Raw genomic sequence first — 55,983 nt, forward strand, 5'->3', positions numbered from 1 at the left:
CTGGATGGCAAGGATGCGCCGACCAGAAACCCTCTCCTGCGTACCCTCGCGTGCCGACCCGATCATCTCCGACGACGTCACGCGCGCGTTGCGCAAAAAACGCGTAATCCGCATCTCTCCAGCACGGCTCCCACCAAGCGAGCGTACCCGTACCCGCGCCGCGCCGGTGCCCACCAACCGACCCAGCAAAAACGCCCCCCTTTTTGAAGGCGCAGGTCCCCAAAACAGCCCAGCCCTGACTTCATCACTCGCCCTCCGATCAAACCCCTCAAGGGAATCAGATCGAACACCGAACCGCAAGATGTGTGAACGTCCTAGGGCCTTCGCCGGGGAACAGAAAGGACACATGGCCTGCCGGCTCGAATTTAACGCGGCACGTCCAGCCTCCGAAAAAGGAGGGCTTCAAGTGGCTCAGTCCTGCCGGTTGGTTCTTTCGACGTGCAGATCGACGTCCAGCTCTTCATGCCCCTCGCCCATCCGCGATCCCGCGACCGGCGCGGCACCGGCCGAGTCCAGCGCGACAGCGATGCGGGCATAGGCCACATCGGCCGAAAGGCCGGTGCAGGGGTCGAACGCGACCCAGCCAAGGCGCTCCACCCAGGCTTCGGCCCAGCCATGCGGCGCAGGCGGGGAATCGCCGAAGCGGCATACGGCGCTGTATCCCGAGGTGTAGCGCGCCGGGACGCCAAGCCCACGCGCGGCGGTGACGAACATCTGGGCGAAATCGCGCGGCGTCGCCGCCTTGAGATCGAACGCCTCCGCGGCGCTTCGTCCCGACACCGGGCGGCCGCGATCGAGCGCGAAGCGTTTGTTGAAGGCGATGTTCAGCGCGTGCAGCCGTTCGACCGGATCCCGCGCCGTCGAGGCTGCTTCCGCAGCGAAGCCGGCCAGCGCGTCGCTCGTTTCGGTAAGCGGCGTCGAGCGGAGGAAAACGGCGGGCGGCAAGGGTTCGACCGAGCCGTGGAGGATGCCGTCGCTGCCGTTGGTCAGCACCTCTCCGGACACCTCGATCTCGATACTGTCGATCGGCCCCTCGACATAGAGCATCGTCGTGCGGTTGCCGAAACCGTCGCGGCCATGGCGCATCCGGGCGTCACAATCGACATGGATACCCCAACTCGCGACCGCCTGGCCGTCGGTGCCGCTTGGCGTGAGGCGGAGAAGTTGGGTGACACGGCCCTGCGGAACCGAGAAGCGATAGGTCGTGCGGTGATCTATCGTCAGCCGCATCAGCTGAACTTGAACTGCCGGCCGATCGCCTCGTGGAGGAGATCATTCTCGGCATTGAAGGCCTGGAGATATTGGTGCAGCCCGCTGGCGATGACTTCGCCCGAACGGGTCTTGGCCAGGCGTTGCTGGCGCATGCGGGCCATGCGGTCCGCCTCGCCATGCAGGCCGGTGCGCTTGGCGAGCAGGTTGAGGATCTCAAGCGTCTCCTCGGCCGATGCGGCAAGGCTGCGCGGCAGTTCGGCGCGGGAAATCAGCAGATCGATCACGTTCGCCGGTCGCAGCCCTTCCGAATAGAGCCAGCGATAGGCGGTCACCGCCGACACGGTCTGCAGGATCGTGGTCCATTGGTCGCGATCGACCACGCCGCCGATCTGCTCGCCCTCGGGCAGTAACAAATGGTATTTCACGTCGAGCAGGCGCGCCGTATTGTCCGCGCGCTCGACCGCCTGGCCAAGCCGGATGAACCAGGTGGTCTGGTTGCGCAGCATGCGGTGGATCGCACCCTCGAACCCGCGCGCTTCGGTCTTCACCGCATCGACCAGGCCCAGCGTCGCGGTGGCGCCGCCGGGGCTGGAGCGGCTGTGGAAGATCAGCCAGGCGCGGTTGATCGCCGTCCAGGCCTCGCGGGTCAGTGCCGTGCGCACGGCGCGGGCATTGTTGCGCGCCATGTCGAGGCAGCGGACGATCGACCCGGGATGGCTGCCGTCGAGCGTGAGGAACCGCGCGACATGCTGCTGGCTCATGGTCTCGCCGGTGGCGCGGAAGGTCTCGTCGGTCTCGGTGACCGCCAGCGCGCTGGCCCAGGCAGCTTCACCTGCCGGACGTGAGGACAGCACATCGAGGCGGACGGTCGCCTCGACGAGACGCGCGATGAAGTCGGCGCGTTCGATGTATCGACCAAGCCAGTAGAGGGATGAGGCGGTGCGCGAGAGCATCTAAATCCTCCCCGGCACGGGGAGGGGGACCATCCGCAGGATGGTGGAGGGGGCGGGCCACAGGCGAAGCGCTTGTGAGAGCCCCCCACCACCAGCTTCGCTGGCCCCCCTGCCCATGGCGGGGACGAACGGCGTCACGGCCCTCACGACGTCTGCCCCTGAGTCATGCCGCCCAGGGTCTGGGTTTGTATCGGCGTATTCCCACCGTCCATCAGGACGAAACTATCCTTTGTCCCGCCGCCCTGCGACGAATTCACCACCAGCGAGCCCTCCTTGAGCGCCACGCGGGTCAGGCCGCCGGGGACCACCTGGATGCCCTTGGACCCGGTCAGCACGAAGGGCCGAAAATCGACGTGGCGCGGCGCAAGGCCGGAATCATTGAGCGTCGGCACGGTCGACAGCGCGAGTGTCGGCTGCGCGATGTAGCGGTGCGGCTCGGCAATCAGCGCGGCGCGGAACGTTTCGATCTCGGCCTTGGTCGCGGTCGGCCCGACCAGCATGCCGTAACCACCCGAGCCATCGACCAGCTTCACCACGACCTTTTCAAGATTATCGAGCACGTACTTCAGCGCCTGCGGCTCGCGGCAGCGCCAGGTCTCGACATTGGGCAGCTTGGGCTCAGCGCCCGAATAGAAGCGGACGATCTCCGGCATATAGCTATAGATAGCCTTGTCGTCGGCGATGCCGTTGCCGGGCGCGTTGAGCAGCGCGACGTTACCCGCCGCATAGGCCGCGATCAGCCCGGGTACGCCGAGCATCGAATCCGGGCGGAACACGAGGGGATCGAGGTAATCGTCGTCGATGCGGCGATAGATCACGTCGACCTTCACCCGCCCGGCGATGGTGCGCATCCAGACGATGTCGTCGTCGACCACCAGATCGGCCGCCTCGACCAGTTCGATCCCCATCGAATCCGCGAGGAAACTGTGTTCGTAATAGGCGGAATTATAATGGCCGGGCGTGAGCACGACGCACACCGGGTTCTGGCCGCTGCCGTGCGGCGCGACCGACTTCATCGTTTCGTGCAGCCGATCGGGATAGGAATCGACCGCCGCCACACGGAACTCGCGGAACAGCTCGGGGCAGAGGCGCAGCATCGCCTCGCGATTCTCGAGCATGTAGCTGACGCCCGAGGGGGTGCGGGCATTGTCTTCGAGCACGAAGAACTCGTCCGGGCCGGTGCGCACCAGGTCGATGCCGCAAATATGCGCCCAGATGCCGTGCGGCGGCCGCATGCCCGCGATCTCTGGCCGGAATTGCGGATTGCCGAAGATCAGGTCCTCGGGAAGGACACCTGCCTTGAGGATCTTCCGTTCGCCATAGATGTCGTCGAGAAAGGCGTTGATCGCCTCCACGCGCTGCACCAACCCTTCGGACAGGCGCGCCCATTCGTCGGCAAGGAAGATGCGCGGGACGATGTCGAACGGGATGATCCGTTCCGACGCGTCGCTGTCCCCATAGACCGCAAAGGTGATGCCGAGCTGACGGAACGTCGCTTCCGCCGATTGCTGGCGGCGGCGCAGTTCCGCGTCGGGCGTTTCGTCAAGCCAGGTACCCAGCGCGGCGAGTTCCGGTCGCGGCGTGGTAGAGCCGCTCCGCCCCATGATCTCGTCAAACGCGCGTCGTGTCCCCATAGAAACGGTAAAGCCCCCATCAACCGCCTGGTTCCATGCTGCGACGTTTTGCTGCGGCGCACAAGGGGCGTTTTTACGCAGCGACGATAAGCGTTCAGGAACCCAGCGCAGCCAGCATCCCGGGTGTGAGAACCTGCGGCAACACCTGCGGCTCGGCGGCGCCGGGGGCGTAATACAGGTAGAGCGGCACGCCGGCACGATTATGCGCCTGGATGAAACGGCCGAGCACCGGATCGCCATCAGTCCAGTCGCCGACCATCGTCGCGACCTTGTGCGCAGCAAAGGCGGACTGAGTCGCCTCGGTCTCGATCGCGACCTTTTCATTGACCTTGCAGGTCAGGCACCAGTCGGCGGTGAAATAGGCGAAGACCGGCTTGCCCTCGCTGCGGAGCGTCGCGAGCCGCGTCTCGCTGAACGGTTCGGCCCCACCCGCCGTCTGCGCCTGGACGGCCTGGGGACGGTGCGCCGTCGCCGCGAGCCAGATTCCGCCGGCAACCAGGGCGATCAGGGCGATGACGGCGACAACGCCGAAACTGAGCCCTCGGTGCTGGCGACGCCCAGCCACCCACAGGACGATTGCGGCTCCAAGCGTGACCAGCAGACCCTGGGTCATGCCGTCGACACCGGTCTGGCGACCGAGCACCCAGACAAGGGCGATGGCGGTCAGCCACATCGGGATCGAGAGGAAGCGCCGGAATACATCCATCCAGGCGCCAGGCTTGGGCATGCGCTTGCGCAGCGCCGGCACGAAACCGAGCGCGAGAAACGGCAGTGCGAAGCCTAGACCAAGGCCGGCGTAGATCGCCAGCGCGGCCGGCCACGGCAGCACGAGCGCGGCACCGAGCGCAGCACCCATGAACGGCCCCGCGCAGGGCGTCGCGATGAACGCGGCGAGCGCGCCGGTGGCGAAGGCCCCGCCCGCGCCGCCCGCCCGGTTGACGAACTGCGGCGTCGGAATCTCGAACAGCCCGCCCAGGTTGAGCGCCAGCGCCACCGTCAGCAGCAGCAACACAATGATCGCGCGCGGATCCTGCAGCTGGAACGCCCAGCCGACCGCGCTACCACCGGCGCGAAGCGCGAGGATCGCCCCGCCCAGCGCAACACAGACCGCCACCACGCCCGCCGTATAGGCCAGCGCCTCATGCCGCGCGGACCGTTCGTCGAGATGACCACGCGCGAGGCTCAGCGCCTTGAGGCTGAGGATCGGGAAGACGCAGGGCATGATATTGAGGACCAGCCCGCCGAGCATGGCGCCGGCAAAGGCGATCAGGGTCGCCATCAACACGCCGTCCGGGGCACCCGCCGACGACGATGCGCCCGCAGCCACCGTCCCGGCGACGGCCGTCACCATCAGCCCCTGCCCCGGCGCGATCCGCAGCACGCCGACCAGCGGCCCGGTGCCGCCCGTCCCCGCCTTGGTCTCGACCACGACCCGATCGCCGTCGCGCGACATCTTCTGCTCGGCGGCGTAATCGACCAGGCCAGTGGTGATCGGGAAGAAATAGGCATCCGCCAGCGGCGCGCCCGACGGATAGGGCACGGCGATCCTGATCTGCGTGCCGTCCTTCTGGAAGCTGCCCTTCGCGTCGAGCGGCTTCGGGATGGCCCGGCGCCAGGCATCGAACTGCGCACGACTGGCCGCGGGCACGGCGCCGTCGCCCACGGTCAGGTCGACCGACAGGTCGGCCTCCTCCGGCACGCACAGCGTCTTGGTGCACACGAGATACTGCGCGTGCAGTTTCACCGGCAACGCCGTGCCCGCCGGCAGCCCGGCCGGCACCTTCAGAGTCACCAGCGGGGCATAAGGCGCTTCGAACACATAGTTCATCAGCCCGGCCATCAGCAGCATGCCCGGCACCGGATAGGCCGGCTCGCCGACGGTGACGTCCTTGGGCAGCGTCCATTTCAGGGTCGCGGGAAATCCGGCATCCCCCGGATTCTGCCAATAGCCATGCCAGCCCGGTTCAGGCCGGGACTCGAGCGCAATGGTCACATCCTGGCCTGCAGCCGGCGTCGCGGTTTCCGCAACGAGCCGCATCGCCAGGTGCGGCCCCTTGCCGAGCGCCCCGGGGCCTTCGGCAAAGGCCGCCGCCGGAATGCCCGAAACTGCGGCCACCACGGCCATAAACGTCACAATCAGGTAACCCAACGCGCGCATCGACCATCCTTGTCGGCAATCCTGCACTCGCCCATAGCGGCGGGCGCGGTGCATTGCACCTGAGCGCGGAGAATCAGTACGTGAAAAGATTGGCATCCATCGCCACCCTGGTCGCCATCGCGATCGCGGCGCCTCTCCCCGCCCAGGAAGCGCCGCCCCCAGCACCCGTCCCAACACCCGCACCCGCAACCGCCCCACAAGCGCCACCGAAGCTGATCGTCGCCATCTCGGTCGACCAGTTCTCCGCGGATCTGTTCGCCGAATATCGCAACCGCTTCACCGGCGGCTTCAGGCGCCTGCTCGACGGCGCGGTCTTCCCCTCGGGGTATCAGAGCCATGCCGCGACCGAGACCTGCCCCGGCCATTCCACCATCCTTACCGGCTTCCGGCCCGAACATACCGGCATCATCGCCAATAACTGGACCGACCTGAAGACACCGCGCGCCGACAAGCAGGTCTATTGCGCCGAGGACGAGAGCGTTCCCGGCAGCACCTCGTCCAAATACACCGTGTCGGACAAGCATCTGCTCGTCCCCACGCTCGGCGAGCGGATGAAGGCAGCGAACCCGGCGGCCCGCATCGTCTCCGTCGCAGGCAAGGATCGCGCCGCCGTGATGATGGGCGGCCACAAGGTCGACGAGCTCTGGTGGTGGGACGGCAAGGCCTTCGTCTCCTATGCCGGCCGCGCCACGCCTGCCGTGGTCACGCGCACCAACACCACCGTCACGGCCCTGCTCGCCCAGGCGCAGGGCCCGCTGGACGAGCCCGATTTCTGCGTGCCGCATGACCGCGCCATCCCGGTCGGCGGCGGCAAGACCGTCGGCAGCGGCCGCTTCGAGCGTGCCGCCGGCGACGCGAACAAGTTCCGCGCCTCGCCCGCCTTCGACGCTTCGATCCTCGCCCTCGCGGCCGGCATGGTCCAGGACATGAAGCTCGGCCAGGGCAGCACCACCGATCTGATCGCGGTCGGCGCCTCCGCCACCGACTATGTCGGCCATGGCTATGGCACCGAGGGCAGCGAGATGTGCATCCAGCTCGCCAATCTCGATCGTTCGCTCGGCTCCTTCTTCGACGTGCTCGACAAGACCGGCGTCGATTATGCCGTGGTGCTGACCGCCGACCATGGCGGCCACGACCTGCCCGAGCGCAATCGCGACCATGCCGTCCCCGAGGCAGCGCGCATCGACAAGGCCTTCACCCCCGCCGCCATCGGCAAGGACATCATCGCTAAACTGAACCTCAATGTCACCGGCTCGCTGCTCTATGGTGATCCCGGATCGGGCGATATCTGGATCGACCCGGTGCTGACGAAGGCGCAGCATACGGCCGTGCTGAAGGAAGCGCTGGCCCGCATCCGCGCCCATCCGCAGGTCATGGCCGCCTTCGCCGCCGGCGACATCGCCGCAACGCCGGCGCCGAGCGGCCCGCCCGAAACCTGGACGCTGATCGAGCGCGCCCGCGCCTCCTATTATGCGCTACGCTCCGGCGACATCGTGGTCGCGATGAAGCCGCGCATCACGCCGATCGCCGATCCGACCAGGAGCAGCGTCGCGACTCATGGCAGCTTCTGGGATTATGACCGCCGCGTGCCGATCCTGTTCTGGCGCAAGGGCATGGTCGGCTTCGAGCAGCCGCTGTCGGTCGAGACGGTCGATATCATGCCGACGCTGGCCGGCCTGATCGGCCTGCCGGTCTCGACGCCGAAGCCGGACGGCCGCTGCCTCGATCTCGATGCGGGAACGGGCACGACCTGCCCGTGACGGTTGCGTCTGGCAATTGACGAGGCGGCGGCGCTGTTCGATGCTGGCGGCACCATGACTGCTTCCGCCGCCGCGCTCGCCCCCGTTCCGGGTCTCCCGTCCCATATCCGCGGGCTGGAAGATTTCTGGGCGCGCCACACCTTCCGGTCGCGGATGCAACCGAGCCGGGCATCGGCGTTGCGCCCGTTGCTCGACGTGCTGGGCCTCGGCCTCGAACAGACGCTGCAATATCTGGGCAATACGCAACCCGACTTCCCGACGTTCCAGGCATGGATCACCGATACGGCCGGGGAGCCGGATCCGGTGAAGGTCGCGCGCTTTCATGCCTGGCTCGACGGAGCGCCGCCGCCGGACGAGGTCGCACGCCGGCTAAAGGCGATCGATGAGGCCCCGGACGTGCTCGACGCCGAAGATCTGGCGCATTGGGACGAGCATGGCTTCGTCATCCTGCGCCAGGCGATCACCGCCGACCAAGCCAGGGCGACCGAAGACCTGCTATGGCGCCAGGTGAACGCCACGCCGGACGATCGCGAGACCTGGTACGAACGCCGCCCCAATGGGATCATGGTCCAGCATTTCCAGGATCCCGCGATGGACGCGCCACGGCAATCGCCACGGGTGCACAAGGCGTTCGCCCAGCTATGGGGCACCGCCGATCTCTGGGCGCTCACCGACCGGCTGAGCTTCAACCCGCCCGAGCGGCCCGGCTATAGCTTCCCCGGGCCGTATCTGCATTTCGACATGAGCCTGGCGCTACCCATCCATTTCGCGACCCAAGGCATCCTGTACCTGACCGATACGAGCGCCGACCAGGGCGCGCTTCAGCTCGTGCCCGGCTTCCATCACGGCATCGAGGCCTGGCTCGAAAGCGTCGGCGATGGCGATCCCCGCACCGTCGACCTGAGCGCGAGCGCCGTGCCGATCGCGGCGGGCGCAGGCGACCTGATCATCTGGCGCCAGGACCTGCCGCACGGCGCGAGCCCCAACCGCACCGACCGTCCGCGCATGGCGCAATATCTGACCATGTACCCGGCGGACCTGCGGTCCAATCCGGTGTGGCGATAGAAGCATGGACGTTGGGGGCACCGAAACGCCGACCTGAGAATGCGCCGTCACGCGACGCTCAGTGCGCGGACGCCCTCGAAAAGACGTTCATCACCACCACGCCAGCGATGATCAGCGCCATGCCGGCGATCGCGGCGGCATCGAGCTTCTGCCCCTGGAAGACCCAGGCGATCGTGGTGATCAGGACGATGCCGACGCCCGACCAGATCGCATAGGCGATACCCGTCGGCACCGTCTTCAGGGTGAGCGAGAGGAAATAAAAGGCAACCGCATAGCCGATCGCGGTGACGATCGACGGTACCGGTCGGGTGAACCCTTCCGACAATTTCATGAAGGAGGTGGCGCAGACCTCCGAGGCGATCGCGATGGCAAGGAAGAGATAGGGCATGTACGGGGTGTAGAGAGGTTGAGGCTGCGAGGCTATGCTCCGGCCACGCCGTGACGCTGACCTTGTCGGCGATTGTACTTCCCAACCTGCACGCTCCCCGGCGAAGGCCGGGGCCCAGTTGGGAAGGCTCCCGTGAGGACGCGCAGCGCCTGTTTACCGACGTCCCCAACGGGCCCGCCGCCGGCAAAGAAGAATGCGGCGCTCAATGGGATAACAACCAGACGAGGCCGAGGGTAACGATGTGGCTAGCGCGTCTCGAACATGCGGATGCCGGCACCCAGCCTGTTCGCCCCGACCGCCAGCCGCTCATGGCTATAGTCGGCGACAAAGGCCGGGCTGCGCGTCTCGCCCGGTGCGAGGCTGGCCGTGTTGCCCTCCACGCGCAAACCCGCCGAGCGGTAGTTGCGCGCCTCGGCGGCGACCACCACGAAGCCGGTCCAGTTCTCCTTCTGCCGGCCCTGGACGAAGGTATTGCGCGTGATCAGGCCGGTCGCCCCCTCCGGCAGGTCGATCATGTAATTGGTCTTGCGCCCACCGGTATCGTCGAAGCTGTTGTCGGTGATCGAGACGTTGGGGATGCGCAGCTTCACATAATGGCCGCCCGTCCCGCGCTCGAACCGCGAATTGGTGATCGAGACTGATCCCTTGTTGGCGAGATAGATAGAATGCGCGCAATCGGGCGTTTCGTCGCACTGGCCCAGGCCGGTGAAGGTCGATCGGTCGATCACGATCCTCTGCCCGACCGGCTCGCCGCCGAGAATGCCTTCCTGGCTGTCCATGAACATCGAATTGGTGACGGTGAGGTTGCCCATCTCGGTCCGCACGCCGGCGCCATTGCCGTCGGGCACGCGCATGTTGCGGAAAACCAGGCCATCGACCGTCGATCCCTGGCCGCGCAGGACGAACGCCGCCTTGCCCTCGCACGTGGTGCCGTCGAAGATCGCGGTGCCGGGCTGGACTGCCTTGAAGGTGATCACCCCGCCCGCCTGCACGGTGCATTGATGATAGACACCCGGCGCGATCAGGATCGTCGCCTTGCCCATGCGCACCGACTGGACTGCATCGTCGATCGTCGCGAAGCCCTGACCCGTTTCGGCGATGGTGAAGGGCCCGCCGGGCTGGGCCGCGGCCGGCACGGTCAGCACAAGGGCGATGATCGGAATGATGCGGTGCATGGGGCTTGCTCCTTCGGGCGGGAAATGCGCCGGGAGCTATGGGCTGTGAAGGGTAATTGAGGGTTAACTACCCCGTCCCTCATCCTCCCCGAGCAAGCTCGGGGAGGAATAAGACGTCAGTCCAGGTTCGGCCGCAGCCAACGCTCCGCCGTCTGCAGATCCACGCCGCGCCGTTCGGCATATTCCTCCAGCTGGTCGCGACCGACGCGCGCCACGCCGAAATATTCCGCCTGCGGATGGCCGAAATAAAAGCCCGAGACCGCAGCAGTCGGCAGCATCGCGAAGCTCTCCGTCAGCGAAATGCCGGTCGCGTGATGCGCGTCGAGCAGCTTGAACAGGGTCGGCTTCACGCTGTGGTCCGGGCAGGCGGGATAGCCCGGCGCCGGGCGAATGCCGCGATACTGCTCCTTGATCAGCGCTTCGTTGGTCAGCTGCTCTTCGGGCGCATAGCCCCAGAGCGTGGTCCGGACATGGCGGTGCAGCGCCTCCGCCAGCGCCTCGGCGAAGCGGTCGGCCAGCGCCTTCAGCAGGATGTCCGAATAATCGTCGATCGCTGCCTTGAAGCGCGCCAAATGGGGCTCGATACCATGGATGCTGACGGCGAAGCCGCCGATCCAGTCGCCGTCGCGGCTGATGAAATCGGCCAGGCACATGTTCGGCCGACCCTCGCGCTTGGCGATCTGCTGGCGCAGCATCGGGATACGCACGAGATCGTCATTCTCGACAAGGCCCAGATGCTCGAGTCCGCCGAGCTCCTCGGGATTCCACACACCCTCGGGGTCGACGAAGATATCATCCTCGTGCCGGACGCACGGCCATAGGCCCACCACGGCGCGCGCGGTCAGCCATTTCTCGGCGATGATCTTGTCGAGCATCGCGTTCGCGTCGTTGAACAGGCTGGTCGCGCTTTCGCCGACGACCTTGTCCTCCAGGATCGCCGGATAATTGCCGGCAAGCTCCCAGGCGCGGAAGAAAGGCGTCCAGTCGATGATCTCGCGCAGCTCGGCCAGGTCCCAGTCGCGGAAGGTCTGTACGCCGGGCTGGTTCGGCGTCGGCGGCTTGAGCGCCATGTCAGCCACAAACGCATTCTTGCGAGCGACCTCGATCGGGACCAGCTCGCTCTGCGTGCGGCCGGCACGGGCGACGCGCACCGCCTCATATTCGTCGGCCGTCTTGAGGACGAAGGCGTCCTTCTGCGTGTCGCTGACCAGGGTCGATGCGACACCGACCGCGCGGCTGGCGTCGAGCACATGCACGACCGGACCGTCATAGGCGGGCGCGATGCGCAATGCGGTGTGGACCTTCGACGTCGTCGCACCACCGATCAGCAGCGGCATCTTCATGCCGGCGCGCTTCATCTCCTCGGCGACCGTCACCATCTCGTCGAGCGAGGGGGTGATCAGGCCGGACAGGCCGATCATGTCGGCGTCATTCTCGTTGGCGGCGGCGAGGATGGCCGACCATGGCACCATGACGCCCATGTCGACCACGTCGAAGCCGTTGCACTGGAGCACCACGCCGACGATGTTCTTGCCGATATCATGCACGTCGCCCTTCACGGTCGCCATGATGATCTTGCCCTTGCCGCGCGCGCCGGGCTCCTTCGCCGCCTCGATGAAGGGCAGCAGATGCGCCACCGCCTTCTTCATCACGCGCGCCGATTTCACCACCTGCGGCAGGAACATCTTGCCCGTTCCGAACAGGTCGCCGACCACGTTCATGCCGTCCATCAGCGGGCCTTCGATCACCTCGATCGGCCGGGCGAAGAGCTGACGGCATTCCTCCGTATCCTCCACGACATGCGCGTCGATGCCCTTGACCAGCGCATGTTCGAGCCGCTTGGCGACGGGCCAGCCGCGCCATTCGGCCGCCTGCTTCTCGGCGACCTCGTCGGTGCCTTTGTAGCGTTCGGCGAGTGCGATCAGCCGCTCGGTCGCGCCGTCGTCCTTGTTGAGGACGACGTCCTCACAGGCCTGGCGCAGCTCCGGATCGATCGTGTCGTACACGTCGAGCTGCCCGGCATTGACGATCGCCATGTCGAGCCCGGCGGGAATCGCATAGTACAGGAACACCGAGTGCATCGCGCGGCGCACCGGCTCGTTGCCACGGAACGAGAAGCTCAGGTTCGAAAGGCCGCCTGAGATGTGGCAATGCGGCAGCCGCGCCTTGATCTCCTTGCACGCCTCGATGAAATCGTTCGCGTAATTGTTATGCTCCTCGATCCCCGTCGCGACCGCGAAGATGTTGGGGTCGAAGATGATGTCCTCGGGCGGAAAGCCGATGCCCATCAGCAGGTTATAGGCGCGTTCGCAGATCTCGATCTTACGCGCCTGCGTATCTGCCTGACCGACCTCGTCGAATGCCATGACGACGACGGCCGCGCCGTACTGCATGACCTTCTTCGCCTGGGACAGGAACTGGGCCTCGCCCTCCTTCATGCTGATCGAGTTCACGATCGGCTTGCCGCTGACGCATTTCAGCCCCGCCTCGATCACCGACCATTTCGAGCTGTCGATCATGAAGGGGATGCGCGCGATATCTGGCTCGGCGGCGATCAGCTTCAGGAAGGTGGTCATCGCCACCTCGGCGTCGAGCAGACCCTCGTCCATGTTGACGTCGAGCACCTGGGCGCCCGATTCCACCTGCTGCAGCGCGACCTCGACCGCAGCCGGATAGTCGCCCGCCATGATCAGCTTCTTGAAGCGGGCCGATCCGGTGACGTTGGTGCGCTCGCCGATATTGACGAACTGGGCGGTGGAGGGAGCAGAGGCCATGTTTTTCTTCTTCCCCCCTCCCGCTTGCGGGAGGGGTTTGGGGTGGGCGCCCGGCTGATCGCGGGCGATATCGTCTGGGGCGGAGCGCGAGCCCACCCCCTGCCCCCWCCCGCAAGCGGGAGGGGAAAAAGAGTTAAGCAGCCATCGTCATCGGCTCCAGCCCGGCGAGCCGGGTCCTGACCGGCGGCACCGGCAGCTTGCGCGGGGCGAGGCCCGCCACGCCGTCGGCGATCGCCTTGATATGCGCCGGCGTCGATCCGCAGCAGCCGCCAAGCACATTGACCTGTCCCGCCTGCGCCCATTCGCCGACCAGCCCTGCGGTCGTCGCCGGCTCCTCGTCATAGGCGCCAAGCTCGTTGGGCAGGCCGGCATTGGGATAGATCATGATCAGCGTGTCGGCGATGTCCGACAAGGTCCTGACATGCGGACGGAGCTGCTCCGCCCCGAACGAGCAGTTGAGCCCGATCGTCACCGGCTTCGCATGGCGCACCGCGTGCCAGAAGGCCTCGACCGTATGGCCCGACAGGTTGCGGCCCGACAGGTCGGTCAGGGTCATGGACAGCATGATCGGCAGGTCGCGGCCGAGCGCCTCGCCCGCCTCGATCGCCGCCATCACGCCGGCCTTGGCGTTGAGCGTGTCGAACACCGTCTCGATCAGCACGAAATCGACCCCGCCTTCCACAAGCGCGTCGATCTGCTCCCGGTACACATCCTTCAGATAGTCGAAGTCGATCTCGCGATAGCCGGGATCGTTGACGTCGGGCGACAGTGACAGCGTCTTGTTGGTCGGCCCGATAGCGCCGGCGACGAAGCGCGGGCGGCCGTCCTTCGCCTCGAACTCGTCGGCGATCCGCCGGGCAAGCTGCGCGCTCTCCAGGTTGATCTCGCGCACGAGATGCTCGGCGCCGTAATCTGCCTGGCTGATACGATTGGCGGAGAAGGTGTTGGTCTCGGCGATGTCGGCGCCGGCCTCGAAATAGGCGCGGTGGATCGTCTCCGGCACCTCGGGCTTGGTCAGCGCGAGGATGTCGTTGTTACCCTTCTGGTCATGGGTCAGGCCAAGGGTGCCGGCATAATCGGCCTCCTGGAGCTTCCAGTTCTGGATCTCGGTGCCGAACGCGCCGTCCGTGATCAGGATGCGCTTGGCGGCCTCGGCCAACAGTTTCTCGCGTGCAGTCATATCACTTCCTTCGTCACCCCGGACGTGTTCCGGGGGTCCACTGTCCCGCACACTCACCGGCCGCAGGTTTTGCGGAACGGTGGATGCCGGAACACGTCCGGCATGACGGGTGGTTTATGCGGCTTCGATTTTCACCCGATCCTTCGCGCGCAGACCAAGCATATGGCAGATAGCAAAGCTCAGCTCGGCACGGTTGAGCGTATAGAAATGAAAGCTGCGCACATCGCCGGCATAGAGGCGACGGCACATTTCGGCCGCGATCGTCGCCGCGACGAGCTGCCGCGCGGCGGGATGATCGTCGAGCCCGTCGAACAGCCTGCCCATCCAGTCGGGAATCTCCGCGCCGCACATCGCCGCGAACTTGCGCGTCTGCGCGACGTTGGAGACGGGAAGGATGCCGGGCACGATCTCCGCCGTGATGCCCGCCGCCGCAACGCGGTCGCGAAAGCGGAAGAACGCCTCGGGCGAAAAGAAGAACTGGGTGATACCGCGGTTCGCGCCGGCATCGAGCTTGCGCTTCAGATTGTCGACATCGGCGGTCGCGTCCGGTGAATCCGGATGGCATTCGGGATAGGCGGCGACCGATATCTCGAACGGATGGAGCTTCTTGAGGCCGGCGACCAGCGCCGCCGCATTCTCGTACCCGTCCGGATGCGCGACGAACTTCGCGCCCGCCACGGGGGGATCGCCACGCAGCGCGACGATATGCCGCACGCCGGCCGCCCAATATTCCTCGGCGACCTGATCGATCTCGGCCTTGCTCGCCTCGACGCAGGTCAGATGGGCCGCCGCCGCCAGCGATGTCTCGCGCTGAATACGCGCGACCGTCGCATGGGTGCGCTCGCGGGTCGATCCGCCGGCGCCATAGGTGACCGAGACGAAGCGCGGATTGAGCGGCTCCAGCGTCTTCACCGCGTCCCACAGCGTCTCTTCCATCTTGGGCGTCTTCGGCGGGAAGAACTCGAACGACACCTGCGCGTCGCCCGCGAGGTCGGCGAACAGCGGCGACGCCTGGGCGCGGCGCGCTTCGCTTTGCGGGTTCTGGGTCGTCATGCTGCCTTAACCTCTCGTACCGGTACCTGTTTTTGCGTGGCCGCCTTGCGCGCGAGCCAGAGCTTCACCGTCAGCTCGCCGCCCTCCAGCGTCTCGGTGCGGGCGGGGACGAGCCCGGCCGCATCGAACCAGGCCGCGATCTGCTCGTCGGAAAAGCCGAGGCGGGTATGCGCATCGCGGGTGCGCAGTTCCTCGCGGTCGTGCGGCGCGAAATCGGCGATCAGCAGGCGCCCGCCATCGGACAGGACGCGCGCCGCCTCGGCGATCGCCGCGCCCGGCTGCTGCGCGAAATGGAGCACATGATGGAGAATCGCCGCATCCGCCTCACCATCGCCGAGCGGCAGCGCATAGAGATCGGCCTGGCGCAGCTCGATATTGGCAAGGCCGCGTTCGGAGAGCTTGGCACGGGCCAGCCGCAGCATTTCCGAGCTGCGATCGATGCCGAGCGCCGCCTTCGCGCGGCCGGCGAACAGTTCGAGCATGCGGCCCGTACCGGTGCCGATGTCGATGAGCTGGCCGATCGGGGCTCCCTCTTCCCCTTCAAGGCCGAGGATCGCGGACATCGCCATCTCGACTTCGCTCTCGGCGATATGGAGGGATCGGATCGCGTCCCATTGCCCTGCATTGGCCTCGAACCAGACAGCCGCCGAGGAGGCGCGGTCGGCGCGCACCGCCGCCAGGCGTGCCGCGTCGGCGACCGTCCAGTGATCGGGCTCCAGCTTGCCCCATTGATCGAGCGAGGCGAGCAACGGATCGACCTTTGCCGGCGCCCCCAGCGCAACGAACACCCAGCTGCCCTCCTTGCGCCGCTCGGCAAGGCCGGCGTCGCAGAGGATCTTCACATGGCGGCTGACGCGCGGCTGGCTTTGCCCGAGCACCTGTGCGAGTTCGCCGACCGACAGCTCCATCGAGCGGAGCAGCGCGAGGATGCGCAGGCGGGTACCGTCTGCGAGCGCGCGGAATATGTCGAGGGCGAGGGTCATCGTCCGATCAGATATAAAGATATCTTTATATGAGGTCAACGACGCAGGTGCGGAACCGAAGCACATTGCGCGCGTCCCACCCCTTCGATAGCGTTCGCCGCGACGCGCCCGATCGCGGCGTGCATCTGACATGAGGAGCCTGACAGATGAAGAAATTCCTTGTATTCCCGCTTGCGCTGACTGCCGCGCTCGGCCTCGCCGCCTGCAGCCCCAAGGCGCAGAACGAGACCGCCGAAGCGGCCGACACGATCGCCGCCGACGCCAATGCGACGATGAGCGAAGCCGCATCCGACACCACCGCCGCCGCCGATCGCGCCCTGGGTGCCGCCGAATCGTCGATCGACAATGCCGGCTCCACGATCGACAACGCGACCGACAAGACGCTCGACAAGACCGGCAACGCAATGAAGCGGGCAGGCAGCGAGATCGAGGACTGATCAGGATCCTTCGCGCCTGCTGTATCGAAGTGTTTCCCGTACAAGATTGATATTGCGTGGGCCGTCGGTCCGCCGAAAACTCGGAACGAACGGAGAGACGGATGGCCTATTTCAGGTCCGGCATCCTGTTGGTCGGCGTGCTGCTGCTCGCCGGTTGCGGTGGCGGCAACGACACACCCGGCGCGGCGACGCCCGCAGAGGCGCGCGCCCTCAACGACGCAGCGGCAATGCTCGATGCCAACAGCGTCGACATGAACGCTGTGTCGGCGAACGAGATCGACGACGCCAACGGAGAACAGCCGCAATGACCCAATTACGCCGCCTTGGTGCGACCGATCTCCACATCGCCCCGCTCGTGCTGGGCGGCAACGTCTTCGGCTGGACCGCCGACAAGGCGACCAGCTTCGCCGTGCTCGACGCGTTCGTTGCGGCCGGCGGTACGATGATCGACACCGCCGATGTCTATTCGGCCTGGGTGCCCGGCCATCAGGGCGGCGAATCCGAAAGCGTGATCGGCGAATGGCTGCGCACGAGCGGCAAGCGCGACAAGGTGCAGATCGCGACCAAGGTCGGCATGCTGCCCGGCGAGGGCGGCGAGAAGCTGGCGCCCGCGCGCATCGCCGCCGCGGCCGAGGCGTCGCTCAAGCGGCTCGGCGTGGAGCAGATCGATCTTTATTTCGCGCATCAGGACGACGATTCGGTCGCGCAGGAGGATGCGCTCGCCGCGTTCGCCAAGCTGATCGATGCCGGCAAGATTCGCGCGCTCGGCGCCTCCAATTTCCATGCCCTCCGCCTCAAGTCGGCGAACGACGCGGCCAAGGCGCATGGCCTGCCGCATTATCAGGTGCTGCAGCCGGAATATAATCTGGTCAGCCGCCACAAGTTCGAGGGTGAGCTGCAGGATTTCTGCGTCGTCCACGATATCGGCGTGGTGCCCTATTACGGGCTCGCCTCGGGCTTCCTCACGGGCAAATACCGCTCTGCCGACGATCTCGGCAAAAGCGTGCGCGGCGGGCGGATGACCGACCTGATCGAGGGCAAAGGCAAGGCGGTACTGGCGGCGATGGACGAGGTTGCGGCCGAGACCGGCGCGACGCTCGCGCAGATCGCGCTTGCCTGGCTGGCGGCGCAGCCGGGCGTCACCGCCCCGATCGCCAGCGCGACCAGCGTCGCGCAGATGGACGAACTCGCCGGCTCGCTCGGCCTCGACCTGACCGAAGAACAGCTGGAGCGACTGACCAACGCCGGCGCCTGACCAAAAAAACTCAACTGGGAGGACCAGGATATGAAGACGGTTATCGCTGCGTCATGTGTTGCCCTTCTGCTTGCCGGCACATCGGCATTAGCTCAGCAGGCCCCCGCCCCGGCCGCCCCGCAACCCTTCGCTGCCGGAAACCCGCTCGGCGTGACGGCCGACGGCAAGTTCAATCCGATGACCTCCAATGTGAAGGTTTACGGCGCGATCGTCAGCGCCGAAAGCTGCAGTTACGATCCGAACCGCAACCTCATCATGGCCGTCAACCGCGGCGGCACGCAGAAGGAAGCGCCGAACGACGGTTATGTGTCGCTGATCAATCATGACGGATCGGTGCACACGTCGAAATGGATCGGCGCGACGCGCAACGGCCTGGTGCTCAACCAGCCCTTCGGCAGCGACGTGCATGGCGGCAAGCTCTACCTCGCCGACAGCGACGGCGATACGGCCGACGGCGCCAGGCGCACGTCCGTCATCCGCATGTTCGACCTGAAGACCGGCGCACCGGCGGGCGAGATCGCCAGCCCCGAGGTGGCCTGGCTCAACGATATCGGCATTGCGGCGGACGGCACGATCTACGGCTCGCAGACCGGCAGCGCGGACGGACAGACACCATGGCGGATCTACAAGATCACGCCTGACGGCAAGACCTCGGTCTTCCTCGAAGGCGCGCCCCTGTCGCGCCCCAACGGCGTGGCGATCGACAAGGATGGCAATATCGTCGTGGTGAATATCGGCGACGATTCGGTGCTGACCTTTTCGCCTGCCGCCAGGCTGCTCAAGACCGAACATGCGGTACAGCCGGGCAATGACGGTCTCGTCATCATGCCCGACGGCACGAAATATGTGAGCAGCGTGATGAATGGCGGCGTCTCGCGCATCCGCCCGGGCGAGAAGGCCGAACTGATCGCGAGCGGCATCCCGAGCGCAGCCTCCATGTGCCTCGATGCGGGCGCGAACCAGCTCATCATCCCGATGAACCCCAATAATTCGCTGGCCTTCGTCAAGCTGTAACGGCCGGCCCGTGACGGGCCGGCCATCCCCTGCGGCTCCCCGGCGAAGGCCGGGGCCCAGTTGGGGGACGATACTGGTAACCGTTGCGCTTCGTTACCTCCGCTTTCCCAACTGGGCCCCGGCCTTCGCCGGGAAGCAGCCAGACGCAGCAATCACCTCATAGATAAACAGTGACCGCGGGTTTCTCCCACCAGAGATTCTCGCGGCCATTGGCGTAGGTGACCGGGGCGTCGGCCATTTCCTGCGGCGTCACATCGTCGAGGCAGTTGACGGCGATGCTGACGAAGTCGCCGCCGATCGCCTCGACATGGCCGTCGCCGAACGGCGCGCATCCGCAGGTCCGGCAGAAGCGGTGATGGCCGGAAAAGGTGCCGAACTGATAATCGGACAATGCGTCCTTGCCCTGGATCAGACGAAAGGCATCGGGCTTGATGTTGACGCCCCAGGCCCGGCGCTTGGTGCAGATCGAGCAATTGCATCGCCCGGTGCCGGCTTCGAGGTCGAGATCCGCCTCGAAGGTGACGGCGCCGCAATGGCAGCTGCCATGATAGGTCTTGAGCATGATGGTCTCCCTTGGTTGCGGGAGTGGACTTACTGCCACCCTGCTGCCAGCATAGTGGCAGCAGCCTGTCGTTAGGACTTGTTCATGCGCCGCGCCGACCGCCTGTTCGAGATCGTCCAGATCCTTCGCCGTGAGCGCCGGCCGATCACCGCCGATGCGATCGCGGCCGAGCTCGAGACATCGAAACGCTCGGTCTATCGCGACATCGCCGCGCTGATGGCGCAGCGCGTGCCGGTGCGGGGCGAGGCCGGCATCGGCTATGTCCTCGAAAGCGGGTTCGACCTGCCGCCGCTGATGCTCAACCCCGAAGAGGTGGAGGCGGCGGTGCTCGGCGCGCAATGGGTGGCAGGGCATGGCGACCCCGCCCTGGCCGCCGCCGCGCGCAACCTGATCGCGAAGATCGCCGCGGTGGTGCCGGCGGAGATGCGTGCGCTGCTCGACGATCCAGTCGCGCGGACGCCTCCGGCCTGGGACATGCCCCAGGATACGGTCGACGCCACGATGCTCCGCCAGGCGATCCGCGCCGGCCGCAAGCTCCACTTGGCCTATCGCGCGCAGGACGAAACTCCAACAGAGCGCACCGTCTGGCCCGCCCTGCTCGGCTATCACCACAGCGCCCGCGTCCTCATCGCCTGGTGCGAACTCCGCGCCGGCTTCCGCAGCTTCCGCCTCGACCGCATCGTCACCGCGGAGCTGTTGGAGATACGCTACCCGACCCGCCCAGGCCAACTCCGCGCCCGCTGGCTCGCCGAGCTAAAAGCCCAAATCTAAACTAAGTTTCATGATGGCCCCGTATTCGGAACCGGACCGGTAACGGATCGTACTAGCGCTCTTCGGGACACATGCCCGACGGCCGCAGGACAACAGCGATGACCGACACCCGACAACCCACCGCCACCCTTGGCGGGCACCCGATCCACATGTTGCTGGTGCCGATCCCGATCGGCTGCTTCGTCGCGGCGTTCGGCACCGATATCGTCTATGCCCTCACCGCCGACATGCTGTGGGAAACCATGTCGATCTGGCTGATCACCGTCGGCCTGATCTTCGCTGCCTTCGCGGTGCTCGCTGGGCTGATCGATTTCCTGTTCAGCCGCCGGATCAGGGCGCTGCCACCCGCCTGGCCGCATGTCATCGGCAACGCGCTGGTCATCGGCCTGTCGATCGTGAACGCCTTCGTCCACAGCCGCGACGGCTACACCTCGGTCGTGCCGCTGGGCATCACCCTCTCCGCGATCGTCGTCCTGATCCTCGCCTTTACCGGTCTGATGGGCTGGCGAATGGTTCACCGCGATGGCGTGGGGATGGCCCAATGACCCGCGCGCTTCATCAAGGATTTTCAGCCATGCGTGTTTCGCGGCTTCTCCTCCTCTCCGGCGTCGCCATGGCGCTCGCAAGCTGTGGCAACGGCACACCCGCCGACCCGAGCACCCAGATCGGCGCGAACCCCGATCTGCCGGCACCGCACCAATATCTGCTACCGCCGATGAAGGTTGCCAAGGCGACGCCCTGGACCAATGGCGAGATGCCGACCGTCGCGGCAGGACTCAAGATCGCGCCGCTCGCCACCGGGCTGATGCATCCGCGCCAGCCCTATGTCCTCCCCAATGGCGATGTGCTGATCGTCGAGAGCAGCGGGCCGGCCGAGCCGATCCACCGCCCCAAGGATATCATCATGGGACTGGTGCAGAAACAGGCCGGCGCGGCCGCCAAGGGCGGCAACCGCATCACCCTGCTCCGCGACACGAACGGCGACGGCAAACCGGACGTGCGGACGATCTTCCTCGACCATCTCAACTCGCCCTTCGGTGTCGTGCTGGTCGGGCATGATTTCTATGTCGCCAATACGGACGCCGTCATGCGCTATCCCTATGTCGATGGCGCAACGAAGATCGACGGGCCCGGCACGAAGCTGACCGACCTGCCCGGCGGCCCCATCAACCATCACTGGACCAAGAGTCTCGTCGCCAGCGCGGACGGCACGAAGCTCTATGCCGGCGTCGGATCGAACAGCAACATAACCGAGAACGGTATCGCCGCCGAGACTGGCCGCGCCGCGATCTGGGAGATCGACCGGGCCACCGGCGCGCATCGCATCTTCGCCAGCGGCCTGCGCAATCCCAATGGCCTGACCTGGAACCCGGAAAGCGGCAAGCTCTGGGCCGTGGTCAACGAACGCGACGAAATCGGGCCGAACCTGGTCCCCGACTATCTGACCTCGGTGCAACCAGGCGCTTTCTATGGCTGGCCCTATAGCTATTACGGCCAGCATGTGGACGTCCGCGTAAAGCCGCAACGCCCCGATCTGGTGGCGAAGGCCATCCCGCCCGATTATGCGCTCAGCTCGCATGTCGCACCGCTCGGCCTAGCCTTTTACACGGGCGCGACTCTGCCCGCGCATTACCGGAACGGCGCGTTCGTCGGCGAGCATGGCAGCTGGGACCGGGATCCGTTCAACGGCTACAAGGTCGTGTTCGTGCCCTTTGCCGGCGGCAAGCCGAGCGGCCCGCCCGAAGATGTCGTCACCGGCTTCCTCGACGCGCAGCAGAAAAACGCCCGCGGACGGCCTGTCGGACTGGCGGTGGATCGTACCGGCGGCCTGCTTATCGCCGACGATCTTGGCAACACGCTGTGGCGGGTCACCTCGGCCGGCTAAACGCTTGCCGCCGCCCCGGCGCTCCGGCTAGGGCGGCGGCATGAAAGCCAAGACCCAGCAGGCCCTGCGGCGCTATCATCTCTATATCGGGATGTTCCTGGCGCCTGCGATCATCTTCTTCTCGCTGAGCGGCGCGTTGCAGACGTTCCGCCTGCAGGAAGAAAAGGGCTGGGGCGGCACGCCACCGACCTGGATCGTCTGGCTTGCGAGCGTCCACAAGGACGATCGCCTGCCTCAGCCCAAGGCTGCTGGCGCCGACGACCATGCGAAACCGGCTGCGAAGCCTGCGGCCAAAGCACCGCAGAAACCCAAGCCTTCGGCACTGCCGTTCAAGATCTTCGCGGTGATCCTGTCGATCGGACTGATCCTGTCGGCCGTACTCGGCATCGTCATCGCGCTGAACAACCGCGCGACGCGGCGGGTATCGACCATCATGCTCGTCGCGGGTGTGGTCGTGCCGATCCTGCTGCTGAAGATCTAGGCGGCCGCAAGGAAAACCATTCCGTCACTCCGGGCTTGTTCCGGGGTCCATCGTGCCACAAGCGCTGCCAGCGCGAGGGGAAGAATGGATGCCGGAACAAGTCCGGCATGACGGTCCAAGGAAGTGGCCCAGGACTTCTGCCCCAGGCCGCCCCTGCACGCACCGTTCGCTTACGCCGCGAACTGGTTCATCGTATTGTGCGCGCCGCCCGCCTTGAGCGCGGCTTCGCCGGCGAAATACTCCTTGTGGTCGTCGCCGATATCGGAGCCCGACATGTTCTGGTGCTTCACACAGGCGATGCCCTGGCGGATCTCCTGACGCTGCACGCCGAGGACGTAGCCGAGCATGCCGGCCTCGCCGAAATACTCCTTCGCCAGATTGTCGGTCGACAGCGCTGCGGTGTGATAGGTCGGCAAGGTGATGAGGTGGTGGAAGATGCCCGCCCGGCGCGCGCTGTCCGCCTGGAAGGTGCGGATACGCTCATCGGCCTCGTCGCCCAGCTCGGTCCCGTCATAGTCCACACTCATCAGGCGTGCCCGGTCATAGGCGGAGACGTCCCTGCCCTCGTTCTTCCATGCATCGAACACCTGCTGGCGGAAGTTCAGCGTCCAGTTGAACGAGGGCGAGTTGTTATAGACCAGCTTCGCGTTCGGAATGACCTCCCGGATGCGGTCGACCATGCCGGCGATCTGCTCGATATGCGGCTTCTCGGTCTCGATCCACAACAGGTCGGCGCCGTTCTGCAGCGAGGTGATGCTGTCGAGCACGCAGCGATCCTCGCCCGAGCCGGCGCGGAACTGATAGAGGTTCGACGCCAGGCGCTTCGGCCGCATCAGCTTGCCGCCGCGGTTGATGACCACATCGCCACTGCGCGCATTCTCCGGCGTGATCTCCTCGCAATCGAGAAAGGCATTATACTGGTCGCCCAGGTCACCCGGTTCCTTGCTGAACGCGATCTGCTTGGTGAGACCGGCTCCAAGCGAGTCGGTGCGCGTGACGATGATGCCGTCCTCGACACCCAGTTCCAGAAAGGCGTAGCGGCAGGCGCGGACCTTCGCCAGGAAGTCCTCATGCGGCACGGTGACCTTGCCGTCCTGATGGCCGCACTGCTTCTCGTCGGAGACCTGGTTTTCGATCTGCAGCGCGCAGGCGCCCGCTTCGATCATCTTCTTGGCCAACAGATAGGTCGCCTCGGCGTTGCCGAATCCGGCATCGATATCGGCGATGATCGGCACGACATGGGTCTGGTGGTTCTCGATCGCGGTGAGGGCCTGCTTCTCCTTGATCTGGTCGCCGGCCTCGCGCGCCGCGTCGACCTCGCGGAACATCATGCCGAGTTCGCGGGCATCGGCCTGGCGGAGAAAGGTGTAGAGTTCCTCGATCAGCGCCGGGACCGACGTCTTCTCGTGCATCGACTGATCGGGCAGCGGGCCGAATTCGGAGCGCAGCGCCGCGATCATCCAGCCCGACAGATAGAGATAGCGCCGCTCGGTCGAGCCGAAGTGCTTCTTGATGGCAATCATCTTCTGCTGGCCGATAAAGCCGTGCCAGCAGCCGAGCGACTGGGTGTAGTTGGCGGGATCGGCGTCATAGGCCGCCATGTCCCTGCGCATGATCGCCGCGGTGTAGCGCGCGATGTCGAGTCCGGTGCGGAAACGGTTCTGGAGACGCATGCGGGCGACCGATTCGGCATCGATCCCGTCCCAGGTGCCGTTCTTGCCGCCGATGAGCTGGCCGAGATGCGCGATGTCGTTCTGGTAGGTCACTATACGTCCCTCGCTGGATGTTATGCGAGGATAAGTACATAAATTGACAAACCGCGTAGCCCACACACGAGGAAGAACCGCGTTAAGCTGTCACAATATGCCACAATACCAGGTAAATTTGTAAATTATCGACTAGCCTCAATCACCGCCGAAGGAGAAGGGCGATACACCGCGTTCGCGCTCGTTGATCAGCATTACCCGTCCGATCGGGGGCGCAGAACGTTGCGGACAGCGCTCGCGCAGACACGCACGGCAGCCAAGGCCGATCGGGGTCGCCTCGCCCTTGAGGTCGACGCCCCTTGCCACTGCCAGGCTGCCGGCGAACTCTGCCGCCACGCCAAGCCCGACCGCAAACTCGGCCGGCACCGCGCCATAGCGCCGGCCCTGGGGTGCCACCGTTCGCGCAATGGTGAGCCAGCGCGCGCCACCCTCGAGTTCGACCAGTTGCACCGCCAGCGAACCCGGCCGGTCAAAGGCATGGTGGATGCGCCACAGGGGGCAACGCCCTTCGGCCTCCGCCAGCGGCGATCCGCTCGCACCCGAGAAGCGCTTGGACGCCTGCCCAGCCCGGTCGACCCGAACCATGAAGAAGGGCAGTCCGCGTGCGCCCACGCGCTGGAGCGTGGGCAGCCGGTGCGCGACCTGTTCGAAACCCACACCGAAGCGCCGCTGGAGCAGCTCCAGATCATAACCCGTCGCTTCGCACGCACGCAGGAAGCGGGCATAGGGCATCATCACCGCGGCGGCGAAATAACTGGCGAGGTGGCGGCGATAGAGCCGCTCCGCCGCGCGGTCGGTGAAGCTCGCCCCCTTGCCCAGCGCGTCGATCTCGCCCCGCGCCTCGATCTGCGCGAGCTGGAAGGCGGCAGCGAAGGTGCGCGAGGCGGGGTCGAGCGTTTCGCTCAGCTGCAATTGCCGGGCATGGAGATCGAGCCGGCGTAGCAGATCCGGCATGACATCGACCGGCAGGATACGGATCGTGAGCTGATGCTTGACCCGCAACCGCTCGGCAATGGCGCCATAAAGATCGCCCGCGCCGAGCCGCAATTCGTCCGCGAGCTTTTCCGCCGCAACATCCAGATCGGCGAAATGCCCGCGCCACCGCTCGATCTCGCGCCGCACCTCGGCAATCGGATCGCTGGCACCCGCCTCGCCCGGCGCCGAGCCCGACCCGATCCGGTCATAGGCCCGGGCAAAGGCCTCCGCACCGCCCGGCGCGCCGGCAAGCCATTCCTCGACCTCGTTCCGGTCGATCTCGAGATCGGCAAACATTGGATCGGCCAGCCGCCGCCGGATTGCCGGTTCCCCACCCCCCGGCTCTCCGGCAGCAAGGGCACGCGGATCGAAATCGAAACTTTCGGCCAGCTTGACCAGCAGCGACGCGGACAAAGGCCGCTGGTTGCGCTCGACCAGATTGAGATAGCTCGGCGAGATCGCCAGCACGTCGGACATCGCCGCCTGGGTCAGGCCCGCCTGACGGCGCAGACGCCGCACCGCGTGCCCGGCAAAGAGTTTCCTGTCCGCCATATCCGTGCTCCTCCGACAGATCCGCCATCGTCAGCAGCCAGACTTTTGTCAACTTTTTACAGAATTTCAGACATTGCGCCATGCAGACATGACAACGCGACATCGCAACCTCGCCCACACCGCCTGACTTCGGCAATGTACCCCTCTAGGGCCGGTCTCAGGCAGCTCCTCTAGGCAGCCTCGTTTAGTCCACACGACCGTAGGAAGCCGCTCATAGCGGCGCCTTGAAAGTTTCCTGGGGAGGAAAGGATGCCCGCCGGCGGATATGCCGGCGGGCATTTCCATTACGGGACCAGTCTGGCGCTGAACCAATCGGTGACGGCAGCCTCGTCCAACTCGCCCGCAGCGAGTGCCAACACCATTCTAATGGCATCTACCTTGTCGAAAGCGATGGCCACTCCGTTCAGCCGCAGGAATAATCGCGCCATCACCCAGGCCGTACGCTTTTTGCCATCGTTGAATGGATGGTTGCGGGCTATACCGAACGCATAAGCGGCCGCCAGCGCACAGGGATCGTCCTCCCCATAGGCGTGCTTGTTCAAAGGCCGGCTAATCGCCGATTCCAGCAGACCGGCATCCTTGATGCCGTCGAGCCCGCCATGCTCAGCGAGTTGGCGCTCGTGGACGGCGAAAGCCAATTCCGCGCTCAGGAATCGCAAGTTCGTCATCGCCTAGCGAGCGAGCACCGCCAGAATGTCACGATCCTCACGCATGATTTCCTCTGCCGCGCCCATCGCGTCTGCAAAATCAGGGTCATGCGCCGACAAACTGTAACCTTGCGGCGACTCATTCAGAAACAACGCATCACCCTGTGAAACGCGCAACCGATCCAGCACTGCACGCGGCAGGATCACGCCGGTCGAATTACCGACCTTGATGAGCTTGAGTTTCTTGGCGCGCATGTCGCCATCGGTGACGTGTTTGTTCATACGCATGTTATAACAGGTCGCAGCGGATCGTTTCAATCGCTGGCGCGCTTCAGTCGTCTGCGCTTAGGATGCCTCGCAAAAGGAAACAGCATTGGCGGCAACGAAGCAGGGCTCCAACCTCGTCATCTATGCGGCGCTCGCGGCCAATCTCGGCATCGCGGTCGCCAAATTCGTTGCCGCCGGCATCTCCGGGTCCTCGTCGATGCTGACAGAGGGTTTCCACTCGGTCGTCGACAGCCTCAACCAGGTCCTGCTCCTCTACGGTCAGAAGCGGGGGCGCCGGCCGCCCGATGTCGATCATCCCTTCGGCTATGGTCGCGAGCTGTATTTTTGGAGCTTCGTGGTCGCGATCCTGATCTTCGCGGTGGGATCTGGCGTGTCGATCTACGAAGGCTGGGTCCATATCGCCGAGCCCGAGCCTCTCCGCGATCCGACGATCAACTATATCGTGCTCGCGGTCGCCTTTGCGATGGAGGGAGCGTCCTGGATCTTCGCCATGCGCGAATTTGCCGGGTCGGTGCGCGGCACGAACTGGTGGCAGGCGGTACGAGCGTCGAAGGACCCGGCCGGGTTCATCGTGCTGTTCGAGGATTCGGCGGCACTTGCCGGCCTGGTGATCGCCGCGATCGGCGTCTGGGCCAGCCATGCCTGGGGTGATCCGCGCATCGACGGCGTCGCCTCGATCGCGATCGGCCTGTTGCTCGGCGTGGTCGCCGCGCTGCTGGCGCGTGAGGCAAAAGGGCTGCTGATCGGCGAAGGGGCCGACCCGGCCGTGGTCACGCAGGTCCGCAAGATCGTCGATGCCCGACCGGAAATCACCTGGGTCAATCATGTGCGGACGATTCACACGGCGCCCGACCGGATCTTCGTGGCGATCAGCGCCGACTTCCGCGACACGCTCAGCATGGGCGAAGCCGAGTTGCTGATCGAAGCGATCGAGACCGACCTGAAGGCCGCGCTGCCACAGCTCTCGTCCATCTATATCCGGCCCGAGCGACGGGAGGATGCGACCGCGCTCCACCCCGACGAGGCGGTGGGCGGCTGCTGATGCAGGCCAGCCGCCGCGATCTGCTGGCGGCGGGGCTTTGTGTGATGCTGCTGCCGCCCGTTCCGGCGCTCGCGCTGGCGCCGCATTTCCCGATCGACTGGCAGGGCGTGCCCGAGACGCCGGAAATCGCCGCCGCGCTCGCCGCGCAGATCGCACTGGTCGAGGCACTGCCGATCGACCCGGCGATCATCGACTTCTTCGCCGGCCAGCGCATCGCGGTCGACACCATCCCCGGCAGCATGTCGCGCATCGCGCCGGACGGGGTGCATTTCGAACGACGTGCGGTGCCGTCCGATGATCCGATGCTGCTGCACGAACTGCTCCACCGCTACCACCTGTTGCGGTTGCCTGACGGCTATCGGAACGCGGATGTGCTTCAGTTCTACGAGGAGGCCCGCGCTTCCCGCCTCTATCCTGCAGGCGCCTATATGCTGAGCCATCCCGTCGAATTCTTCGCGATGACGGCAAGCGCGGTCCTGTACGGCCGGCTGGCGCGGCCGCCGTTCTCGCGCGCCGACGTGGCGAGAAAATCGCCGAAGCTGTATCAATGGATCGTCGGGGAGTTCGGGCTGCTGGTCTAGGTTGCCGACCGCAGCACCGTCAGCCCTTTGATGACCGGGCATCGCGCCGCGCTGCGGCTGCGGCGTAGATTTCTGTTGCCCTCACGTCAAAGCACACAAAGATGATCCGATCGAAAGCATCTGGCGACGCCTCGAGCCAGTTGGCGACCGATACGGCCGCCACATCGGCGGCCTTGTCCATCGGATAGCCGAAAATCCCGGTCGAGATGGCCGGGAACGCGATGCTTCGCAGTCCGTTCTGTCGAGCCAGCGCGAGCGCTGAATCGTAACAGCTGGCTAGCAGCGCGGGCTCACCCGCCTCACCACCGCGCCATACCGGGCCGACCGTATGGATGATGTGGCGCGCGGGAAGACGATAACCCTTTGTGATTTTGGCAGCGCCCGTCTTGCATCCGCCCAGAATACGACATTCGTGCACCAGGTCCGGCCCTGCCGCCCGATGGATTGCTCCATCCACGCCACCGCCGCCGAGCAGCGAGGAATTCGCCGCATTGACGATGACATCCACGTCGCACTTGGTGATATCGCCGGTGATCACGTCCCAGCGGCTGGTATCGATGCCTGCCATTCCTGGACGGTACAGTTTTTTGGCTGTTACTGCTATCGACTGGGCTTGCCTGCCGTCTCGCACTACTCCGCCGGTACCAGCTCCACCACATCGACGATCGATTCGAATTTCGGCCAGGGCAGCACTAGCCGCCAGCGCTTGTCGCCGACCCGCTCGATATAGCCGGCCATGTCGCGGCCATCGTCGCGGCCGTAATCCATCGGCTTCTTTTCATCGCCGAACATCATCGTGCCGAGGAACACCACCCGCGCGCCGCCGTCGGGAAAGAGCAGGCCAACCGGTCGCTGCGATCCGCCGACCTTGTACAGGCTCGACACCTCGCCCTCATCGTTGATCCGGCATTCATAAGGCGGATAGGCGGTGAAATCGCGCATCGCGGTGCCGTTGGCGCCGAGCTTGAACACGCGGCAGCGATAGCGTCCCGGCGGCGGTGCCGCATTCGACAGCGCACGATCAGGCTCGAACAATGCACCCTGCCCGGTCAGGTCGGCACCGCGGCCAGCCGCCTTGATCTTGCCCAGCGCCGTGATCCAGGCGGTGCGCCAGGTCCGCAGTCGCTCCCGGTCCTTGTCGGTCGCGACCTTGTGCCAGTCCATGCTGGCCACCCTCAGCGTCACCGGCAAAGGTGGTTCAGGTGCCGGTGGCGACGCGGTCAGCGGCACGATGGCCGGCGCGGGCGCCGCGGCGACCTCGACGGGCTTGTTCGCCTTGCCACCACACCCGGCAAGAAGGGCGCAGCCACACAGGCTGAGGGAAAGTCTTTTCAAGCGACCGGTTCTTTCATCAGCAACGGTGCAGCTAACCACGGCCCGCCTTGATTGCCAACCCGGAAGAACCCGGAGGGTTCTCCTTCCCGTCAGGCTGCGGTCCAGCCGCCATCGACCGAGAGGTTTGCACCGGTGATCGACTTCGCCTCGTCCCGGCACAGGAACAGGGCGAGCGCCGCAACCTGTTCCGGCGTGACGAACTCACGCGTCGGCTGGGCGGAGAGCAGGACGTCGTTCAGCACCTGCTCGCGCGTCATGTTCCGCGCCTTCATCGTGTCGGGGATCTGGTTCTCGACCAGGGGCGTCCAGACATAGCCGGGCGAGATGCAGTTGACGGTGATGCCGTTGGTCGCGGTCTCCAGCGCAATCGTCTTGGTCAGGCCGGCGAGGCCGAATTTCGCCATCACGTACGCGCTCTTGTTCGGGCTCGCGACGATCGAATGGGCCGATGCGGTGGAGATGATCCGGCCCCATTTCGCCGCCTTCATATACGGCACCGCCGCCTGCATCATGTACCAGGCCGAGGTCAGGTTGATCTTGATGATCGCCTCGAACTTGTCGTGCGGGAAATCCTCGATCGGCGCGACATGCTGGATGCCGGCATTGTTGATGATGATGTCCGGCCCGCCCAGCTCGTCATGGCAGCGCTTGACCATCGCGGCGATCGCCGCAGGGTCGGTCATGTCGGCTGCGTCGTAGAGCGCCTTGGCTCCGCTGGCCGCCTCGAGTGCGGCGCGCTCCGTCTCGATCGCGGCCGCATCGCCGAAGCCGTTGATCATCACGCTCGCGCCCTCGCCGGCCAGCACCTTGGCATAGGCAAGGCCGATGCCCGAGGTGGAACCGGTGATGATCGCGCTCTTGCCCTTGAGGAACATGGGGTTCTCCGTGGTTGAAAGTCTCAGATGGTCGGGGGTTTCGCCGTTAGGTCGAACGCCGCCGTCTTGCCGGTTTCGATATTGGCCGCGACGAGGCGCGCGTTGACCATCGTCTCGGCAATGGCCTCACGCCCGGCATGCCAGTGCTCGCGCATGGTCCGGGCGGAAAATTCGAAGTCGCGCGATCCGCCTTCCCAGGCGTTGGTGCGGTAGATGAGCTGGACGAGGCTGACGGGATGCTCCGCCGAGCTCGCTTTCAGCGCGAGCACGTCCGGGTCGTTCAGCATGGCGTCGGGCAGCTTGGCGATCACTTTGCGCGCAATCTCCCGGTCCTTGCGGATACGCATGACCTGATCCGACACCTGGCGCGTCCGGCTTGAGAAGCGGATCTCCTTCTCGCGCGCCGCGACGTCCATGATCGTCCTCGGCCGGTCGGCCGCTGCGGCGAACAGGTCGACCTGGAAAGCGAGCAACGGCTCGGACTGATTGTCGAGCACATGCGTGAGCGGCGTATTCGAGACGAGGCCGCCGTCCCACCACAGCCGCCCGTCGATCTCGACCGGCGGCAGGCCGGGCGGCAGCGCGCCCGACGCCATGATATGTCGCGCGTCGATCCGCGTGGTCCGGGTATCGAAATAGTTGAAATTACCACTCTCGACATCGACCGCGCCGACCGAGAGCCGCACCGGCCCGTTGTTCAGCAGATCCCAGTCGACCAGCGAATCGAGCGTCTCCCGCAGCGGCGCCGAGTCGTAGAAGCTCAGCGCCTCGGGCGAGCCCGGCACGGCGAAGACGGGCGACACCATGCGCGGCGCGAAAAAGCCCGGCACGCCAGCCGCCATGACATAGCCGGCCGACCATTCGTGCAGCCATTCGCGCAGATGATCGTCGGGGTAGATCGGGAAGCTGGGCAGCGACGAGGTCACCATGTCCCAGAAGGCAGTGAGCATCTCGACGCGTTTATGCGGTGGGTTGCCCGCGAAAATCGCCGCGTTGACCGCTCCGATCGAGATCCCGGCGACCCAGTCGATCTCGATCCCGCGCGACTGCAGCCCCTCGATCACGCCCGCCTGATAGCTGCCGAGCGCCCCGCCGCCCTGAAGCACCAGCGCGACGCACTCGGGCAGCGGCAACACCTCCGCCTGTCGAAGCTGGGCCTGGCGCAGCGGCCTGGGGGTTTCGGCATCGGCCATCGACCTCGCCATGCGCCGCCGGGGCGGCGGGATCAACGGCAGTTTGATGAAAATAGCGTCACGTGCGATCGACGGATATATGTGCGAGGCTTGCAACAAGCTGGGCCGCCGCGCATTCATGCCGCATCGGCAACGACCCCGGGACCAGGAAGATGCGCCTCGACGATTTCGATCCCAACATCAATGTAGAGGATCAGCGCGGTCAGGGCGGCGGATTCGGGTTCGGCGGCGGTGGGGGCGGCGGCGGGATGCTGTTCGGCCTGCTGCCCCTGGTGATGAGCCGTTTCGGTTGCGGCGGCGTGGTCGTGCTGCTGATCGTCTTTGCGCTGTTCGGCGGGCTCGGCTCGCTCACCGGCGGCGGCGGTGGCAGCAGCATTTCCGCGCCTGGCACCGAACGGGTCGGCAACGGACCGACCGCGGGCAGCGATACCAAGTCGAGCTGCACCCTCAATGCCGAAAGCAAGGCCGCGTGCAACGCGTTCAGCTCGGCCGACAAGACCTGGGCAGCGCTGTTCAGCAAGGCAGGCGAGCGCTTCGCCCAGCCCAAGCTGGTGTTCTTCGGCGGTCAGGGTCAGTCGGGCTGCGGCGCGGCGCAGAGCGCGATGGGACCCTTCTATTGCCCGAGCGACCAGGGCATCTATCTCGACACCAGCTTCTTCAACGAGCTGAGCACGCGCTTCGGCGCCAAGGGCGATTTCGCGCAGGATTATGTGATCGCGCATGAATTCGGCCATCACATCCAGAATCTGCTCGGCACGTCGGACAAGGTCCAGCAGCAGATGGCGCGCGCCAGCCGTAGTCAGGGCAATGCCCTGTCGGTCAGGCTGGAGCTTCAGGCGGATTGCTTCGCCGGGGTCTGGGCGGCGCAGAACCGCGACCGGATGGAGCCGGGCGACCTGGAGGAAGGCATGACCGCAGCTCAGGCGATCGGCGACGATACGCTGCAGAAAGAGGCGCAGGGCCGCGTCGTGCCGGACAGCTTCACCCACGGCACTTCGGCCCAGCGCATGGCCTGGCTGCGGCGCGGGGTCGACAGCGGCGATCCGAACCAGTGCGACACGTTCAGCGGCGCGATCTGAAGCGCCGCTGACAGCAGGACCCGGCATCGCGGGCCGGTCCGTTTTGGAGATTCGCGCACAGGCGCAGAGGCGCGGACAGTATCCGCTACATGCCCGGCACGTCGTGACAGCCAGCCCGGGTCTGTGAATGCGCAAGTGCCCAAGCATGATGATCGCGCGGGGCGTGATCTCTGCGCGTCCGCGCCTCTGCGCAAACCTCTTCAGGCATGACCCTGGACGCGTCTCAAGTAATATAGAATCTGACTCGCCCGATCTGATCGTCACCCCGGACTTGTTCCGGGGCCCACCGTGCCGCAAACTCGTCGGCAGAGGATCTTACGACACTGTGGATGCCGGAACAGGTCCGGCATGACGAATTTGCGCGCTTCCATCCGGTTGGATCAGACCCTCGAACGAGCCAGCCATAGCCGCCAGCGTAGAACCCAAAAGAAAACCCCTCCCCCCTTGCGGGGAGAGGGGCCAGGGAGACCTCGGTCAGGGCTTAATAGGTGCCCGAGAAGCTCCGGTTGAGGACGTGCGGGCCCTTGCCGCTCTCCTCGTCGCGATTCTCGCCGAAGAAGGCACCGTTGCGCTCCTCGTCGCGCCAATGGGCTTTGGCGTCCTCGGCCGTCTTGCGGATCTTCACCTTGTCGTCGACCGAGTCGATCCAGCGTGACGGGATGGAATGATGCCGGCCGCCGGCGTCGGCGTCGCACTTCGTCAGGATGATCCGGTCGCCGCGCACCTTGTCGACGGTGCCGACATGCTCGCCGTCGGAACCGAGAACTTCCATATGCTCGCTCACCTTGGATAGCGAACCGCGCTGGGTCTGGCGTTCGGTCCGCCAGCTGCCGAACTCGTTCTCGAACTTCGAGCGGTTCTCCCGGCGATATTCGTCATAGTCGCGGTCCAGCGCCTCGATCTGCGACCGGCGCCAGCTGTGATAATCCCCATCGTGATGGTGGCTGTCGCGCGCATAGGGGCTGTCCCAGCGACCGCCGCCCTGGCGCTCGTCGTAGCGCGAGTCCATTTCGCGACGACGCTCGGCCTCCTCGTCACCGAACCAGGAGCGGACCTCGTCCCCGGCGCGGCTGAAGAAGTCGCGATCCTGATAGTCATAACCCTCGGGCCGGCCGCGGTCTCGGCGGCCATAATCTGACCGGCCCTCGTCGCGATCACCCGTCTCGGTAAAGCGATGTCCGTCCGAACGATAGCTGCCGCGATAGTCGCCCTGGAAGCCGGCATCGCGGGTGTAGCGGCGCTGCCCGAGATTGCGCTGATCGCGCTGGGCATAGGCGCCATTGCCATATTCGCGGGGGCCGTAGTCGCGCCCGCCATAGTCCCGACTGCCATAATCCCGCGATCCGAAATCACGCTGGCCGTAGTCGCGACCCCGGCCGCGGCCCAGTTCGCCCGCCGCCTGATATTCGCGGGCGCTCGAATAGGTGTAATCCTGGCCCGACCCGAAATCGCGGGTGTAATCGGCCTCGCCGCGGTCCGAATAATCGGCCTGCGGGTTGGTGTTCCGGAGATAGCGTCCATTGTCCATGACGGCGTCCTTCCTTCGATATTGCAGTGGCGGCAGGCACGATGGCGTACCCGCTCGACTGTTCAGGAAAGGATCGAAAGCCGTGTTAGTTCCGATAGTTACGCAGGCGTAGCGATATCCCGCCCCACATACGACGCGGTCCGTTGCGGTGAAAGTTGAAGAGCCATCGGCGATCCGGTTGCATCGCCCAAAAAGGCTCGCTAAACGCGCATTTCCGGCTCGACATACGGGCCCGGAGCGGGTGCGGGGCTGTAGCTCAGATGGGAGAGCGCTGCAATCGCACTGCAGAGGTCAGGGGTTCGATTCCCCTCAGCTCCACCAGCGCCCGTTGAAGATTGTGTTTTTCCCGGTTTCGGGTCACCCGGCCCACCAAGATGCCGCTTCGCGCGATGGGCTTTTTCAAACCGGAAGCACGCCCACGAACCTCTAAAACACCTCCCGCCAGCGCGGTCTTGGCTTCGACGGTCATGCTGCGCGCAGCCAGCGAGGTGGTGATCGGCGTCAAGTCGGTCGTCAGCGCGTTTCGGATCGGCAGAAGCCGGAATCATCGGGCAGATTGAAATCGGTGCGATATTGCGGAAGCGGCTTTCATCGCTGCGCCGCGACCGTGATTAGTCGGCAAAGTCTCCGGTCAGCGCTTGTGCGTCGGCGCCAGGATGAGCCTCACTGGTTCCGGCGGCGGCGGAGGCGGAGGCTCTACCGGCGGTGGGGTGATTGCAGGCGGCTCCGGCGCATCGCGGACGATTGGCGGGAGGATCGGCCTTCGCCCCTTCGATCGCGGATCACCGCGCCCGGCTTTAACTGGCTTGGCCGCGACGGCCAGCGCATCCTGACTGAGCCGGTCCACGTCAAGGACGGAGAGCATGATCTGCTCCAGATCGGCCGCACCGCTGCTCATGGTCTGCGTCGTCACCTCGGGCGCGCCATTCAAGACGGCTCCGGCGGCGGCGACGACCATGCCGCGCGGCGTGCGTTGCGAGATTTGCCCGCTCAGTACGTAGGTCGCCTCGGATCCCACCCGCTTATAGGCTGCCGTTCTGGAACCCGCCGGGCCACCGGCATGGCTCACCCGCAAGAGATAGGCTTTGGCGTGAGGCGCCTCGATGGGGCCGATCTCCGCGACCGCCGTTCCACCATGTGCCGCGGCGCCTCTCGCCCCAAGGGTGAACAACCAGTGCCGGTCGGCGATGGAGGCGATGAGGGCGTAGCTGCTCACAGGAGCGCTCTCTGCCGCCTGGAGCGTGGGAAAGCGTTCGATCTTCCAGTAAAGCGGGCCGGCCGGAAGGCGCGTGACCCGGCGTTCGGCAACCAGAATCGAATAATAGTCGCCCTTGGCAGACGCCGCCTGCACGTCCGGGGACCGTGCCCAGGCTTCCCCTACCGGGGCAATGCCCAGCAGCCCGAGCGCCAACACCTTGAGGAACAACCAGTTCATGCGCATGCGCGTTATTTGACGGCTGCCGCGTCGAACTACAAGCCAATGCTGGCCGGCGGCGCGATGCCCCTCCCCCAACCCACCGGCCGACATCAACCCCGGCCTGATGCAGCGCAGCCTCGACAGCGACCATAAGTCGAAGATCAATTGAAGTCGGAACAGGCGCCGACGCGTCGAACCGACTCACGGTCCGCGATCTCGGCACGAATTGCCTGAACGATGGTGGACACCGTCGCGAATTTTATTCAGACAATTCCGCGCCTCACAGGCTGTTCCGGAGAATAGATGACTGACCTCCGCCCGACCCCAGAGACATCAACTCTCTCTTTCATCAGCCTTCAACAGAATCCTGACGCAGTGTCGCCATCAATGCCTGACGAAATCGCGTGACGCGTATGGCCGGAACGCTCATCTCCAAGCCGACAGCTCCCTGGGCAGGCCCCAAGCCCCGCCCCCGCGGCGCGCGCAAGGCATGGTCGCGCATCATGCCGCTGCTGGTCGGGCTGGTCGTCATCACCACGGTCACCCTGTTCATCCGCGCCGAGTTCGCGCCGATCGTCGATCCGGCGCTGCTGAACCCCTGGGTCGCCTATATGGGCGCCTGCATCGTCTTTCAGGTCGGCACCATCGCCGCATCGCTGGTGCCGGGCTGGCGCGCAAAGAGATCGCGCCGCTTCTGGGTGACGATGGGGCAGATCGCGTCGCTGGCGTTCAGCGCGGGCATCGTCGCCAGCGTGTGGATACTGATGCCGCCAGCCGGCGACATCCTGCGACTGCTGATGATCATCCTGTGCATGTGGTTCATCGCCATGGTGATCATCCTCAACCGGGATCGCCTGTCGATCGTCGGCGCGCTGGCGGTGGTCGCGTCGATGGCGTCGTTCACCTTGGTCTACGACGTCGAATATGCCCTGCCCCTGGCCGGCTTCCTCATCATGGAGGGCGTTGCCCTGGTGATGATCCGCCGCCTGATCTGGCGCGCTGCGGAAACGCTGGAGGCGGCGCTCGCCATCGTCCGCAAGGAGCGCGATGCGAAGACCCGCTTCATCGCCTCGGCCTCGCACGATCTGCAACAGCCGCTTCAGGCGGCGAGCCTCTATTTCGACCAGATCCTCGACAGCACGGATGACGCCCTACGCGAGCGGGCGGTGGCCGGCGCACGCAGCGCCTTCGCCTCGACTCAGTCGCTGCTCGAAACCATGCTCGACCATCTGCGGCTCGAAGCCGGCGCGGCACCCGTGCGGATCGAGCCCGTCGCGCTGGACGAAACCCTCTCCGCCATCGCGCTCGAACAGGGCGCCGTGGCGCTTGCCGCGGGCATGCGGATCAGGGTGGTGCGAGGCGGCCTGATCGTTGCCGCCGACCGGCGCATGCTGAAACGCATTCTGGGCAATCTCGTCGGCAATGCGATCAAACATGCGCAGGGCGAGCATATCCTGATCGGCACGCGCCGCCGCGGGGACCGGGCCGAAATCTGGGTGATCGATGACGGCAACGGCATCGCCATTGCCGATGTCGACCGCATCTTCGAGGATTACACCCGCGGCACCGACCATGGCAGGGTCGAGCGCGGCGGGTTCGGCCTTGGCCTGGCATCGGCCCGGCGCATGGCGCAGCTCATGTCGGGCACGCTCGACCTGGAGCGCCGCTGGACCGGCGGCTGCGCCTTCGTGCTTCGGCTGGAGCTGGCGGAGCGAAACTGAGCCCCGCCAGCTCTCAACCGGAGATCAGGCGGCCGCCATCGCCCCCATCGTTACATAATCGAGCTTGCCGGTGCCGAGCACGGGCAACTCCTCCACCACACGGATATCGCGCGGGATGGCGATCTCCGCCACGCCGTTCGCCTTGCCCCAGGCCTGGAGCGCGGCGGCGGCCGCATCCTTGCGGGTGGTGAACAGCACGAGCTGCTCGCCCTTGCGCGCATCGGGCCGGGTGACGACGGCATGCTCCGCGTCAGGCCAGACCGCCGACGCATAGCCTTCCACCGCGGGTAGCGAGATCATCTCGCCGCCGATCTTGGCGAAGCGCTTGGCGCGGCCGCGGATGGTGACGAAGCCGGCCTCGTCGATCGTCACGATATCGCCGGTGTCGTGCCAACCGCCCGCGGGAGGCTGGAGCTGTCCGGGCGCATCGACCTTCAGATAACCTGCCATGATGTTCGGCCCGCGGATCGACAGCCGCCCGCCCTCGTCGATGCCCGGCACCGTCTCCAGCGTCGCCTCGATGCCCGGCAGCAACCGGCCGACGCTGCCCGATCGGAAATACATCGGTGTGTTGACCGCGATCACCGGCCCCGCCTCGGTAGCGCCATAGCCTTCAAGGATACGCAGCCCGAACTTGTCGGCATAGGCGCGCCGCGTCTCGTCCCGCACCCGCTCTGCTCCGGCGAAGATGTAGCGCAGCGAGTAGAAGTCGTAGCTATGCGCCATGCGGGCATAGCCGGCGAGGAAAGTGTCGGTCCCGAACAGGATCGTCGCGTTGGAATCGTACGCCAGCGCCGGCACGATCCGGTAATGCAGCGGGCTCGGGTAGAGTAATGTCTTGATGCCGCTGAGGATCGGCAGCAGCGTGCCGCCGGTCAGGCCGAAGCTGTGGAAGACGGGCAGCGCGTTGAGCACCAGGTCGCTCTGGTTGAAGTCGATCCGTGCCGAGAGCTGCAGGCAGTTGGCGAGCAAGTTGCGGTGGGTGAGCACCACGCCCTTGGGCAGCCCTTCCGATCCGCTGGTGAACAGGATCACCGCGCCGCTGTCAGGCGAGACGCGGCGACGACGATGCAGCCGCCCGGCAAACCGCGTGGCGAGCAATGCGCGCAGCTTTGCGCCGCCGCCGATGCCGGCCGCCACGTCTTCGAGATAGCGGATCGCGATGCCCTCCGCCGCGAGACCCTCGACCACCGCCTCGAGCTTGGCTTGGGTGACGAAGGCGCGTGCGGTCACGATGGTGTGGATCTCCGCCGCCACGCACGCCGCCTTCAGATTGGCGAGGCCCGCCGTATAGTTGAGCATCGCCGGCACCCGCCCGATCGCCTGCAGCGCGAAGAAGCTCGCGACCACGCTGGACACGTTGGGCAGCAGCACACCGATCGCCTCGCCCTGTTTCGTACCGGGCTCGAACGCGCGGCCGAGCGCCAGGCTGCCGGTGATCAGGCGCTTATAGGTAAGCGGATCGCGTTTGATGTCCTCGACCACCGCAGTCTTGCCGCCATGGATATCCTTCGCATCGAGCAACGCCTGGAACAGCGTCCGGTCGATGTCCGACGTGGCGAAGATCATGTCGCTCATCACGTCATAGAGTTGCCGCCCGGCAACGGCGCGGCGCGCGCGCGCGCTCATCTTGCCCTCGATGACGAAGCGGCGCGGCGGCAGGATGGTCAGGCTGATCTGCGGGAAGGTCCGCTGGCGCACCTTGCCCTTGAGATAGGAGAAGGGCGTGAACTGCGCCCCGTCGATCCGCACCGGGACGATCGGCGCATCGGCCTTGTCGGCGACCATGCCCGGGCCGTCGAAGATCTTCATCAGCGCGCCGGTGACGGTGATGCGCCCTTCCGGGAAGATCACCAGCGTGTTGCCGCCGCGCACCGCCTTGATCATCGACTTAGCCGACATCGGGTTGGTCGGATCGACCGGGAAGGCGCGGAACAGCTTCAGTGCCGGCTGGATCCACCACAGCTTCACCACCAGGCTGTTGACCGCGAACACCGGCTTGCCCGGCAGGAACACCGCGAGCAGCAGGCCGTCCAGCCACGACACATGGTTTACCACCACCACCGCGCGGTCGCCCGGCTGCGGCATGTTCTCGGCGCCGTGCACCTCGATCCGGTAGATCAGCTTCAGGATGGTGCGCAGCGTCGCCTTGATCACCGTTTCCGGCAGCAGCCAGCAGGAGATCAGCGCGATCGCCAGCGTGGAGAAGCCGAGCGCACCGATCACGCCGGGGATGCTCGCACCCTGCGACTGGATGAACAGGACGACCGCCACCACCGCGACCATGATCGCCGCGTTGACGATGTTGTTGGCGGCGATGATGCGCGAGCGTTCCTCGGGCGCCGTCGCCGTCTGCAGGACCGCATAGAGCGGCACGACGAACATGCCGCCCGCGGCCGAGATGCCGACCAGATCGACCAGCACGCGCCAGTTGCCCGGATTCTTCGCAAACTCCCATGAGGTCACCGGGGTGCCAGGGATCGGATAATGCCGCGTCGCAAGCCACAGGTCGATCATGAACGCTGCCATCGCCAGGGCCGAGGCGGGCACGAACTTCGCCGACACAACGCCCTTGAGCAGGCGATTGACCAGGGTCGAGCCGAGCGCGATCGAGACCGAGAAGACGATCAGGAACAGGGTCACCACGCCCTGCGTGCCGCCGAGCGCGCCCGAAACGAGCGGCAGGAAGTTGGTGACCAGGATCGCCCCGACCGCGAAGAACCAGCTGATGCCGAGGATGCAGAGCCACACGCCCTCCCCCTGATGCGCCGATTTGAGGATCTGCCAGGTGCTGCGGAACGGGTTGCGATCGATCGTCAGGTCGGGTGCCGCCGGTGGCGCGGGCGGGATCGCCCAGCTTGCCGCAAAGCCGAGACCGGCCAGCGCGGTTGCCGCGAGGCCGCATTCCCACGCCGGCAGCACGCCGGTCACCGCGAGCAGCTGACCGCCCAGGATGGCGAGGAAGGTGCCGCCCTCGATCAGGCCGGTGCCGCCGACGATCTCGTTGCCGTGCAGATGCTGGGGCAGGATCGAATATTTCACGGGCCCGAAGAAAGTCGAATGCATGCCCATCATGAACAGGGCGGTCATCAGCGCCGGCACCGACTGAAACCAGAAGCCGATCAGGCCAAGCGCCATGATGATCACCTCCGCGCCCTTGATGATGCGGACCAGGCGCGCCTTGTCCCAGGCGTCGGCGATCTGCCCGGCCATCGCCGAGAACAGGAAATAGGGCAGGATGAACAGGCCCGTCGCGATGTTGCCGAGCAGGGCGACATGGTTCGGGTCCTGCGGAAACAGGGTGTAGGTCGCGAGGCTGAGCATCGCGAACTTCAGGACATTGTCGTTGAACGCCCCCAGGAACTGAACGACGAACATCGGCGCAAAGCGCCGTTTCGCGAGCAGCGAGAAATCGGGTGCCGACATTATGCTTTGCCTCCCAGCAGGTCAGGCATCATGGCGGACCGGCGCCCGTTCACCAAGGCGTAGCGTTACCATTCTGGAACCTAACCGAAATCCCCGGCGATTCGCCGGACAATTATCGCAATGCCCTTAAATTGAACGATGTTCAATAAAGATATTAGACACTGTTCAATTTTAACCCTATTCCGCCTCCATGGGACGCAGATCGGATCATTCGCGCGGACAGCTTGAGGAATTGATACTCGCCGAGGGTCATGCCCTGATGGCTGAGGCGGGCTATGCCCGCTTCTCCGCGCGCGAGGTGGCGAAGCGGATCGGCTATTCGATCGGTACGATCTACAATGTGTTCGGCAGCCTCGACGCACTGCTGCTCGCGATCAACAGCCGCACCTTCGTGCTCTGGGCCGAATGGCTGCGCGAGAAGCTCGCGGTGGCGGGCGATGACCGCATCGCGGCGTTGGTCGCCGGCTATTTCGACTTCGCCGAGCGCAACCCCAATCTGTGGATGGCGATCTACGACCACCGCCAGCCACGGGGGACGGAGATGCCCGAAGGCTATCGCCGGCTGCGCAGCGGCCTGACCGGCATCGTCGAGCGGGAGATCGCATTGGTGCTGCCCGAAGGCCGGCGCAGCGAGGCCCCTGCCCTCGCCCGCTCCCTCGTCGCGCTGGTCCATGGCCATTGCCAATTCGCCCTCAACGGCACCTTTGCCCTGCTGGGCGAGGAGCAACCCCAGGCGGCTGCGTTGGCGCGGGTGCGCGAGGCGCTGGCTGCTGCGGGCGCGACAACCGCCCGGACCTGAGCGAACCCACCCCTTTCGTCACCCCGGACTTGTTCCGGGGTCCATGGTTCCGCAAACGCAACGACGCCGGCGCTTGCGGGACAGGGAGGCCGGAACATTCCCGGCATGACGACTCGATGGGATGGCGGACCGAGTCCCGTTCGTTTCGAACGAAGACGGGAGGTCACTTACCTCCCGCTATTCTATTTCCCCTCGACCGTCGCCTTCGCTGCGTCCAGCCGGGCGGCATAGGCCTCGAGCACCTTGGCCGTGCGCCCGGCATAGACATTGGCGTCGTCGAAGCGCCGCTCCTCGATTGCCTCGCGCACGCCCGGTAGTGTCTTCGCGCCGTACCCGGTGAAGCGGCCCGGCGCGTAGATCATGTGCTTGTACCAGGGCCGCCCGGGCAGGCCGCGCTCGTCGAGCAGGAGTTGGTCGACGTCGCGAAGCTGGCCGTTCAGCTTCACCCGACGCGTCCGGTCGAGCGTCGCGCCCCTGTCGGCATAGGCGCTGTCATAGGCAGCGGCCGCCGCCTTGAGATGGTCGACCGCATCTTCCAGCGCCGCCAACTCGATATGCGGCGTCTTCGCCTCGGCCCCCACCGCAGCGACCGGCTTGAGCGGGTCGCTCGCCAGGCGGAAGGCGCCATCCGTCATCAGCTTCTCGCGCTTGCGATCCTCCGTGCGGCGATCCTCCGCTAGCTTCTTCACCTCGGTCAGATAGGTCGACACGGTGTCGGCGAAATCGCCGAAACGCTGCGGCGGCGTGTCGGAATCGGCCACGCGCAGCACCAGTCGCCCGACCGTCTTTGACAATGCAGCGCCGTACTTCAGGCCCGGATCGTCGAAGGTCGTGAAGTGATGATAGCTGTCATAGACCGAGTGGTAGACGCCCCCACTTTCTTCCTCGCCGCCGAACCCGATATTGATCGCCGGCAGGCCGAGATGCTGCAGATAAGCGGAATAATCCGATCCCGATCCGAGCGCGCCGATCGGCAGGTCGCCGCCTTTCTCCGCCGCCGCCAGCGCCGCTTCATCGACCCTGCCGGTCTTGTCATAGGCGCGCACGCGTATCTCCGCCCGAGCCCGCTCCGCGACACTGACGCCGGTCTGCGGATCGGTCACGTCAGCGGCCACCGAACTTACGAGATGCTGGAAATCATGGCTGCCCTCGGCGCCCAGGAAACCGCGCCCGTTGCCGTCGGTGTTGATGTAGAGCACCGCCTTGGCCTTGAGCTCGGCCGCATGGGTCTCGGCCCATTCGGTCGACCCGAGCAGCATCGGCTCCTCGGCGTCCCAGCTTGCATAGACGATGGTGCGTTTCGGTCGCCAGCCCTGCTTCCACAATCCGCCCAGCGCCTTCGCTTCGGACAGCATGGCGACATTGCCCGACAGCGGATCGGACGCGCCGAACACCCAGCCGTCATGATGGTTTCCGCGCACCACCCATTGATCGGGATAGTCGGAACCCTTCAGCGTCGCGATCACGTCATAGATGGTCTTGAGCGACCATTCGGATTTGACCGCCAGATGCACCTTCACCCCGCCGTCGCCGCCGGTGTGATAGGCAATCGGCAGGCCACCCTGCGCTCCATTCGGCACCAGTGGCCCGCCAAGGCGCGACAGCAGCTTGCTCGCATCGCCATAGGACATGGGCAGGACCGGGATCTTGAGGATCGTCGCCGCGTCCTTGCGGTCGATCCGCTTCGCGCCGGCCGTGGCGCCGATGCCGGGGGTCAGCGGATCGCCCGGATAGACCGTCATGTCGGCGACAGACCCGCGCTGAACGCCGAAATCGGGCCGGGCGCCACCCTTGGGATAGACGTCGCCATCGCCATAGCCGTCCTGCTGCGGATCGGAATAGATGATGCAGCCGATCGCGCCATGTTCCTGCGCAAGCTTCGGCTTCAGGCCGCGCCAGCCACCGCCATAGCGCGCGATGGCGATCTTGCCCTTCACGTCCACGCCGCGCCGCTCGAGCGCCTTGTAATCCTCGGGCAGGCCGTAATTCACATAGACCAGATCGCCGGTGACATCGCCGTCCCCCTGGAAGGCGACATAGGGCGGCAGCGCGCCCGCAAGATTGGCGGAGGTATCGTCGCCCGGCACCGCCGGCTCCTGCCCGCCGAGCACGATCTTCTCCGGCGCGACCAGCTCGACGGTGGTCGAGATCGGGGTGGGATAGAGTACCTGGAATGTCTCGATCTTCGCGTCCCAGCCCCATTCCTTGAACTTCGCCAGGATGAACTCGGCATTGGCCTTGTCGTGCGGCGATCCGACATGGTTCGGCGCGGAGGACATGGTCTTGAGCCAGTCCATCTGGTCCTGCGAACTCACGCCCGCATCGAACGCGGCCTCGTTCGCCTTCTGGTCGCCGGGCGCCGCCAGCCCCGCCTGCGCCAGCACCAGGGCGCACGCGCCCGCCATCAGAAATCCGAGCTTCGCCATCTTCTGAGTCCCCTGCGACCTGTGTGATCGCAGCATGCCACCGGCGCAGACGGATGCAATGGGAGGGCGCGAGAAAGCAGTGGGCGTTGCCGCCAACAGCCGGCGTCTCGCCCTTTGTGCTCCCGCGAAGGCAGGAGCCCAGTCTGGGTTCCCGCCCCCGCGGGAACACAATAAGCGGAACAGGCGCGTTACAGCGGCTTGAACTCCGGATCGGTGCGGGACTTCAGCACCTCGTCCTTCACCGAAATACCGATCCCGGGCTCGGTCGACACCGGCAGATAACCGTCGATCAGCGTTACCGGGTCACACAGTTCGGTATATGCCTTGTTCTCGTAATAGGTGAATTCCTGGATGAGGAAGTTGGGAATCGTCGTGCAGACCTGCGCGAACGCCATGGTCGCAAAGGGTGACGCCACGCCGTGCGGCGCGACCGGGATGTTATAGGTCTCCGCCATCGCCGCGATCTTGCGCGTCTCCATCAGCCCACCCGCCTTGGCCATGTCCGGCTGGATGATGCTCAGCGCCTGCTTCTCGAGATAGGGGCGAAAGCCATAGCGCCCATAGACATTTTCGCCCGCCGCCAGCGGCACGCGGGTATTGTCGCGGATGCGCACCATCGCATCGACATTGTCGCTCGGCACCGGTTCCTCGACGAAGAAGGGCCTGAATTTCTCGATCAGGTTGCAGATCTGGATGCCTGTCTCGACATCGTAGCGCGAATGCAGCTCGACCCCGATATCGTAATCGGGCCCGAGCGCATCGCGAAAGCCGCCGACGAATTTCTCGACATCGGTGAGCTGCGCCGTGGTCAGATGCTGCCCCCAGAGCCGATCGGGGTTCATGCCCTTGCCGACCAGCCACGCGTCGGGCGTGTAGTCGGTACCGATCTTCAGCGCCCGCACCTTGGTAGCCGCGACGATGCGCTTCGCATCCGCCGGGTCGTTGGCATGGAGATAGACCGGGATCCGCTCGCGCAGCCGCCCGCCCATCAACTGGCTGATCGGCACGCCCATCGCCTTGCCGGCCAGATCCCACAGCGCCATCTCGACGCCGCTCATCGCGGCATAATAGGGTCCGCCCGTGCCGCGGATGAACAGGGGTGACGGCGCACCGGCGAAATTGCCGCGCCGCCAGCCCCACAGGTCGTTCATGATCGCCTCGATCGCCAGCGGATCGCGGCCCGCCAGCAACGGGTTGAAGTTGTTATTGACGATATATTCGGCGCCGACCGTGTCGAGGAATTCGCCGGTGCCGGTCAGCCCTTCCTCGGTATAGACGCGGACGAACCGGCTGTTGAACCCGTTCTTCAGCCGGACCGCGCGGATCTCCCTGATCTTCAGCCTGGGCGGCCGCGTCGCCGCCCCCGCCTTCGCCGCGAACAGAAAAGCGCCATACAGCGCCGCCGCCTGCCCGAGCATCGACCGTCGGTTGATCATGGGATTATCCGCGCGGGAGGAAAGGGTCAGCCCTCGTAGGGAATGCCCTTGGCCTTGTTGGTCAGCATCTCCTGGATGACTTCCTTCTTGACCGGCAGATTGTCCTGATTGGCCTTGAGCCACGCGGTGAAATCATTCTCGATCGCGTCGGTCCATTTGGTGTCGATCTGCCCGGCGCTGTACGTCCCCTCGGCCAGGCGCTTATGGCCAAACGTATCGCGAAGCCGCGTGATCTCGGATTGCTTGACCACCTTCTCGGCAAGCTGGGGCGGGATGAACACCACGCCGCCGTCGCGACCGAGCACCACATCGCCCGGCATCACCGTCGCCATGCCGATCCGGGTCGGCCCGTTGATGCCGACCATGGTCGAGTTGAGCCGCGCGCCCGTCGCCATCGCACCGAAATGATGCGACGGATCATAGGAGCGGACGAAGGAGGTGAAGTTCGGAAGCTCCTTCAGCCCCTCGATATCACGCACCGCGCCGTCATAGACGATGCCGTTGCCGCTGCGGGCATAGATCGCGTTGCCGACATTGTCGCCGATCGACGGACCATCCTTCTTCAGGCCGAAATGATCGGCGACATAGACGTCGCCCTTCTGCAGCATGTCGACCGGCCAGGCGTTCATTGCCCCCTTGCGCTGGTCCTGCTTGCCCTGCGCCTCGATCACCTTCTGGATGTCCGGACGGCCCGGCATCCACTGCGCGGTCAGGGCGCGGCCCACCAGCACCTTGTCCGGAAAGATCGAGAGCCAGCCGTCCTCATAGGCATAATTATAGCCCGCACCGCGCAGCGTCGCCCAGGCTTCCTCGAGCGTCACCGCCTTCATGCGATCGATGATGTCATCGGAAACCTTGGGGCGTCCGTCGGGGAAGCGCTCCCCCTTCCACTCGGGGGTGTAGGAGATCACCTGCTCGCGGGAAAAGAAACCGTCCCTGGCCAGGGCGGGCGTCGCGGCGGCGACGATCAGGCAGCTTGCAAGGATACCCGTCCGGGCGGCGGACAGCAGGCGCGATCGCATTATCTTCTCCCCTATTCATCTCGCGCGACCCTCCCGGAGTCGTCGCTTGCCTGTTCCTAGAACGAGACGCGGCAGGTTCCAATCATATTGTATATGATATTGCTGGAGACGGTACCGCGTCGGACGGTCGGGAATGACAAGCGGACGCCCCCGGCCTACATCGGGACAATGCCCGACGCGCAGAACGCCATCCCCGCCGCCACGCTCGTCCTTTTTCGCGAAGGCGCGGGCGCGCCCGAACTGCTGATGGTGGAGCGGTCGAAGGCGATGGTGTTCGCCGGTGGCGCGCTGGTGTTTCCGGGCGGACGGGTCGATCCCGGCGACCGCGCCCTGGCGCTGACCTTTCCCGGCGAGCCGGAGGATATGGCCGCGCGCATCGCCGCCATCCGCGAGACGGTCGAGGAAGTCGGGGTCCCGATCGGACTGACTCCCGTGCCGGACGGCAAGGCACTCTCCGCCCTGCGCGCCGCGCTGCACGCCGGTGTCTCGTTCGGCGAGGCGCTGCACGACGCGGGGCTCACACTCGATCCCACGCTCGTGCCGTTCGCGCGCTGGCTGCCGGCGCATGCGCATATGCGGATCTTCGACACGCGTTTCTATCTCGCGCGCATGCCGGACGGCCTGTCCCAACCGGTGGTCGACGATACCGAGAATGTCCGCGTCTTCTGGGCGACCGCGCAAAGCGTGCTCGACGATGCCGATGCCGGGCATGTGCGGATCATTTTCCCCACGCGCCGCAATCTCGAACGGCTCGCCCGTTTCGCCAGCTTCGACGAGGCGGCGGCCGACGCCGCGCGCTACCCGATCCGCCCCGTCACGCCCTGGGAAGACGAGATCGACGGCGTACCGCATCTGCGCATTCCCGACGACCTTGGCTATCCCGTCACGTTCGAGCCGATCACCAGCGCGATGCGGGGCTGAGGGAACGCGACCGATGCAGGGCGTAAAACGGCTGGTCGGCGGCATGACGATCGCCGCGATCGTGCTGGCGCTGGGCCTGGTATTGTTCGCGGCCGTGCGCGGCCGACCGCAGGACCTGCCCTGGACGCCGCTCGATCTTGGCCAGCCGATCGGCATGATGACCGGCCGCAAGCTCGCCGGCCTGACCCATGATTTTCCCAAATGCCGTGCGCTGCTCGACAAGGCGGGCGTGCGGTACACCGCGCTGGCGGCGGTAAAGGCCGGCCCGCAATGCGGCTATGCCGACGGCGTCCGCCTCGCCCCCGGCGGATCGCGCCGAACGCCCTATGCGCCCGCCGACATCGGCACCTCCTGCCCGGTCGCCGCGGCGCTTTCGGTGTGGGAATGGAATGTGGTGCAACCCGCCGCGCGCCGCCTGCTCGGCAGCCCGGTCGCCTCGATCGAGCATTTCGGCAGCTACAATTGCCGCCGCATCGCGGGGCGCGATAACTGGAGCGAACACGCCACCGCCGACGCGATCGACATCGCCGGTTTCCGGCTGGCAAACGGCAAACGCATTACCGTGGCGGCCGACTGGAAGGGCAACGGCCCGGAAGCGACCTTCCTGCACGAGGTGCGCAACGGCGCGTGCCGTGTGTTCGCGACGACGCTGTCACCCGACTATAATGCAGCCCACCGGGATCATCTGCATCTCGACCAGGCCGAGCGGGGAGAGTTTGGCTGGCGAGCGTGTCGTTAAATAAACAGGGGTTCCTTCTCCCCTGGAGGGGAGACTTAAGGTGAGTCTCAGTGCGGCAGCGCGGTCGCTTCCACCTTCTCCACCCATTTCGGGAAGAAGGCCGGCTGGCGGTTCGACCAGCCCGATGCGGTCGCGGCTGCTTCGCTGATCGACTGGAGCAGCTTGCGCCGCAGGTCCGGATGCAGATGCGGCAGCGCCGCCGCCGAGCAGAAAGCGGCCGGCAGCCAGGGCCGCACCTCGGCACCGATCAGCCGTTCGTAAAGGAAGCGATAGGCGGAAAAAGTGGTCAGCCGTCCCTGCCCCAGGTCGAATGCGGTCACTGTCATCAGCGGTGCCAGGAACGGCTCCACCGAATCCAGCCCGCTATCGTCGGGGATGATCGCCCGGATATCGGGGAGGCGGACATACAGGCGGGCCTGGGCGCGGATGCTGGCGGCCTCCACGACATCGCGCGACCAGCGGCTCATCGCGTCGTCGCGGTCGAGACCGATGTCGAGCGAGCGCCGGATATAGCGCTGCGTCGAGGAGCTGAAGCCCGCAAATTCCTTCATTTCGGCCAGCGTCATCGCGCCATTCGCCGGTTTCATCTTGGCAGTCATGTCGTCACCCCACCCCGCAATCGTGGAACCGGTGCCGATGATGCGCCAGGATGGTTAACAGGGTCCTTAACGCGCCGTCGTCCGGCATTCAGCATCGAATCATAGTTCCTGCTGCGATGCAACAAAGGTTGCGACGAACGGTGCGCCATATGACGAAAAGCGCGGGGAAGTGCGGTAGTTGCGCAACATAAAAAGAATGCCGCCCCTTCCCGCAGCTGCAGGAAGGGGCGGCACCTATGCGTGGTATTCCTCAGCGGCGCAGGCGCGGTCGGCGGGTCTCAACCCGCCTTTTCTGCCTTCAGCCGTGCTTCCGCCTCGGCATCATAACCCGACGAAGAAGGCGGCTGGTGGTTGTGCACCGGCTGAGTCGAGGATGGCGGGTCCGATGCGTCCATCGATTCGTCCAGCGCCGCGTCGAGGCGTGCTTCCTTGCTCTCCGGATTGCGTTCGAGACGGGCGGCGATCGATGCGTCCTGCCCCGCGTCCTGGCGCGGGTGATGGATCGCCTGATTCTCCTCTGGGTCGCCCGGCGTCACGTCCTGGCGGTCAGGCGTCTTTTGATCGATTATCTTCTGGTCCTCGGTCATCGCCACTCTCCTGGGCTGTTACGAGGGTAGAACGAGCGACTCAGGCGAAGCGTTCCTGCGCGCGAGCAGCGTTGACGAGAGAAAGGGGTCAGCCGTCGACCCGGCGCACCGAAACCGTCTGCTGGTTCATCGTCGCCCGACCGAACACGGTCATGAACGCAATGTCGGTCGCATCCCGCCCGACCGCGACGCGCGCGATATCGCCGCATGAGGCCATGCCCGTCGCGTCGACCAGATGCCAGCCCCCCGCCAGCCACAGCTCGGCCACGGCATGAAAATCGGGCGGATCGACGCCGGGCGCATAGGCCGAGACACAGCGTGCCGGAATGCCGCCCGCCCGCGCCAGCGAGACGAGCAGATGGGCATAGTCGCGGCACACGCCGCGACGGTCGGCAAAGGTCATCAGCGCGGTGGTCACGCCGCTGCTGGTGCCCGATGCATAGATGAGGTTCTCGCGCACCCAGGCGCTCATCGCGGCGGCGAGCATACCGCCTTCGAGACCGGCGAACTGCTGCTCGACAAACCCCTCGAACTTGTCCGACTCGCAATAGCGGCTGGGCAGCAGATAGGCGACCGTCTCGGCCGGCAACATCCGCGCCGGGGTGGCAGGCAGCGCCGCCAGATCGACCGAGGCGCGCGCAATCGTCACCTCGGCCTGATATTCGACGCGAAAATTGCCATTGCCCCGCGCCCAGGTCCGCTGGCCGATCCCTTCCTCGCCGGGGACGGCGCGCAGCGGATCGTTGCTGTAGACACGCATGTCCTGCCGCTCGAGTCGCTGATCGGCCATCGCTGCCGCCTCGACCAGCAACAGGATGTCGGCAGCGTCCTCGATCCAATAGTCGAGCATCACGTCGATCGCGAGGCGCATGGTGGTTCCTGTCGTCTGTCCGCCTGCGGCCGCCGCAAACGCATCGTGCGGTCTATCCTCTTCGTCACCCCGGACTTGTTCCGGGGTCCACCGTTCCGCAAACGCGACGGATATTGGGTTTGCGGAGCGGTGGATGCCGGAACAAGTCCGGCATGACGACGGAATGTGAGCCCACCTGCCTTCTACAGCGGTTTCATTGGGGAGATAGGTGAATACAAAAAAGGCCCGGCAGGTTTCCCCACCGGGCCTTTCGGCTGAGCGTTTAAACCGCGTTCTAGTTCCGGTTGCCGAACAGACGCAGGATGAACAGGAACATGTTGATGAAGTCGAGGTACAGGTTCAGCGCCGACATGATCACGACATGCTGCTCGGCACCGGTGCCGGCAACCTGGGCGTACATGCTCTTGGTGCGCTGCGTGTCATAGGCGGTGAGGCCCGCGAACAGCAGCACGCCGACGATGCTGATCACCAGTGCGAACGGGCCGGACTGGAAGAACAGGTTCAGCAGGCTCGCCACGATCAGGCCGACCAGGCCCATGATCAGGAAGGTGCCGAACGCCGACAGGTCACGCTTGGTGGTGTAGCCATAGAGGCTGAGACCGCCGAACGCAGCCGCCGTCGCGAAGAACGACTGGGCGATCGAGGTGCCGGTATAGGCGAGGAAGATGGTCGAGAGCGACAGGCCCATCGCCACCGCAAAGCCCCAGAACATCGCCTGGAGCGTGCCTGCGGACATCCGCCCGCCACCGAAGCTCATGCCGAACACGAAGCCGAGCGGCGCAAGGGTGATGATCCACTTCAGGATGCCCGGGCCGCCGAACACCTGGGCGGCCATGCCGCTGGCGGCAAAGCCCATCGCGACGATGCCCGTCAGCAGGATGCCCGAGAACATGTAATTATAGACCGACAGCATGTAGCGGCGCAGACCCGCGTCAAACGCCTCGGTGCGTGCGCCCGATGCCGTCGCGAAACGTGCCGCGCCAGATTGGGGGTCGGACCAGTTAGCCATTTCCAAAAAGCTCCTTTGACCCGGCATCATGCCGGATACGTGGAATATCGCCCTTATGAGGTGGGTTTTCAAGATAATCCGGAGGGTGTGCTCAAGAGGCCAGCAACACTTTATTACAATTGGTGCCCTGGCGGATGACAATCATCCCCAACCCGGTAAAACCAACCTCATGCACCGCCTGTTCGTCGCCCTGCGCCCGCCCCCGGCGGTTCGTGCCGCTCTTTCCGCGACGATGGACGGCGTGCCTCAGGCGCGCTGGCAGGATGACGACCAGCTCCATCTGACCGTCCGCTATATCGGCGAGGTCGATCGGCGCATGGCGGAGGACATCGTGCTCGCGCTCGGCCAGGTCAATGCCGCCCCGATCGAGGTGGCGCTCTCCGGCGTCGGTGCGTTCGACAAGAAGGGCCGCGTCGACGCGCTCTGGGCGGGCGCGACCCCGCATGATGCGCTCGCCGCGCTTCACCGCAAGATCGACCATGCGCTGGTCCGCCTCGGCCTGCCGCCGGAGGGCCGCGCCTATCTGCCGCACATCACCCTCGCCCGCATCAGTCGCGGCGCCGGCTTCGGGCCGGAGATCGAGCGCTGGCAGGGACTCCATGCCGGCCTGTCCAGCCCGCCCTTCACGATCGAGCACATGACCCTGTTCGAAAGCCATCTCGGCGGCGAAGCGGCGCGCTACGAGGTGGTCGAGCGCTGGCGGCTCGGTTCCGGTTCCTGACCATGGCGACCATCATCGAAACCGGCGACGCCCGGGTCGGACCGGACATTTGGGGCGACGCCGTGCTGCGCTGGTCGGCCCGCCTGCTCGTCGCGGTGAGCTGGGTCAGCGCCGCCCTGTTCGGTCTGTATATTCTCGCGCATTATGGCGGGGCGGTCCGCTTCGGCACGCCCGAGCGCTGGAACGAGACGCTGCCGCGACTCTACGAAGCCGCCACACCGCTCACCACCATGGCGATCGGCGCGCATTTCGCGACCGGCGGCATCCTGTTGCTGCTCGGTCCGGTCCAGCTGATCGGCGCCCTGCGCCGCAGCGTGCCCGCGCTGCATCGCTGGCTGGGCCGCCTCTATGTGCTGTCGGCCGGGGTCGCCGGCATCGGCGGGCTCGCCTTCATCCTGGGCAAGGGCACCGTGGGCGGCACGCCGATGAACCTCGGCTTCGGCCTTTACGGCATGCTGATGGTGCTCGCCGCCGCCCAGACCTATCGCCATGCCCGGGCCCGCCGCATCGAGGCGCATCGCGGCTGGGCGATCAGGCTGTTCGCGCTCGCCATCGGCTCCTGGCTGTACCGGATGGAATATGGCTTCTGGTTCCTGGTCGCAGGTCGGGCCGGCCATGCCGGCGACTTCAGCGGCTGGTTCGACATGGTCATGGCGTTCTTCTTCTATCTCCCCAACCTCGCCGTCGCTGAGGCGTTCATCCGTGCGCGCCGCACGCCGCGCCCGGCCGCACGCAACGCGGCCTCGCTCGCCCTGCTGGGTGCGACCGCCTTCCTTGTCCTCGCCACCTGGGTGTTTGCCCATGATTTCTGGCTGCCGGGCATCAGCACCGGACTCGGCGGTACCTGACCATCTTCTTCATTGGCCTGCTTTACGGGCCGCCTTCCTCTGCTAGCATCGCCGAAAATAGCGAGAGGATGGAGATGGCCACGATACCGACAGGCACCCCGGCGCGAACGCCGGCCTATGCCTGGTACGTCCTCGGCATCCTGTTCCTGGTCTATATCCTGAACTTCGTCGACCGGCAGATCATCTCGATCCTCGCCGAGGACATCAAGCGCGACCTCGGGCTGAAGGACGAGGATCTCGGCTTCCTCTACGGCACGGCGTTCGGCGTGTTCTACTCGCTGTTCGGCATCCCGCTCGGCCGCCTGGCCGACAACTGGAACCGGGTGCGGCTGATGACCATCGGCCTTGCGCTCTGGTCGGCCATGACCGCCTTTTCCGGCTTCGCCCGCAACGGCGCGATGCTGACGGCGGCGCGTATCGGCGTCGGCGTGGGCGAGGCGACGGCCAGCCCCTCGGCCTATTCGCTGATCTCCGACTATTTCCCCAAACGCCTGCGCGCCACCGCGCTCGCGATCTATTCGTCCGGCCTGTATGTCGGCGGCGGGCTGTCGCTCGGCATCGGCGGGCTGATCGTGCAACGCTGGAACAAGGCCTGGCCCGAAGGCGGGCCGCTCGGCCTGCATGGCTGGCAGGCGGCGTTCCTGATCGTCGGCATTCCCGGCCTGATGGTGGCCCTGTGGATCGCCACCCTGCGCGAGCCGAAACGCGGCGCCTCGGAAGGGCTACCCGAACCGGCGCCCCACCCCGCCCCGTTCCGCGAATTCCTGCAGGAGCTCGTCACCATCCTGCCGCCGCTGACCCTGATCGGCGCGGCCCGCGGCGGTGCCCGGGCTCTCGTCACCAACCTGATCGGCCTCGCCGTGATCGTCGGCTGCGTCGTCGGACTCGTCTCGGTCGGCGAGCCCTGGCCGCAATGGGTGGCGATCGGCATCGGCGTCTATGCCGTCTTTTCCTGGGCCTCGGCACTCAAGCGGCGCGATCCGCCGACCTTCCGCCTGATCGTGGGCAACCCCGCCTTTCTCTGCGTCGTGGTGGCCTATGGCCTCAACGCCTTCCTTTCTTATGCGGTCAGCTTCTGGGCAGCGCCGCACGCGCTGCGCGACCTTGCGGCCTCCCCGGCGACGGCTGGCCTGCTGATCGGCGGCGGCGGCGCGGCAGGCGGCTTCATCGGCGTGACGATGGGCGGCATCGTCGCCGACCGGCTGCGGCGCAGCTTCGCCAATGGCCGGGTGATGGTGATCATCTTCGGCGCCGTCGCCCCGGTGCCGGCGATATGGGTCGCCTTCACCACCCATGACCTGTGGCTCTATTATGCGATGCTGCCGGTCGCGCAGATCCTGGCGGCGTCGGCGCTCGGCGCATCTGCCGCGACCATGCAGGATCTGGTGCTGCCGCGGATGCGCGGCACGGCGACGGGGACCTTCTTCATCGGCACGACGCTGCTCGGGCTGGCGATGGGCCCCTACCTGGCCGGCCGCGTCTCGACGCTGAGCGGGAGCCTGTCGGTCGGGGTGCTGTCGTTGCTAGTGACGGTGCCGATCACCCTGGCCGCCGCTATTGCGGCGTATCGCCTCGTACCAAAGGCCGAGGCCAGCCGCGAGACCTGGGCAAGGGAAGCCGGAGAGACGATCTAAAAACCCTCTCCCCTTGTGGTAGAGGGAGGGGCCCGCTGCCGAAGGCAGTGGGAGGGTGAGGGGGACACTCGCAAGTGTTCCGAGCCTCACTCCCCCTCATCCGGCCCTGCGGGCCACCTTCTCCCACGGGGGGAGAAGGGAATTTACCCAGCAGCGAAAACCCCGCACGCGATCCGACCGCCGCTGTTACCCGACGGATCGGTCATCAGATCATCCGCCGCCGCATGCACCACGATCGCGGATCCATCGGCATCGAGCAGCCCGGCCATCGTCGCGCCCGGAATGGTGATGCCGAGCGTCCCGCGCCCATCGGTGCCGATGATGAGGTTCGGCAGGTCGCCCTCATGCGGCCCGGCCGGGTTCATCGATCCATGCTTCATCGATGTCGGGTTCCAGTGCCCGCCGGCGCTGGCGAAATCGGGTGGCGTGCAGGCACCGGTCATATGGACATGCGCCCCGTGCGTGCCGGCCGGAAGGCCCTTCGCATCGATCGTGAAGCGCAGGCCGCCCGCCACTTCATGTGCGGTCGCCCGGCCGGCATCGGCGCCCGTGACAGTGCGCAGGCTCGCGATCGCGGTTGCGCCATTGGCAAGCGGCGCGCCGACCTCGGTGCCATGCTTGTCGCAAGCCGAAAGCCCCAGCACCAGCAGTGCCGCTGTCCCTACCGTCACGATGCGCATATCTCTTCTCCCGTTGGCGTCCCCGTCCGTCCAACCGCTACGGTCCGGGGTAGTTCCGCACAACCGCATAGTTGCCTGCCGCCCCAGTGCCCTCCCCCGGGCCCGCCTCAGCGCCCGCCGCTGCGCACCGTCAGCGACAGGCCATAGAAGCGCGGCTCGCCGCCGATGAAGGTCGGCAGGCCAAGCCCGTCGCCGGTATTTCCGGCATCCTTGATGTATTTGCGGTCGAACAGGTTCGTCACGAACGCCTCGACCCGCCAGATGCCGTTGGCCGATTCGACGCCGAACCGGGCATCGACCAGCGCATAGCCCTTCTGGAATTCGTCCTGCACCAGATCGGGGATCAGGTTCCCGGTCTGCAGCGCCGGCTTGTCGTTGTCGTCGTCGAAGAAGATGCTCGACTGGTACGTCACGCTCGGCGTGAAATCGATCTTCACCGGGCCGACCGGCTGCTTGAAGGTGAAGCCGGCCGAGGCGGCATGGTCGGGCGACAGGCGGAACTGGTTGTCCTTGCGCGCGCCCTCGC

General features: G+C 65.8%; 51 protein-coding genes and 1 tRNA gene (1 of these 52 only partly in view). 21 read left to right on the forward strand and 31 right to left on the reverse strand.

The window, feature by feature from the left end:
- Positions 1–411: 411 nt before the first annotated feature.
- The 4 genes from AC1DT7_RS12390 to AC1DT7_RS12405 all read right to left on the reverse strand — a co-directional run bounded on the left by AC1DT7_RS12390 (position 412) and on the right by AC1DT7_RS12405 (position 5,957).
- Positions 412–1,230 (reverse strand): transglutaminase family protein, encoded by an 819-nt coding sequence (locus AC1DT7_RS12390; RefSeq protein WP_478036258.1) that lies wholly within the window; start codon positions 1,228–1,230, stop codon positions 412–414.
- The gene (locus AC1DT7_RS12395) at positions 1,230–2,165 is read right to left on the reverse strand and encodes an alpha-E domain-containing protein (protein ID WP_478036259.1); all 936 of its coding nucleotides are present in this window, start codon (positions 2,163–2,165) and stop codon (positions 1,230–1,232) included. The genes AC1DT7_RS12390 and AC1DT7_RS12395 overlap by 1 nt, the downstream gene beginning before the upstream one ends.
- 143 nt (positions 2,166–2,308) lie before the next feature.
- The gene (locus AC1DT7_RS12400) at positions 2,309–3,799 is read right to left on the reverse strand and encodes a circularly permuted type 2 ATP-grasp protein (RefSeq protein WP_478036260.1); all 1,491 of its coding nucleotides are present in this window, start codon (positions 3,797–3,799) and stop codon (positions 2,309–2,311) included.
- A 94-nt stretch (positions 3,800–3,893) separates the two neighbouring features.
- The gene (locus AC1DT7_RS12405) at positions 3,894–5,957 is read right to left on the reverse strand and encodes a protein-disulfide reductase DsbD family protein (RefSeq protein WP_478036261.1); all 2,064 of its coding nucleotides are present in this window, start codon (positions 5,955–5,957) and stop codon (positions 3,894–3,896) included.
- Between the two features lie 89 nt (positions 5,958–6,046).
- Between AC1DT7_RS12405 and AC1DT7_RS12410 the strand changes: the two genes are divergently transcribed.
- Positions 6,047–7,717: an alkaline phosphatase family protein gene (locus tag AC1DT7_RS12410; protein ID WP_478036389.1), complete on the forward strand. Its 1,671-nt coding sequence runs from the start codon at positions 6,047–6,049 to the stop codon at positions 7,715–7,717.
- Positions 7,718–7,720: 3 nt separating this feature from the next.
- Complete coding sequence (locus AC1DT7_RS12415) at positions 7,721–8,782, forward strand: phytanoyl-CoA dioxygenase family protein (RefSeq protein WP_478036262.1); 1,062 nt, start codon at positions 7,721–7,723, stop codon at positions 8,780–8,782.
- A 58-nt stretch (positions 8,783–8,840) separates the two neighbouring features.
- Here AC1DT7_RS12415 and AC1DT7_RS12420 read toward each other — a convergent pair whose 3' ends face one another.
- From AC1DT7_RS12420 to AC1DT7_RS12445, 6 genes are all read right to left on the reverse strand, one after another.
- Complete coding sequence (locus tag AC1DT7_RS12420; protein WP_478036263.1) at positions 8,841–9,170, reverse strand: DMT family transporter; 330 nt, start codon at positions 9,168–9,170, stop codon at positions 8,841–8,843.
- A gap of 245 nt (positions 9,171–9,415) precedes the next feature.
- Entirely contained in the window at positions 9,416–10,345 is a 930-nt protein-coding gene (locus AC1DT7_RS12425; protein WP_478036264.1) for a right-handed parallel beta-helix repeat-containing protein, read from the reverse strand.
- Between the two features lie 116 nt (positions 10,346–10,461).
- Entirely contained in the window at positions 10,462–13,119 is a 2,658-nt protein-coding gene (gene metH / locus AC1DT7_RS12430) for a methionine synthase (RefSeq protein ID WP_478036265.1), read from the reverse strand.
- Between the two features lie 133 nt (positions 13,120–13,252).
- Complete coding sequence (locus AC1DT7_RS12435) at positions 13,253–14,299, reverse strand: homocysteine S-methyltransferase family protein (protein ID WP_478036266.1); 1,047 nt, start codon at positions 14,297–14,299, stop codon at positions 13,253–13,255.
- Positions 14,300–14,413: 114 nt separating this feature from the next.
- The gene (gene metF, locus AC1DT7_RS12440; RefSeq protein ID WP_478036267.1) at positions 14,414–15,352 is read right to left on the reverse strand and encodes a methylenetetrahydrofolate reductase; all 939 of its coding nucleotides are present in this window, start codon (positions 15,350–15,352) and stop codon (positions 14,414–14,416) included.
- Positions 15,349–16,335: an ArsR/SmtB family transcription factor gene (locus AC1DT7_RS12445; RefSeq protein ID WP_478036268.1), complete on the reverse strand. Its 987-nt coding sequence runs from the start codon at positions 16,333–16,335 to the stop codon at positions 15,349–15,351. Before AC1DT7_RS12445 ends, metF begins: the two co-directional genes overlap by 4 nt.
- Positions 16,336–16,481: 146 nt before the next feature.
- Here AC1DT7_RS12445 and AC1DT7_RS12450 point away from each other — a divergent pair, with 146 nt between their 5' ends.
- The 4 genes from AC1DT7_RS12450 (at position 16,482) to AC1DT7_RS12465 (ending at position 19,041) form a co-directional block, all read left to right on the forward strand.
- Positions 16,482–16,772: a hypothetical protein gene (locus tag AC1DT7_RS12450; RefSeq protein WP_478036269.1), complete on the forward strand. Its 291-nt coding sequence runs from the start codon at positions 16,482–16,484 to the stop codon at positions 16,770–16,772.
- Positions 16,773–16,873: 101 nt separating this feature from the next.
- The gene (locus tag AC1DT7_RS12455) at positions 16,874–17,080 is read left to right on the forward strand and encodes a hypothetical protein (protein WP_478036270.1); all 207 of its coding nucleotides are present in this window, start codon (positions 16,874–16,876) and stop codon (positions 17,078–17,080) included.
- Positions 17,077–18,027 (forward strand): aldo/keto reductase, encoded by a 951-nt coding sequence (locus tag AC1DT7_RS12460; RefSeq protein ID WP_478036271.1) that lies wholly within the window; start codon positions 17,077–17,079, stop codon positions 18,025–18,027. The genes AC1DT7_RS12455 and AC1DT7_RS12460 overlap by 4 nt, the downstream gene beginning before the upstream one ends.
- Before the next feature lie 30 nt (positions 18,028–18,057).
- Entirely contained in the window at positions 18,058–19,041 is a 984-nt protein-coding gene (locus AC1DT7_RS12465; protein ID WP_478036272.1) for an SMP-30/gluconolactonase/LRE family protein, read from the forward strand.
- Positions 19,042–19,198: 157 nt separating this feature from the next.
- Here AC1DT7_RS12465 and AC1DT7_RS12470 read toward each other — a convergent pair whose 3' ends face one another.
- Entirely contained in the window at positions 19,199–19,603 is a 405-nt protein-coding gene (locus tag AC1DT7_RS12470; protein ID WP_478036273.1) for a GFA family protein, read from the reverse strand.
- 84 nt (positions 19,604–19,687) lie between these two features.
- Here AC1DT7_RS12470 and AC1DT7_RS12475 point away from each other — a divergent pair, with 84 nt between their 5' ends.
- The 4 genes from AC1DT7_RS12475 (at position 19,688) to AC1DT7_RS12490 (ending at position 22,740) form a co-directional block, all read left to right on the forward strand.
- Complete coding sequence (locus AC1DT7_RS12475; RefSeq protein ID WP_478036274.1) at positions 19,688–20,374, forward strand: helix-turn-helix transcriptional regulator; 687 nt, start codon at positions 19,688–19,690, stop codon at positions 20,372–20,374.
- A 98-nt stretch (positions 20,375–20,472) separates the two neighbouring features.
- A complete protein-coding gene (locus AC1DT7_RS12480; RefSeq protein ID WP_478036275.1) occupies positions 20,473–20,919 on the forward strand; it encodes a DUF2231 domain-containing protein in 447 nt (148 codons plus the stop codon).
- A 29-nt stretch (positions 20,920–20,948) separates the two neighbouring features.
- Positions 20,949–22,259 carry a PQQ-dependent sugar dehydrogenase gene (locus AC1DT7_RS12485; RefSeq protein ID WP_478036276.1) on the forward strand — a complete coding sequence of 437 codons (1,311 nt, stop codon included), beginning with the start codon at positions 20,949–20,951 and terminating at the stop codon, positions 22,257–22,259.
- Positions 22,260–22,299: 40 nt separating this feature from the next.
- Positions 22,300–22,740 (forward strand): hypothetical protein, encoded by a 441-nt coding sequence (locus AC1DT7_RS12490; protein WP_478036277.1) that lies wholly within the window; start codon positions 22,300–22,302, stop codon positions 22,738–22,740.
- A gap of 170 nt (positions 22,741–22,910) precedes the next feature.
- On the opposite strand, the gene AC1DT7_RS12495 is transcribed toward AC1DT7_RS12490, so the two are convergent.
- From AC1DT7_RS12495 to AC1DT7_RS12510, 4 genes are all read right to left on the reverse strand, one after another.
- Positions 22,911–24,506, reverse strand: a complete 1,596-nt coding sequence (locus AC1DT7_RS12495) for an isocitrate lyase (protein WP_478036278.1) — start codon at positions 24,504–24,506, stop codon at positions 22,911–22,913.
- Between the two features lie 138 nt (positions 24,507–24,644).
- On the reverse strand, positions 24,645–26,033 hold the full coding sequence (locus AC1DT7_RS12500) for a helix-turn-helix domain-containing protein (protein ID WP_478036279.1): 1,389 nt from the start codon (positions 26,031–26,033) through the stop codon (positions 24,645–24,647).
- A gap of 284 nt (positions 26,034–26,317) precedes the next feature.
- Complete coding sequence (locus tag AC1DT7_RS12505; protein WP_478036280.1) at positions 26,318–26,701, reverse strand: type II toxin-antitoxin system death-on-curing family toxin; 384 nt, start codon at positions 26,699–26,701, stop codon at positions 26,318–26,320.
- Between the two features lie 3 nt (positions 26,702–26,704).
- The gene (locus tag AC1DT7_RS12510) at positions 26,705–26,962 is read right to left on the reverse strand and encodes an AbrB/MazE/SpoVT family DNA-binding domain-containing protein (protein WP_478036281.1); all 258 of its coding nucleotides are present in this window, start codon (positions 26,960–26,962) and stop codon (positions 26,705–26,707) included.
- Positions 26,963–27,053: 91 nt separating this feature from the next.
- Between AC1DT7_RS12510 and AC1DT7_RS12515 the strand changes: the two genes are divergently transcribed.
- Both AC1DT7_RS12515 and AC1DT7_RS12520 read left to right on the forward strand, forming a co-directional pair.
- Positions 27,054–28,010, forward strand: coding sequence for a cation diffusion facilitator family transporter (locus AC1DT7_RS12515; RefSeq protein WP_478036282.1), 957 nt, complete (start codon positions 27,054–27,056; stop codon positions 28,008–28,010).
- Complete coding sequence (locus AC1DT7_RS12520) at positions 28,010–28,591, forward strand: hypothetical protein (protein ID WP_478036283.1); 582 nt, start codon at positions 28,010–28,012, stop codon at positions 28,589–28,591. The genes AC1DT7_RS12515 and AC1DT7_RS12520 overlap by 1 nt, the downstream gene beginning before the upstream one ends.
- A gap of 19 nt (positions 28,592–28,610) precedes the next feature.
- On the opposite strand, the gene AC1DT7_RS12525 is transcribed toward AC1DT7_RS12520, so the two are convergent.
- The 4 genes from AC1DT7_RS12525 to AC1DT7_RS12540 form a co-directional block, all read right to left on the reverse strand.
- Entirely contained in the window at positions 28,611–29,159 is a 549-nt protein-coding gene (locus AC1DT7_RS12525) for an O-acetyl-ADP-ribose deacetylase (RefSeq protein WP_478036284.1), read from the reverse strand.
- A 62-nt stretch (positions 29,160–29,221) separates the two neighbouring features.
- Positions 29,222–29,926 (reverse strand): DUF4893 domain-containing protein, encoded by a 705-nt coding sequence (locus AC1DT7_RS12530; protein WP_478036285.1) that lies wholly within the window; start codon positions 29,924–29,926, stop codon positions 29,222–29,224.
- Between the two features lie 89 nt (positions 29,927–30,015).
- Positions 30,016–30,801 (reverse strand): 3-hydroxybutyrate dehydrogenase, encoded by a 786-nt coding sequence (locus AC1DT7_RS12535; protein ID WP_478036286.1) that lies wholly within the window; start codon positions 30,799–30,801, stop codon positions 30,016–30,018.
- Between the two features lie 23 nt (positions 30,802–30,824).
- Entirely contained in the window at positions 30,825–31,994 is a 1,170-nt protein-coding gene (locus AC1DT7_RS12540) for a patatin-like phospholipase family protein (RefSeq protein WP_478036287.1), read from the reverse strand.
- Positions 31,995–32,146: 152 nt separating this feature from the next.
- Here AC1DT7_RS12540 and ypfJ point away from each other — a divergent pair, with 152 nt between their 5' ends.
- A complete protein-coding gene (ypfJ, locus tag AC1DT7_RS12545; RefSeq protein ID WP_478036288.1) occupies positions 32,147–33,073 on the forward strand; it encodes a KPN_02809 family neutral zinc metallopeptidase in 927 nt (308 codons plus the stop codon).
- Positions 33,074–33,554: 481 nt separating this feature from the next.
- On the opposite strand, the gene AC1DT7_RS12550 is transcribed toward ypfJ, so the two are convergent.
- Complete coding sequence (locus AC1DT7_RS12550; RefSeq protein ID WP_478036289.1) at positions 33,555–34,601, reverse strand: DUF2171 domain-containing protein; 1,047 nt, start codon at positions 34,599–34,601, stop codon at positions 33,555–33,557.
- A gap of 245 nt (positions 34,602–34,846) precedes the next feature.
- Here AC1DT7_RS12550 and AC1DT7_RS12555 point away from each other — a divergent pair.
- Positions 34,847–34,922: transfer RNA gene (locus AC1DT7_RS12555), tRNA-Ala, on the forward strand.
- 310 nt (positions 34,923–35,232) lie between these two features.
- Here AC1DT7_RS12555 and AC1DT7_RS12560 read toward each other — a convergent pair.
- Entirely contained in the window at positions 35,233–36,036 is an 804-nt protein-coding gene (locus AC1DT7_RS12560) for a hypothetical protein (RefSeq protein ID WP_478036290.1), read from the reverse strand.
- 395 nt (positions 36,037–36,431) lie between these two features.
- On the opposite strand from AC1DT7_RS12560, the gene AC1DT7_RS12565 reads away from it, so the two are divergent.
- Positions 36,432–37,739: a sensor histidine kinase gene (locus AC1DT7_RS12565; protein WP_478036390.1), complete on the forward strand. Its 1,308-nt coding sequence runs from the start codon at positions 36,432–36,434 to the stop codon at positions 37,737–37,739.
- A gap of 24 nt (positions 37,740–37,763) precedes the next feature.
- Here the strand turns inward: AC1DT7_RS12565 and AC1DT7_RS12570 are convergent, their stop codons facing one another.
- Entirely contained in the window at positions 37,764–41,165 is a 3,402-nt protein-coding gene (locus AC1DT7_RS12570) for an acyl-[ACP]--phospholipid O-acyltransferase (RefSeq protein ID WP_478036291.1), read from the reverse strand.
- Between the two features lie 190 nt (positions 41,166–41,355).
- Here AC1DT7_RS12570 and AC1DT7_RS12575 point away from each other — a divergent pair, with 190 nt between their 5' ends.
- On the forward strand, positions 41,356–41,964 hold the full coding sequence (locus tag AC1DT7_RS12575; protein ID WP_478036292.1) for a TetR/AcrR family transcriptional regulator: 609 nt from the start codon (positions 41,356–41,358) through the stop codon (positions 41,962–41,964).
- 182 nt (positions 41,965–42,146) lie between these two features.
- On the opposite strand, the gene AC1DT7_RS12580 is transcribed toward AC1DT7_RS12575, so the two are convergent.
- The 3 genes from AC1DT7_RS12580 to AC1DT7_RS12590 form a co-directional block, all read right to left on the reverse strand.
- The gene (locus tag AC1DT7_RS12580; protein ID WP_478036293.1) at positions 42,147–44,390 is read right to left on the reverse strand and encodes a transferrin receptor-like dimerization domain-containing protein; all 2,244 of its coding nucleotides are present in this window, start codon (positions 44,388–44,390) and stop codon (positions 42,147–42,149) included.
- A gap of 188 nt (positions 44,391–44,578) precedes the next feature.
- Positions 44,579–45,826 carry a mandelate racemase/muconate lactonizing enzyme family protein gene (locus AC1DT7_RS12585; RefSeq protein ID WP_478036294.1) on the reverse strand — a complete coding sequence of 416 codons (1,248 nt, stop codon included), beginning with the start codon at positions 45,824–45,826 and terminating at the stop codon, positions 44,579–44,581.
- Positions 45,827–45,852: 26 nt separating this feature from the next.
- Positions 45,853–46,848 carry an RraA family protein gene (locus AC1DT7_RS12590; protein ID WP_478036295.1) on the reverse strand — a complete coding sequence of 332 codons (996 nt, stop codon included), beginning with the start codon at positions 46,846–46,848 and terminating at the stop codon, positions 45,853–45,855.
- Positions 46,849–47,016: 168 nt separating this feature from the next.
- Here AC1DT7_RS12590 and AC1DT7_RS12595 point away from each other — a divergent pair, with 168 nt between their 5' ends.
- Entirely contained in the window at positions 47,017–47,769 is a 753-nt protein-coding gene (locus AC1DT7_RS12595) for an NUDIX hydrolase (RefSeq protein ID WP_478036296.1), read from the forward strand.
- Between the two features lie 13 nt (positions 47,770–47,782).
- Positions 47,783–48,508: an extensin-like domain-containing protein gene (locus AC1DT7_RS12600; RefSeq protein WP_478036297.1), complete on the forward strand. Its 726-nt coding sequence runs from the start codon at positions 47,783–47,785 to the stop codon at positions 48,506–48,508.
- A 47-nt stretch (positions 48,509–48,555) separates the two neighbouring features.
- On the opposite strand, the gene AC1DT7_RS12605 is transcribed toward AC1DT7_RS12600, so the two are convergent.
- The 4 genes from AC1DT7_RS12605 to AC1DT7_RS12620 form a co-directional block, all read right to left on the reverse strand.
- Complete coding sequence (locus AC1DT7_RS12605; RefSeq protein WP_478036298.1) at positions 48,556–49,107, reverse strand: hypothetical protein; 552 nt, start codon at positions 49,105–49,107, stop codon at positions 48,556–48,558.
- A gap of 278 nt (positions 49,108–49,385) precedes the next feature.
- On the reverse strand, positions 49,386–49,694 hold the full coding sequence (locus AC1DT7_RS12610; RefSeq protein WP_478036299.1) for a hypothetical protein: 309 nt from the start codon (positions 49,692–49,694) through the stop codon (positions 49,386–49,388).
- Positions 49,695–49,782: 88 nt separating this feature from the next.
- Positions 49,783–50,565 carry a transglutaminase-like domain-containing protein gene (locus tag AC1DT7_RS12615; RefSeq protein WP_478036300.1) on the reverse strand — a complete coding sequence of 261 codons (783 nt, stop codon included), beginning with the start codon at positions 50,563–50,565 and terminating at the stop codon, positions 49,783–49,785.
- 274 nt (positions 50,566–50,839) lie between these two features.
- Positions 50,840–51,574: a Bax inhibitor-1/YccA family protein gene (locus AC1DT7_RS12620; RefSeq protein ID WP_478036301.1), complete on the reverse strand. Its 735-nt coding sequence runs from the start codon at positions 51,572–51,574 to the stop codon at positions 50,840–50,842.
- 169 nt (positions 51,575–51,743) lie between these two features.
- Here AC1DT7_RS12620 and thpR point away from each other — a divergent pair, with 169 nt between their 5' ends.
- The 3 genes from thpR (at position 51,744) to AC1DT7_RS12635 (ending at position 54,777) form a co-directional block, all read left to right on the forward strand.
- Entirely contained in the window at positions 51,744–52,295 is a 552-nt protein-coding gene (thpR, locus tag AC1DT7_RS12625; RefSeq protein ID WP_478036302.1) for an RNA 2',3'-cyclic phosphodiesterase, read from the forward strand.
- A 2-nt stretch (positions 52,296–52,297) separates the two neighbouring features.
- Positions 52,298–53,143: a DUF2306 domain-containing protein gene (locus tag AC1DT7_RS12630; protein WP_478036303.1), complete on the forward strand. Its 846-nt coding sequence runs from the start codon at positions 52,298–52,300 to the stop codon at positions 53,141–53,143.
- Positions 53,144–53,217: 74 nt separating this feature from the next.
- The gene (locus AC1DT7_RS12635) at positions 53,218–54,777 is read left to right on the forward strand and encodes an MFS transporter (protein ID WP_478036304.1); all 1,560 of its coding nucleotides are present in this window, start codon (positions 53,218–53,220) and stop codon (positions 54,775–54,777) included.
- Between the two features lie 143 nt (positions 54,778–54,920).
- Here the strand turns inward: AC1DT7_RS12635 and AC1DT7_RS12640 are convergent, their stop codons facing one another.
- Positions 54,921–55,457, reverse strand: coding sequence for a superoxide dismutase family protein (locus AC1DT7_RS12640; protein WP_478036305.1), 537 nt, complete (start codon positions 55,455–55,457; stop codon positions 54,921–54,923).
- 107 nt (positions 55,458–55,564) lie between these two features.
- Positions 55,565–55,983, reverse strand: the 3' portion of a protein-coding gene (locus AC1DT7_RS12645; protein WP_478036306.1) for a TonB-dependent receptor. 2,143 nt of this gene lie beyond the right edge of the window; only the last 419 of its 2,562 coding nucleotides appear in the window; the start codon falls outside the window, past its right edge — the gene reads right to left on this strand; it ends in the stop codon at positions 55,565–55,567.

This window comes from Sphingomonas sp. P3_C6, from assembly GCF_056402595.1.

Excerpts from the sequence above, each read along its gene's own strand:
- ypfJ (WP_478036288.1), top strand. The coding sequence starts at position 32,147 with ATGCGCCTCGACGATTTCGATCCCAACATCAATGTAGAGGATCAGCGC.
- AC1DT7_RS12520 (WP_478036283.1), top strand. The coding sequence starts at position 28,010 with ATGCAGGCCAGCCGCCGCGATCTGCTGGCGGCGGGGCTTTGTGTGATG.
- AC1DT7_RS12550 (WP_478036289.1), bottom strand. The coding sequence starts at position 34,601 with ATGGACAATGGACGCTATCTCCGGAACACCAACCCGCAGGCCGATTAT.
- AC1DT7_RS12535 (WP_478036286.1), bottom strand. The coding sequence starts at position 30,801 with ATGTTCCTCAAGGGCAAGAGCGCGATCATCACCGGTTCCACCTCGGGC.
- AC1DT7_RS12435 (WP_478036266.1), bottom strand. The coding sequence starts at position 14,299 with ATGACTGCACGCGAGAAACTGTTGGCCGAGGCCGCCAAGCGCATCCTG.
- AC1DT7_RS12525 (WP_478036284.1), bottom strand. The coding sequence starts at position 29,159 with ATGGCAGGCATCGATACCAGCCGCTGGGACGTGATCACCGGCGATATC.
- AC1DT7_RS12615 (WP_478036300.1), bottom strand. The coding sequence starts at position 50,565 with ATGCGCCTCGCGATCGACGTGATGCTCGACTATTGGATCGAGGACGCT.
- AC1DT7_RS12620 (WP_478036301.1), bottom strand. The coding sequence starts at position 51,574 with ATGGCTAACTGGTCCGACCCCCAATCTGGCGCGGCACGTTTCGCGACG.
- AC1DT7_RS12485 (WP_478036276.1), top strand. The coding sequence starts at position 20,949 with ATGCGTGTTTCGCGGCTTCTCCTCCTCTCCGGCGTCGCCATGGCGCTC.
- AC1DT7_RS12605 (WP_478036298.1), bottom strand. The coding sequence starts at position 49,107 with ATGACTGCCAAGATGAAACCGGCGAATGGCGCGATGACGCTGGCCGAA.
- AC1DT7_RS12590 (WP_478036295.1), bottom strand. The coding sequence starts at position 46,848 with ATGCGATCGCGCCTGCTGTCCGCCGCCCGGACGGGTATCCTTGCAAGC.
- AC1DT7_RS12390 (WP_478036258.1), bottom strand. The coding sequence starts at position 1,230 with ATGCGGCTGACGATAGATCACCGCACGACCTATCGCTTCTCGGTTCCG.
- AC1DT7_RS12540 (WP_478036287.1), bottom strand. The coding sequence starts at position 31,994 with ATGGCCGATGCCGAAACCCCCAGGCCGCTGCGCCAGGCCCAGCTTCGA.
- AC1DT7_RS12395 (WP_478036259.1), bottom strand. The coding sequence starts at position 2,165 with ATGCTCTCGCGCACCGCCTCATCCCTCTACTGGCTTGGTCGATACATC.
- AC1DT7_RS12505 (WP_478036280.1), bottom strand. The coding sequence starts at position 26,701 with ATGACGAACTTGCGATTCCTGAGCGCGGAATTGGCTTTCGCCGTCCAC.
- AC1DT7_RS12480 (WP_478036275.1), top strand. The coding sequence starts at position 20,473 with ATGACCGACACCCGACAACCCACCGCCACCCTTGGCGGGCACCCGATC.
- AC1DT7_RS12500 (WP_478036279.1), bottom strand. The coding sequence starts at position 26,033 with ATGGCGGACAGGAAACTCTTTGCCGGGCACGCGGTGCGGCGTCTGCGC.
- AC1DT7_RS12400 (WP_478036260.1), bottom strand. The coding sequence starts at position 3,799 with ATGGGGACACGACGCGCGTTTGACGAGATCATGGGGCGGAGCGGCTCT.
- AC1DT7_RS12585 (WP_478036294.1), bottom strand. The coding sequence starts at position 45,826 with ATGATCAACCGACGGTCGATGCTCGGGCAGGCGGCGGCGCTGTATGGC.
- metF (WP_478036267.1), bottom strand. The coding sequence starts at position 15,352 with ATGACGACCCAGAACCCGCAAAGCGAAGCGCGCCGCGCCCAGGCGTCG.
- AC1DT7_RS12445 (WP_478036268.1), bottom strand. The coding sequence starts at position 16,335 with ATGACCCTCGCCCTCGACATATTCCGCGCGCTCGCAGACGGTACCCGC.
- AC1DT7_RS12465 (WP_478036272.1), top strand. The coding sequence starts at position 18,058 with ATGAAGACGGTTATCGCTGCGTCATGTGTTGCCCTTCTGCTTGCCGGC.
- AC1DT7_RS12640 (WP_478036305.1), bottom strand. The coding sequence starts at position 55,457 with ATGCGCATCGTGACGGTAGGGACAGCGGCACTGCTGGTGCTGGGGCTT.
- AC1DT7_RS12455 (WP_478036270.1), top strand. The coding sequence starts at position 16,874 with ATGGCCTATTTCAGGTCCGGCATCCTGTTGGTCGGCGTGCTGCTGCTC.
- AC1DT7_RS12475 (WP_478036274.1), top strand. The coding sequence starts at position 19,688 with ATGCGCCGCGCCGACCGCCTGTTCGAGATCGTCCAGATCCTTCGCCGT.
- AC1DT7_RS12460 (WP_478036271.1), top strand. The coding sequence starts at position 17,077 with ATGACCCAATTACGCCGCCTTGGTGCGACCGATCTCCACATCGCCCCG.
- AC1DT7_RS12450 (WP_478036269.1), top strand. The coding sequence starts at position 16,482 with ATGAAGAAATTCCTTGTATTCCCGCTTGCGCTGACTGCCGCGCTCGGC.
- AC1DT7_RS12405 (WP_478036261.1), bottom strand. The coding sequence starts at position 5,957 with ATGCGCGCGTTGGGTTACCTGATTGTGACGTTTATGGCCGTGGTGGCC.
- AC1DT7_RS12595 (WP_478036296.1), top strand. The coding sequence starts at position 47,017 with ATGCCCGACGCGCAGAACGCCATCCCCGCCGCCACGCTCGTCCTTTTT.
- metH (WP_478036265.1), bottom strand. The coding sequence starts at position 13,119 with ATGGCCTCTGCTCCCTCCACCGCCCAGTTCGTCAATATCGGCGAGCGC.
- AC1DT7_RS12600 (WP_478036297.1), top strand. The coding sequence starts at position 47,783 with ATGCAGGGCGTAAAACGGCTGGTCGGCGGCATGACGATCGCCGCGATC.
- AC1DT7_RS12630 (WP_478036303.1), top strand. The coding sequence starts at position 52,298 with ATGGCGACCATCATCGAAACCGGCGACGCCCGGGTCGGACCGGACATT.
- AC1DT7_RS12580 (WP_478036293.1), bottom strand. The coding sequence starts at position 44,390 with ATGGCGAAGCTCGGATTTCTGATGGCGGGCGCGTGCGCCCTGGTGCTG.
- AC1DT7_RS12565 (WP_478036390.1), top strand. The coding sequence starts at position 36,432 with ATGGCCGGAACGCTCATCTCCAAGCCGACAGCTCCCTGGGCAGGCCCC.
- AC1DT7_RS12570 (WP_478036291.1), bottom strand. The coding sequence starts at position 41,165 with ATGTCGGCACCCGATTTCTCGCTGCTCGCGAAACGGCGCTTTGCGCCG.
- AC1DT7_RS12575 (WP_478036292.1), top strand. The coding sequence starts at position 41,356 with ATGGGACGCAGATCGGATCATTCGCGCGGACAGCTTGAGGAATTGATA.
- AC1DT7_RS12635 (WP_478036304.1), top strand. The coding sequence starts at position 53,218 with ATGGCCACGATACCGACAGGCACCCCGGCGCGAACGCCGGCCTATGCC.
- thpR (WP_478036302.1), top strand. The coding sequence starts at position 51,744 with ATGCACCGCCTGTTCGTCGCCCTGCGCCCGCCCCCGGCGGTTCGTGCC.
- AC1DT7_RS12470 (WP_478036273.1), bottom strand. The coding sequence starts at position 19,603 with ATGCTCAAGACCTATCATGGCAGCTGCCATTGCGGCGCCGTCACCTTC.
- AC1DT7_RS12425 (WP_478036264.1), bottom strand. The coding sequence starts at position 10,345 with ATGCACCGCATCATTCCGATCATCGCCCTTGTGCTGACCGTGCCGGCC.
- AC1DT7_RS12420 (WP_478036263.1), bottom strand. The coding sequence starts at position 9,170 with ATGCCCTATCTCTTCCTTGCCATCGCGATCGCCTCGGAGGTCTGCGCC.
- AC1DT7_RS12610 (WP_478036299.1), bottom strand. The coding sequence starts at position 49,694 with ATGACCGAGGACCAGAAGATAATCGATCAAAAGACGCCTGACCGCCAG.
- AC1DT7_RS12490 (WP_478036277.1), top strand. The coding sequence starts at position 22,300 with ATGAAAGCCAAGACCCAGCAGGCCCTGCGGCGCTATCATCTCTATATC.
- AC1DT7_RS12560 (WP_478036290.1), bottom strand. The coding sequence starts at position 36,036 with ATGAACTGGTTGTTCCTCAAGGTGTTGGCGCTCGGGCTGCTGGGCATT.
- AC1DT7_RS12510 (WP_478036281.1), bottom strand. The coding sequence starts at position 26,962 with ATGAACAAACACGTCACCGATGGCGACATGCGCGCCAAGAAACTCAAG.